Raw genomic sequence first — 57,671 nt, 5'->3', positions numbered from 1 at the left:
CGTCATCCGGAGCAGTTGTAAGGTTAGAGAGCAGCTTGTAACGCCTGTAACGCCAATGAGCGGAACGACGGATTCGTATTTGCCGCTTCCTGTTGAGGTACAAGTAGGCGGAGCTACCGTATTTGTGCTCCCGGTCGACCGGTTTGAGCATTTCTAATAGGGCATTAAAGGGATAAAGACAAGGATCGGCAGGCGGGAAACAAATTCCGTTTGCCGGATGGCAGGCGGTTACGGGATCCGGAAGGTTCAAGTAGCCGTTTCTGCATGTTTAAAAATATTCGGTTAGAGATAGGCGGTAGGTCAGGTGAAAATCGAGCCGGGGTACAGACCCTTAACAAGCAATAGAGGATTGTCGGAGGTGGCGGCCAAACAGGTTGCTGCCAAAAGCTTCTCGGACGCCATGCATCAGCAAGGAGAGCAGGCTTCTCAGGAGGAGCTGAACCGCAAGCTTCAAGACATACAGCTTCAAGGAGACCGGCTGGCGCGCTCCATGACCGTACGTGAATTAAAAGCCTACCGGATGATGGTGAAAAGGTTCCTTGAGGAAACCGTTCGCCGCGGCGTCGGCATGAAGGAAACTAAAGGCTGGGACCGGCGGGGCCGGGGAAAACGCTACAAGCTGCTTGATGAAATTGATGCCAGCCTGCTCGGCATGGGTGAAGAGCTGCTGGAGTCGGAGCAGGGCAGACTGGAGCTTCTGCAAAAGATCGGAGAAATTCGCGGCCTGCTGATCAATCTTACTTTTTAGTTTTAAGTCATAAAACCGGCGGGGAATTTTCCAAGTCCAAGCGATATCATTTATGAAGCTTTTTTGTTAAGTCTTCTTTACGGATAAATTAAAGCTTACGGTAGAAAGTGTGAGTGCGATGTTATTTAAAGAAATCGCTGGCCAGGAGGGTCCCAAGAAGCTGCTGCAGAACGGCTTGAGACAAAACCGGATATCGCATGCTTACATTTTTAACGGACCTCCCGGAAGCGGACAGATGGAAATGGCGCTGGCTTTCGTACAGGCCTTGTTCTGCACCAACGGGACGGATGAAGCATGCGGGACCTGTCTCGAATGCCGTAAGCTGCTGCATGGGAACCATCCGGATCTGCAGATTGTCAGCCCGGACGGCGCTAATATCAAAATTGACCAGATTCGCGATTTGCAGCGGATCTTCTCCTACCGTTCCGAGAACGGCAATCCCAAGGCTTATATCATTGATCAAGCCGATAAAATGAATGTGCAGGCGGCCAACAGCCTGCTTAAGTTTCTGGAAGAGCCGCCTTCTCCGGCGGTGGCTATTTTGTTGTCCAGCAATGGCAAAGCCCTGCTTCCGACCATTCAGTCGAGAGCCCAATGGGTGTCCTTCTCGGCATTGGATCCGATGCTGATGCTGCAGAAGCTTAGCGATGAAGGCGTGCCGGATGCTATTGCCCGAAGTGTTGTGCATTTGGCGGCCGGATTGCCGGCCTGCCGGGAATTGGCAGGTCAGAATTGGTTTGCAGAAATTAGAAACGTAGTGTTACAATTAGGGAAGGAATCCGCAGGCAGAGGCGGATCTCCGCTGATAACCGCTCAGCAGAGCGTGTTTAAGGCCGGTTTGGGTGACCACCTGGAGATGATTTTTGATCTGTTCCACTTATGGTTCAAAGATATGATTCAGGCACAGGCGAACAGACACGATCGTATCGTTTTTATAGATGAATGGGAGTTTATCTCCAAGACAGCCGGAACCCGCAGCGCCGGAGCCTGGGTTTCCTGCATGGCATTTGCGGCGGAATCCAAGAAAAAGCTCCGGTACAATATGAATGGCCAGCTTTGTTTAGAGCAATTTTTATTGAATGTAGGACATGCGGTTCCGGCCTGGAACTGAAGAGACAAGCTATCTCCCAGAAGTTGAAGGTTTAGGAAAGCTCAGCTTTCCGCCATTTTTTTATGAACCATGTGCTGATATAAGGGGGTTAGTTTTTGTACACTGTAGTGGGTGTCCGCTTTAAGAAGGCGGGCAAAATATATTATTTCGACCCGCTTGATTTTCCCGTGGAGAAAGAGCAATGCGTGATCGTCGAAACGGCGCGCGGGGTCGAATATGGCAAAGTAGTCATTGGCAAGAAAGTCGTGGAAGAGTCGGATGTAGTGCTGCCGCTGAAGAAAGTCATCCGAATCGCCGATGAGTCGGACAGCAGTGTTGTGGAGGAGAATAAGGCCGCGGCCAAAAATGCCTTCTCCACATGTTTAAATAAAATCAAGGACCATGATTTGAAAATGAAGCTGGTGGACGTGGAATACACGTTTGACCGCAACAAGGTCATTTTCTATTTCACGGCCGACGGACGCGTCGATTTCCGGGAACTGGTAAAGGATCTGGCGAGCATTTTCCGGACCCGCATCGAGCTTCGGCAGATCGGCGTAAGGGATGAAGCGAAAATGCTGGGGGGCATCGGTCCTTGCGGACGTATCCTCTGCTGCTCCTCCTGGCTGGGCGATTTCGAACCCGTTTCGATCAAGATGGCGAAGGATCAAAGCTTGTCCCTGAACCCAACAAAAATTTCCGGATTGTGCGGAAGATTGATGTGCTGCTTGAAGTTTGAGCATGATAATTACGAAAGCGTCAAGGAAGAGCTGCCAAGCGTAGGTAAAATGGTGGTAACTTCTCTGGGGGACGGCAAGGTTGTCGGACTCAATACCGGTTCTCGTACCGTTCATGTTCAACTCTTTGAAATCGGCAAAGTGAAGGAACTTTCGCTCGATGACGTCGTCATCAAGTAAATACCATAGAGACTGACTCTGGGGTGGGAACTTGGAGAAAATAGATATTTTTGCACATTTACAGCAGATGGAATCGCAAATGGGTGAGGCTCAGACCGAGCTGGGGACGCTGAAGCTGGAGGTCAAAAAGCTGCTGGAAGAGAATCAGCGGCTGATGACGGAGAACGAACAGCTACGCAGGGTGCTGAAGCGTGAAGCCGGGGAACCGGGGGAAGCTCCCGCATCGGGCGAACAGGCTACGACCGTCAGCGAGGAAGAGCCCAAAACCGATGTGATCGGAGAAGGCCACGATAATCTGGCCCGACTTTATCATGAAGGTTTTCATATATGCAATGTGTATTACGGGCATTTGAGAACGGAAGGCGACTGTCTGTTCTGCCTGTCATTTTTGAATAAATAAAGGGCCGTAGGTGAGAACCTACGGTTTTTTTTAAGTATGGAATAAGGCAAGACAAGCCCCACTTTTGTGGGGTTATTTAATATAGTTTATTATAATAGAAGAAAGTGGTTTGCGGACCGAGCTGAAGCGTCATCTGAAAGGTGCGGAATAAGGGAAAGTGGGGCAGGTAACGTCGATTATGAACGAACGCGTCGAGATTTACGAGCAGGAACGAATCGATGATTTGATGAATCAGGGGCTTAGGCTGATCCAAAGTGATGAGGTGTTCAGCTTTTCCATGGATGCCGTGCTGCTTTCAAGGTTTGCCTCCCTGCCGAAAAAGGGAAGAATACTGGATATGTGTACCGGAAACGGGGTTATCCCCATTCTGTTGTCCGCCCGGACCGGGGGCCAGATTGAAGGGATTGAAATTCAGGAGCGGCTGGCGGATATGGCGCGGCGCAGTGTCAGGCTGAACGGTTTGGAGGAACGGGTAACTATTCGGACCGGGGATCTGAGGGAGCTTACCCGTGAAGTTGGAGCTAACGTCTATGACGTGATCACGATTAATCCGCCTTATATGCCTCTGCAGACCGGGGATCGGAAGCTGAATCCGCACCAGGCGATGGCGAGACATGAGCTGCATGGCGGCTTGGAGGAAATGATTGAGGCGGCGATGCGGCTTCTCCGGCCGGGCGGGAAGTTTTTTATGGTGCATAAACCTCAGCGGCTTGGGGAGATTATTTCCCTGCTGAGGCAGTACAAGCTGGAGCCCAAGGTTATCCGTTTTGTCCATCCGAAGCTGACGCAGGAAGCCAATATGGTTCTGATCGAGGCTTTACGCGGCGGGAAACCGGATATCCGGCTTAAACCGCCTTTGATTGTGTATGAACCGGATGGCAGGTATACGGATGAGTTAATGGAGATTTATTATGGAAACAGTGAGGGAGAAGCATGAAGGAAGGTTTGGAGATCGCGGTACAAAAAAGTTATGCTGATGAAAGCACGGGGGGAGCAGGAAAGCTGTATCTGGTAGCCACGCCAATCGGCAATTTGGAGGACATGACCTTCAGGGCAGTCCGGATTTTGCGGGAGGCGGATTTGATTGCGGCCGAGGATACCCGGCAAACCCGGAAGCTGCTGACGCATTTCGAAATTACGCCCAAGAAGCTGTATAGTTATCACGAGCATAATAAAGCGGCAAGCGGTCCGGAATTGGTTAGACTTATAATAGAAGGAAAAAATTTGGCACTCGTCAGCGATGCCGGTCTGCCGGCCATTTCCGACCCGGGCAGCGACTTGGTCAGCCTGGCGATCGAGCAGGGCATTGATGTCGTTCCGGTCCCCGGGGCCAATGCGGCATTGTCTGCGCTGATAGTGTCCGGCCTGTCCACGGAACGATTTCAGTTTATCGGTTTTTTGCCCCGGGACAAGAAGGGGCGGGAACGTTCAATAAACCGGTTTAAGGGTTACGAAGGAACCGTCTTGATGTATGAATCGCCGCACCGGGTTGTCAGAACGCTGCAGGATTTGCTCGAGCATCTGGGGAACCGGAAGATCGTGTTGGCCCGTGAGCTGACTAAACGTTATGAAGAGATGGCCCGCGGCACGATTGAAGCTTGTTTGGCCTGGCTGGAGGAGCATCCTCCCCTTGGCGAATACTGCCTGGTCATAGAAGGCATTCAGGCAGGAGAACTGGAGGAACAGCAGGGGTTCTGGTGGCAGGAGCTGACGATGGAGCAGCATGTTGCGCATTACGAGAAGGATGGGCTGTCCCGAAAAGAAGCTATGAAAAAAACCGCAGCCGACCGCGGCGTCTCCAAAAGAGATATTTATAATGCGTTGTTATAATCGGGAGAGACAAATACAGGGAATAATTAGAAGATGCATCAACAGATGGACAAAAAAAAGACCTTCACTTGGCCGGGTTCAAGCCAAGGAAGGTACAAGGAGATATGAAAAGGTTAGAATTAACAGTTTCAGTAAACCTATTATAACCTATAACTCTTAATTTGTCACAGGTGTAGGCATTTCGCTGAGGCATTCGTGACAAACAATTTTTCCTTTAAAGTAAGTAACGTTTTCTGCATTGCCGCAGAAGATACAAGCCGGCTCATATTTCTTAAGCATGATCCGTTCGCCGTCGACGTAAATTTCAAGGGCATCTTTCTCACCGATGCCAAGTGTGCGGCGCAGTTCAATAGGGATAACAACGCGTCCCAGTTCATCTACTTTTCTAACAATACCTGTTGATTTCATCATAACCGATGATTGCCCCTCTCGCTATCAATTTAAAATGTCATTATTCGACATGATTCTATCTTTTATGATAATTATAATACCAACCATTGCCATAATAGTCAACCTATTAATGGAAAATATGCGCCACAATTCCTTAAGTTATTTGGGCATGTCCGAGAAATACGCGTTGTATCAGGTTTTTTTGAATATTAGCCGATAATCTAAGGGAAGCGGGATAACCAATCTATAATTCTACATAATTCGACAAAATATGCGAAAATCCTGTTTCTTTTCGACACTAAAGGAGGTATTTATCGATGCGAAAACCGTTGGGTGAAGAAAAAGTGTTCAAAGATCCCGTACATAACTATATCCATGTGCAGGACGAACTGATTTGGGCGTTGATCAATACGCCGGAATTTCAGCGTTTGCGCCGGATCAGGCAGCTTGGGACCACGTTTCTGACGTTTCATGGGGCGGAGCACAGCCGCTTCTCCCATTCTCTTGGAGTTTACGAAATTACGCGGAGAATCATCTCGCAGTTTGAACGGAGCGGGTACAGCGACTGGCCCAAAGAGGAGCGGATGGTCGCATTGTGCGCGGCGCTGCTGCATGATTTGGGGCACGGACCTTTTTCCCATTCTATAGAGGAAGCTTTTGAAATGCACCACGAGGACTGGACCTGTAAAATCCTGCTCGGCGATACCGAAGTGAACCGGCTGCTGAAGCAGATTTCGGAAAATTTCCCGAATAAGGTGGCCGCAGTAATTAGAAAGGACTACGACAAACCGATTGTCGTGAACCTGGTCTCCAGCCCGCTCGACGCGGACCGAATGGACTACCTGCTGCGCGATGCCTATTTTACGGGCGTGAACTACGGGACCATCGACATTGACCGGATTTTGCGGATGCTTCGTCCTTTCCATGGCCGGGTGGTCGTGAAGGAATCGGGGATGCATGCGGTGGAGGATTATTTGATGTCCCGCTACCAGATGTATTGGCAGGTGTACTTCCATCCGGTAACGCGAAGCTCCGAAATCTTGCTGCGGCAAATTTTCCGCCGGGCGAAGGAGCTATGGGCCTCCGGATATTCATTCAAAATGATGCTTGATCCGCTGCCGGGCCTGTTTACCCGTGAACTGACGGTGGAGGAATACCTGCAGCTGGACGAAGCTTTGATCCAAACCGTATTTATGAAATGGCAGCAGGAAGAAGATGTGACCCTGAGAAATTTGTGTGAACGTTTCATGAATCGGAATCTGTATAAATATGTAGAAATTGAAAAAACGGACAGCGAGTCTATTGAAGAATTTAGACAAGCTTTCGAGGCTGCCGGCCTGGATCCGGTTTACGATCTGGAAATTGATTCCCCTGCGGATCTGCCTTACGACGTATTCCGGCCGGAGGATGGGCTTACGACCCATCAGATTCTGCTGCTGGACCGACAGGAAAGGCTGAAGGAAATTTCGGAGGTTTCCGATATCGTGCGCTCCATCAGCGGGATTCACAGAGGACGTTATCAGCTGTATTTCCCGCAGGATAAGCTGCTTCAGGCGAAGGACAAGCTGCCTGCGGCGATCCGGACTTTTTTTGACTTATAAGGAGGAAATTAGAGCATGTTATTTGATACTCATACGCACCTGGATGCGGAACAATTTGACGGGGACCGGGAGGAAACGATAGCGAGAGCTGTTGAACAAGGGGTCACTCGCATGGTAAATGTCGGATTTAATAGGGAAACGATCCCAACGACGATGAAGCTTGCCGAAACGTATGATTTTATTTATGCGGCCGTAGGTTGGCACCCGGTAGATGCGATTACAATGCAGGACGGGGACCTGGATTGGATTGCGGAGCTTTGCCGGCACGAGAAGGTGGTTGCCATCGGCGAAATCGGTCTGGACTACCACTGGGATACGTCCCCGAAAGACGTGCAGCATAAGGTTTTCCGCCGCCAGATCGGCTTGGCCAGAGAGTTGAAAATGCCTATCGTGATCCACAATCGCGACGCCCATGAAGATGTGGTCAAAATTTTACGCGAGGAAAAAGCAAGCGAGGTTGGAGGCATCATGCACTCCTTCTCGGGTAGCTGGGAAACCGCCAAAATTTGTCTGAATATGGGATTTCATCTGTCTTTCGGCGGACCGATTACGTTCAAAAACGCGAGACAGCCTAAAGAGGTACTGGTTCAGGTTCCGGATGACCGTTTGCTGCTCGAAACGGATGCTCCATACCTCACTCCACACCCTTTCCGGGGCAAAAGAAACGAGTCCGGTTACGTCAAATTGGTGGCGGAAGCGGCAGCTGAACTTAAAGGGATAACTCTGGAAGAAATTTCAAGGCTGACAACCCGAAATGCGCTGGAACGATTTGGTATTTGCTGAAAACAGGAGTAAAAAGAACGAAAAAACGAGCATTCGGGACATATTAAAGAATTTTAATCAATAATTCGCTGATTATTACAGATTTTTAACCATTTATTTTTAAATACGTGGTTGATTACTCCTTTACAACCGGTATCCAAAAAGGATAGAATCTTTTCAGTAATCGATTTGCGTAATTGGCTGACGCCGTTACGTCACTTCGATTCTTTGGTTCCATGAACCAGTCTCGCTGAATCTCCGAATGGAGAACGGGGGAACCGATGCAGCTGTCTGCCGGGCATGGTTGTTTACATAAGCCGCAGCTGATTGCATTTGATTTCTTTACGTGAGTCTATGGGGTGAATTTGAGATCATCCGCCATGAGCGGGTGAATCGAGATAGGACGTCTCTCATTCGTCCGAACCCGACAGCTAACCCCGTAAGCGTCTATGAGAGAGGCAACCTCGTGCATCCTATAGCATCCAAGACAGTAACGGAAGCCACGGAAGAGTTCCTCTAACTCTTTTTGCGGCTTTTTTTGTTTTGAATAAAATGCGATAGGGTCATCATATTGTGATCTATACGGCGCAATGGATGAGTCCGGGGCAGACTGGGGAAGGATGCGGAATGCGCGCTTTCCGGCGTATTTCGTACAAAAATCGGTAAATAGTCGCGTCATATACATTTTATATCGACCTAGGACGGCGGGGCTATGGAGGAGGACTGAAGAAGTGGGCTTTTTAAGAACTAACGAAACCCATGAATCACGATCATCCAGTATGTCTTACGTTTTGCGGTGGAGTTATCAAAATGCTCGTCAAATTGCAATCTATGCCATACTTGCTGTTGCGGTTACATCTGTTTTTCTGGCTTATCTTTACACCCAGGGCAAGAAAAACGTGCAGCTGATGATTGACGGCAAGGCAGTAGCCGTAGAAACCCGGCAGGACAATGTGGAAGGTTTGCTGAACGAGCAGGAAGTAGACATTCAGACACAAGACAAAATTACGCCGGCGCTAAGCAGTACGCTGAAGGACGGCGACCAGGTGGTTATCGACCGTGCCGCTCCCGTGACTTTGATTGCGGACGGATCGAGCAGCCAGAAATATACGACAGCAGACACCGTAAAAAGCGCTTTGCTCGAGTCGGGGATTTCCGTCTCCGAGCAGGATAAGGTTTATCCGGAGCTGAATGCGGAAGTGACGCCGAACATGAAAATTCATGTAGTGCGCGTCAACAAGGTGATGGTGAAGATGCCTCAGACGGTGCCCTACACGGTAGTGAAGACTTCGGATCCAAACCTGCTGAAGGGCAAAACGAAGACCATTCAACACGGCAGCAACGGCCAGGTCGTTCATACGATCGAGAAGGTTTTCCAGGACGGGGAAATGATCTCCAAGCGCTGGGTCGGCAAGACGGTAGCCAAACCGGCAACCGTTCAGGTCATCGCGGTAGGCACAAAGAAAGAAGAGCCTAAAACGGAGGTGCTTGCGGCCAGCATTACACGCAAAGCCAATACGGTTTCCGTCAGCGGCACCAATTCGGTCACGAAGAACGGCGTAAGCTTTAAATATAAAAAAGTGCTTAAAAATGTATCTATGACCGCTTATTCTTCGGAAGAAGCCGGCATTGGAACCAAGACAGCATCCGGTACTCGCGTTATGGAAGGCAGAACCATCGCCGTAGATAAAAACATAATTCCATTGGGCTGGTGGGTATACATCGAAGGTTTGGGTTTCCGCCGCGCGGAAGATACGGGCGGAGCGATCAAAGGCAACAAAATCGACGTTTATTACGACACCATTAAAGCGGCAAACAACTTCGGCCGCAAAACGGGCCGCACGGTTTACGTGATCGGGCCTGTCAAACCTGAACTGAACTGATTCGTTTACTTTAGCTTGGGAATTCGCTATTATATTGTTGACTATAGAGTATACAGAGAAGAGGAGAATTCCTCTTCTTTTTGTTTGGAATAAAAACGTCAGCTAAAGAAGAAGCTCATGGAAAGAAGGCGCCGGGAAATGATTAAGGAAGTCATTGTCGTGGAGGGTAAAGACGATACAGTGGCGATTAAAAGAGCCGTTGAAGCGGATACGATCGAAACCGGGGGATCGGCCATCGGGCCTGTCGTGCTGCGCAAGATAGCGCTGGCTCAAGAGCGGCGGGGAGTCATTATCCTGACCGATCCCGATCATGCCGGGGAACGGATCCGCAAAATCGTGGCCGCCAAGGTTCCCGGCTGCAAGCACGCTTTTTTGACCGAGTCGGCCGCCACCAAGAAAGGCGATATCGGCGTCGAGAACGCCTCTCCGGAGGCTATCCGGGAAGCGCTGGCCCGGGTGCGCAGCGAAGTCCCTGAGGAGCAGCCCCAGATCGACTGGGAGGACCTGATGACCGCAGGGCTCATCGTCCATCCAAGAGCGTCGGACCGACGCCGGTTTATGGGCGAGGTGCTGGGCATCGGCTATTGCAACGGCAAGCAATTTCACAAACGTTTGGCGGTGTTCAGAATCAGCCGCGAGGAATTCGCGGATGCGCTGCGCCAATTGGAGGATAAAGGAGTTTAGTGGACATGAACAGGAGAGAAGAGGTCTCTACGCCCAGACGGACGAAGGAGATCATTCAGAAATACGGTTTTCAGTTTAAAAAGAGCCTCGGTCAGAACTTCCTGATCGATCAGAATATTCTCGGCAAAATCGTGGGGGCCGCCGGTTTGGACGCGTCCAAAGGAGCGCTGGAGATCGGTCCCGGCATCGGTGCTTTGACCGAGAAGCTTGCGGACGCCGCAGGCAAAGTTGTAGCCGTGGAGATCGATCAGCGGCTTCTGCCGATTCTCGGCGACGTGCTGCAGCCTTTTTCGCATGTTAAGGTGGTGCATGGCGATGTACTGAAGCTGGATCTGCAGCAGCTGTTCCAGGAGGAATTTAAGGACGTATCCGGAGTCAGCGTAGTCGCCAACCTGCCTTATTACGTGACGACGCCGATCCTGATGAAGCTGCTGGAGGAACGTCTGCCGCTGGAGAACATCGTGGTCATGATTCAGAAGGAGGTCGCTGAACGGATGGCGGCATCGCCGGGAGGCAAGGACTACGGCAGCCTCAGCATCGCCGTTCAGTATTTCAGCGAACCCGAGCTGGTTTGCGTTGTGCCGCATACCGTCTTTATTCCGCAGCCTAATGTCGATTCCGCGGTAATCCGCTTAAAAGTAAGGCAGGAACGGCCGGTTGAAGTTACGGATGAAGCTTTCTTTTTTAACGTGGTACAGGCCTCCTTCTCCCAGCGCCGCAAAACGATCGCCAACAACCTGAAAAGCCGCTTCTTTGCCAAAGGGGACCGGACCGAGCTGGAGCGCCTGCTGGATCTGGCCGACATCGAGCCCGTCCGCCGGGCGGAGACCCTCAGCCTGGAGGAATTTGCGCGGCTTGCGAATGTTTTCTACGAGGCGGGTCTGCGCTAAAAAGGAACCAATATCCTCAGACGCCCATACCATGGGAGAAGAGGTGATCGACTTGACGAATATAGGAGACCTGGTGGTCCGCCAATCCTACGGCCGGGATTTGACTTTCCGTGTCGAGGCTTTGGAGCGCAACCGGGCAATCATTAAAGGAACCGAATTCCGTTTGCTGGCCGACGCTCCCGTATATGACCTGGTTCCCGTGACCAGCGATGTCCCGACCGGAAAAGCCAAGGAAGCCCGCATTAAAGCGGCGGAAGGACTGCAGAAGCTGCAGCATGACCGCAAGTCGCTTGAGGAACAAAACCGGGCTTTGTTAGGGATAGAAAGGTCCGTCCTGCCAAGCGACTATTCCGCACAGTCTTATTTTGAAGTGCCTGGCATGGTGCTTCATTTGGACGGGGATCCGCTTTATTTAAAGAAGAGTATGGACTTGTACGAGAAGCTTCGCGTACCGGCTCAAGGCCACTATGTGAACGAAAAATCCATGGCCGACGCTTTATACCGCCTTCTGCCGAATGTAAGGCCCGATATCGTGGTTATTACCGGTCATGACGGCGTGCTCAAGAGCAGGCTTAACAATGACCTGTACAGCTTGTCCAGCTACAAAAATTCCCGCAGCTTCGTTGACGCTATTCAGGTGGCCCGTCAGTACGAGCGCAATTTTGATGCGCTGACGATCGTGGCCGGGGCCTGCCAGTCGCATTTTGAGGCTTTGCTGCAGGCCGGGGCCAATTTTGCCAGCTCCCCCGGGCGTATTTTGATTCATGCGCTGGATCCAGTCTACATTGCGGCTAAAGCGGCGTTTACCTCTGTTCGCGGGACCATTAACATCACGGATGTGCTGAAGCATACGATCAGCGGCATTCAGGGTGTCGGCGGTATCGAGACCCGCGGCAGCTACCGGATCGGGTTGCCGAAATTTCAGGATCTGAGCAAGTTGAACGTGGTACCGTCGGTAATGTAGGCATACAAAAACCCAGGCAAATAAACAAACATCAGTTCCCAGAAGGAACCGGCTGTTCAGCCGGTTCTTTTTATTGTTTTGCCAAAAATGCGGTGTTCAAAAAAAACTCTAATTTTCTTTGCATTACTTTCAATTTTCACGAAAATAACCGTTGACACTAAAGTTTTATCCCTGATATAATATAAAATTTGACTTTTAATATAGGTGGTGTTATAATAGGTTAGGAAAGAGGTGGTTACAGGTATGGCTAAAAATGCTTTATCTGATATCAAACACAGTCTTGATGCTTACGTAGGCCAGAAGATTACGCTTCGTGCGAACGGTGGCCGTCGCAAGACGGTGGAGCGCACAGGCATCCTGGAAGAAACCTACCCTTCTGTATTCATCGTTAAGCTGGATGAGGAGCAAGAGACTTCTAAAAGAGTGTCTTATAGTTATGCCGACGTCCTGACGGAAACCGTTGAGGTGACCCTGTTCCGGGATGGAAGCGAACCACAGATTTTTTCCTGAGACAGCATGAGATAACTTGCGGCGGCCCTGGAGGTCGCCTTTTTTCTGCCCCGAAAGGGGTATACATAGCCAAGGCCAGGGATTCCCGCGCATAGGACCCCCTCGGTCAAGCGAATACTGGTATCGTCCCTATAATCCATTATGGTCAGGAGGAAAAACGTCATGTCACGAAGAAGACGCAGCGTCATGTCCGAAAACCTGAAGGTCGAGCTTGCCAAGGAGCTGGGGTTTTACGATACGGTCCAGCAAGAGGGCTGGGGCGGCATTAAAGCCAAGGATGCGGGCAATATGGTGAAGAGAGCCATCGAGCTTGCCGAAAAAGCGGCCTCCGAACGCAAATAAGGATGAAAGGCAAGGTCTCCGGTCCTGTCCGGGGACTTTTCCTTTTTTGGCGTCAATAGACCTCCATCTGTTTGGAAAGAGGGGCAAATTGCCGTTCTCGAGCGTTCGTGTTTCCTTAGTTGGGAGAGAGGCCCACTTTCTGCTAAAATGGGGAAAAGAGGCAGGCATTCGCTTGTCAAAAGAATGGACTTTCCGCTTCCATTTCCCTATAATATGTTAAGTTGTTTAGTTGGACAGACTAAAGGTGGGTGAACGCCTTGAAAATTTACGAGAAGGCACCGGCTAAAATTAATTTGATGCTGGATGTATTACATAAAAGACCGGATGGGTACCATGAGGTTGAGATGGTCATGACGATGGTGGATCTGGCGGACCGGCTGGAAATGAGCGCGTTGCCGCGGGATACCATTATTATTTCTAGTCAGGCCGGGTATATTCCGTTAGATGAAAAAAATCTCGCTTTTCAGGCTGCGCGCCTGATCAAAGAGCGTTATAACGTCCGCAGCGGCGTTTATATTCATTTGGATAAACATATCCCGGTGGCCGCAGGGCTGGCCGGGGGAAGCAGCGATGCGGCGGCTACACTACGCGGCCTGAATCGGCTTTGGAACCTCGGCATCGGCGCCGAGGAGCTGCAGGAGCTTGGAGCCGAGCTGGGCTCCGACGTGCCCTTCTGCGTGACGGGCGGCACGGCCCTGGCTACAGGCCGGGGCGAAGTGCTTACGCAGCTCGAAAATCCGCCCCAGTGCTGGGTGATCCTGGCCAAGCTGCCGATCAACGTGTCGACGGCCGAGGTCTACGGCAAATTTCGGGTGGACCGGGTGAAGCAGCATCCTTCAGCCCAAGAGATGATTCAAGCCATTAACCGTCAATCCTTTGGCGACGTTTGCCGTCAGCTGGGCAATGTATTGGAGGATGTGACCTTTCAGCTTCATCCGGAAGTGCAGCAGCTGAAAGAAACGATGAAGCGGCTTGGCGCCGACGGGGTGCTTATGTCCGGAAGCGGTCCGACCGTTTTTGGGCTTGTTTCCAAAGAGGCGAAAGTGGCCCGCATTTATAACGGACTGCGGGGATTTTGCAAAGAAGTTTATGCCGTGCGGCTCCTAACTTAATGCCACAAACCCAAAATCCGGAATTTTATTTGATAAACACGTACAAAAATGATATTCTTTCTATAAAATATTCGGATTTTTAGCGAGGGGTTTTCGTGAAGAAGTTAAAAAGAAGCGCGCGTTTGGTGGAGATGACGGAATATTTGCTGGCCCGGCCGCATCAGTTGATTCCGCTCACGACTTTTGCCGACCAGTACGGGGCAGCCAAATCTTCGATCAGCGAAGACTTGGCCATTATCAAGGAAGTCTTTGAGGACGACGGCATGGGGGAATTGCAGACGCTTGCAGGAGCGGCGGGCGGCGTAAAGTTCATACCCAAGGTTGGCCGGAGCCAGGCACAGGCTTTTATCGACCAGTTATGTGAAAAGTTATCCGAACCGGACCGTATTTTGCCGGGGGAATATTTATATATGTCCGACCTCCTCGGTCTTCCCGGACTGATGAACGAGGCGGGTAAACTATTTGCCACCGTGTTTGGCAACCGTGAAATCGACGTCATCATGACGGTGGAAACCAAAGGCATTCCTCTGGCTTATGCTACGGGGGCACAGCTCAACCTGCCAGTTGTCTTGGTCAGACGGGACCATCAGGTGACGGAGGGTTCGGCGGTAAGCATCAATTATGTATCCGGTTCCCATAAGAGCCTGCATACGATGACTTTGTCGAGAAGGGCGCTGAAGGAAAAATCCCGGGTGCTCATCGTGGACGATTTTATGAAAGCGGGCGGCACTGTGCAGGGCATGGTCGATCTGCTGGCAGAGTTTAACGCTACGGTAGCGGGCGTAGGCGTCTTGGTGGAATCCGGGGCTGTAGAGACGGATCAGCGGCTTTTGCAGGATTATGTATCCTTGGCTTCGCTCGGAGCAGTAGACGCTAAAAACAAAAGCGTGACGGTTCATCCCGGAAATTATTTTGAACGGCTTTAAGCAAGCGTTTTAATTGAAGAAATAGTAAGGAATTCCAAGAAAACAGTCGAAATTTTGTGAAATTTGTCGAAATGTTTGGATTTTAAAAAAAAATTCCTGAATTTAGGTTAATTTGTTCGTTTAAAAAAGAGGAAATCGAATTGCTGTGTGGAATATTACACCAAGTCTTATTTGGAAAAAGGTGGTGAACACACATGCAAATTACGGACGTAAGACTCCGCCGAGTGAGCTCGGAAGGCAGAATGAAGGCCATTGCTTCCATTACCATTGACAACGAATTTGTCGTCCATGACATTCGCGTCATTGATGGGAACAACGGGATGTTTGTTGCTATGCCGAGCAAACGTACGCCGGATGGCGAATTCCGCGACATCGCTCATCCAATCTCTTCAGGAACGCGTGAGAAAATCCAAGCTGCAGTGCTTGCCGAATATGAGCGAGCCGCGCTGGATGAAGAAGTCATTGAAGAAGGAGCATAACCTTCTGTCGTTATTTTTTTCAAACTTAATTGGGGTTCAAGAAAAGAGGCCATGTCCCATGGTTCTCTTTTCTTTTTGTGCAGAATGAGATATATTCAGTATGGAGTTTAAGTGAAGGAGGACGGGGACTTGAAGAGATTAGCCATTGTTCTTGCCGCAGGGCAGGGCAAGCGCATGAAATCGAAACTATATAAGGTGCTCCATCCTGTCTGTGGTAAACCTATGGTTGGACATGTGCTGGACGCCGTGGACAAAGTCAATTGCGAGCGTAAGGTTGTCATCGTCGGCCACGGTGCGGAAGCCGTCAAGACCTATCTGGGAACAAAAGCAGAGTACGTATTACAAGAGCAGCAGCTGGGAACGGGTCACGCCGTTAAACAGGCGAAAGAACTCCTCGGAAGCGAGAACGGGACGACCGTCATCGTTTGCGGAGATACGCCTCTCGTGACGCCGGAAACGCTGGAGGCTCTTTTCGTGCATCATGAACAAACTGGCGCGGCTGCAACCGTGCTTACAGCTTCCATAGATGAACCTCATGGCTACGGCCGCGTGATCCGTGACGAAGCAGGTCATGTCAACCGGATCGTTGAGCAGAAGGATTGCTCCGAGGAGGAGAATCTTGTTAAGGAAATCAATACGGGCACGTATTGTTTCGACAATGCCAAACTTTTTGATGCTCTTGACAAGGTTACGAATCACAATGCCCAGCAGGAGTATTATTTGACCGATGTGATCGGTATTCTGGTCTCACAAGGTGAAAAGGCAGCCGCTTATATGACGGCTGATTATGCCGAATCTATCGGCGTTAACGACCGCGTGGCGCTTTCGGAAGCGGAAGGCTACATGCGTGCGCGCATTAATAAACGTCACATGATTGGCGGAGTGACCCTTATCGATCCAAGCTCGACCTATATCGGAGCCGATGTCGAGATCGGTGCGGATACCGTGATTTATCCGGGAACCGTGCTGAGCGGAAATACCAAAATCGGCGAGGACTGCGTCATCGGTCCACAAACGCAGATTGAAGACAGCGTGATCCATAATGGAGCTGCCGTCAAGCAATCCGTTCTTTCCAAAGCGGAGGTTGGCGCTTCCACTTCGGTTGGGCCTTTTGCTTATTTGCGTCCCGGTTCCGTTCTTGGGGAAGACGTCAAGGTCGGGGATTTTGTCGAGATTAAAAATGCAAAGCTGGGCAACGGCTCGAAGGTCTCTCACCTCAGTTACATCGGTGACGCTACTGTAGGCGAGAATGTAAATATCGGATGCGGTGCGATAACCGTAAACTACGATGGGTATAATAAGTCCATTACCGAAATCGGCGACGATGCTTTTATCGGCAGCAATGTGAATTTGATCGCACCGGTCAAAGTCGGCAAAGGCGCTTATGTGGTGGCCGGATCAACTATTACTCATTCCGTGCCCGATAACGATTTGGCCATTGCCCGCCAGCGTCAGGAGAACAAGCCGGGTTATGCCGAGAAGATCCGTGCCCGTGCCAAAGCCAAAAAAGAGAAACAAGACCGGAAATAAAAGGGGAAGCAAGATAAGAAGCCATTTCCATTGACGTCGGCTTGTCGGAGCAGCTTTTGCAGTACCGATTTTTATAATGACCTTACAGATTGTGATCTAGCAATCTATATAGCACGGAGGGTTTTTATTCATGACTTATTTTGATTCAAAGTTAAAAATATTCACCTGCAACTCCAACCCTAAGCTGGCTCATCAAATTGCGGATTACATCGGCATTCCGATGGGCGATTCGAATATTACCAGCTTCAGCGACGGCGAGATTCAGGTTAAGCTCTCCGAAAGTGTACGCGGTTCGCACGTTTATGTAGTCCAGTCTACTTGTGCGCCAGTTAACGATAATCTAATGGAGCTGCTTGTTATGGTGGATGCGTTGAAACGCGCTTCGGCCAAAAGTATAAATGTCGTTATTCCTTATTACGGTTATGCGCGTCAGGACCGTAAAGCCCGTTCCCGTGACCCGATTACAGCCAAGCTTGTGGCGAATCTGATCGAGAAAGCCGGAGCTCACCGCGTAATTACGATGGATCTCCATGCGATGCAGATTCAGGGCTTCTTCGATATTCCGGTTGACCATATGCTGGGCGTGCCGATCCTGGCACAGTACTTCCGTTCCAAGCATATCGAAAATCCGGTTGTCGTTTCCCCGGACCACGGCGGCGTTGTTAGGGCCCGCAAGCTTGCGGACTTCCTGAATGCTCCGCTTGCGATTATCGATAAACGCCGGCCTGAGCCTAATGTGAGTGAAGTCATGAATATTATCGGTCATATCGAAGGCAAGACAGCCATCCTGGTGGATGACATCATCGATACGGCTGGAACAATCGTTTTAGGTGCCAATGCCCTTAAAGAAGGGGGCGTCAAGGAAGTTTACGCTTGCTGTACCCACCCGGTTTTATCCGGTCCGGCTATGGAGCGTCTGGAAAACTCCCCGCTTAAAGAAGTCGTGGTTACCGACACGATCCCGATTACGCATCCGAACCCGACCAGCAAGCTGAAGGTTTTGTCCGTAGCTCCTTTGATGGGCGAAGCGATTATTCGCGTTCATGAAGAGTTGTCCATCAGCAAGCTGTTTGAAATTGAATAATCTGTACAGTCCGCATTAAGGGCTGAGCGGAAGCAATAAAAGGGGCTAATCTTCCCCAGGCGGGAGGATTAGCCCCTATATTGACGTAGCGGTATTCTTATTTGCAGGAACAAACAGCTCATCGTTAACAGCCGGACAGGTTCATATACAGCAGGCAAATTCAACAAGAGGGCCTTTTCGGGGACAAGGGGTCCAGGTCATTCATGAATGACCTGGACCCGGACCGCCTAGTAGCCGGGCCGTGAAATGAAGGTGAACATTTTCCGGTTGTAAAGCGTACCCTCGACCTCCACAAAAAAACGGTCGTAAGCCGTAACCCGGCCGATTTGCTCGTGTACGCCTTTGTAGTAAACCTGTACGGGTATAGACTGTTTGAGATGTTCGTCGAAATGGGAATCCACGATAAGTTCTGAGCCAAATGCTGGGGGGATACGTCTTCACCTTCTTCTGAATCAAATGCTCATCTCCGGTTTGTTTCCCTATTGTACCAAAGAACGGATAGGGATTAACAGGTTTTTCCCTGGAAGGAAGATAGCGTTATTTGTGAATAGAAAGGATTGTAGAGCGATGAAATGGATTGTAGGGCTTGGAAATCCGGGTCCCAAATATGAGAAGACTCGCCATAACATCGGCTGGATGGCCCTGGATGCCCTGGCCGCCCGCCACCAAATCGACATTAAACAAAATAAATGCAAGGCGCTGATAGGCGAAGGGAATATTGCCGGTACCAAAGTGTACCTGATTAAACCGATGACCTTCATGAATCTTTCCGGAGAATCGGTTCGCGCCTTTATGGATTATTATAAGGTTCCGCTTGAAGATTTAATCGTCGTCTACGATGATTTGGATACAGAAGTGGGTAAAATCCGGCTTCGTTACCAGGGAAGCTCAGGCGGACATAACGGAATTAAATCGATTATTCAGCATACGGGCACCCAAACGTTCAACCGGGTTCGCATGGGGATCTCCAGGCCGGAACCGGGTTATGCCATTATCGATTATGTGCTGGGGACGTTTCCGAAGAAAGAGGCGGATGCGCTGAAGTCTTCGATTGAGCAAACCTGTGATGCGCTGGAATTCAGCCTGCAGGCTACCTTTGAGCAAACTATGGCAAAATTTAACCGATAATTTCTCGTCGAACGGCTAGCAAGCAGGGCCTCCGGGCATAATGAAGGTATAAATCAACCTTCAGGAGGCATATACATGGCAGTACATTACGTTTGCAGACACTGTAAAACTCATATCGGGCGCATAGATTCGCCGTTTGTTTCCGAGGGCCAGCTCGGTTTTACCGCCTTGACCCCCGAAGAACGTAGAGATATAATAGCGTATGATTCCAATGGGGACATCACGGTGCGCGTTACGTGCGATTATTGCGCGGAAGCGATGGCGATGAATCCGGAGCTGGTGCTGGTGGGAACCCCGCTGCAGTAAGCGGTCAACCCCGGTTTGCAGATTTAGACCGCTGGATGATAAACGGAAGCTTATAGAAGCGGGAGCTTTCCGTGCTGTCTGTGAGCATTAGATCCTAGCAGCAGACTCATTGACAATAATGAAACGAATTCAGGAACGGTTATTATAGAGCCTTGGCCCTTTTGCTGAGGCTTATTTTGGTTAGTTATAAAAAGAACTTCGAAGGCAGCTGACGCGAGAGGATGCCTATCATGGCGAATGAGAGAGGTGCCGCTTTTGTTACAAGCACTTATACAAGCTTTTACTAAAGATTCCGACTTTGGATCGCTGGCCGCCGGCATTGATGCCGGCATGAAGGAACAGCTCGTTTCGGGATTGTCGGGTTCTTCCAGACAAATTATGCTGGCTGCCCTCCATGAACAAACGCAGCGTCCATTGCTCGTTGTAACTCATAATATGTTCTCGGCTCAAAAAATCGCAGATGATTTACAGGAAGCGCTTTCAACGGAAAAAGTGCTCCTATATCCCGCTAATGAGCTGGTAGCCGCAGAATCGGCCATTTCAAGCCCGGAGACGCTCTCCCAGCGGATCGACGTGCTGCTGAAATCCTCGAAGGGATTCCGCGGCATTATTGTCGTGCCTTATTCCGGCGTCCGGAAGCTGCTTCCTGCTCCGGGAGCGATGGCTGCGGCGGGTATTCAGGTCGAGCTGGGAGGAACGTTGCAGCTGGACTCTTTTTTGACGAAAATGATAGAGCTTGGCTATGAACGCGTAGAGCGCGTGGAATCGCGCGGGGAAATGAGCGTACGCGGGGGCATCGTCGATTTCTTTCCGCTGATGTCTCCGTCAGGGCTCGCTTACCGGATTGAGCTGTTTGACGAGGACGTGGATTCGATCCGGGTGTTTGATCCGGCCGATCAGCGTTCCGTGGAGCAGGTTAAGGAGATCTATATCGCGCCTTGCAAAGAGCTGATTGCGGAAGGTGAGCGTTTGGACCGGGCCGCGGAGCAGATCAGCCAGCGGTTGTCTGCCCAGCTTGAGAAAATGACGGACCGCCAGGCCAAAGGCCTGCTGCAGGGAGAAATTTCCCGCGAGATGGAGATGCTGCGCGAGCATGTTTATTTTGCAGACATTTATAAATACATCTCTTTGATTTATCCGGAGCATCATACCTTGTTCGACTATATGCCGGAAGATACGCTGCTTATCCTGGATGAGCCTGCCCGGCTTCTGGAGACGGCCAAGCAGCTTGAACGCGATGAGGCGGAATGGAATCTGCATTTGTTCCAGAATGGAAAAAGCCTGCCGGAGCTGCCGCTTTCCGTCCACAGCGATAAAGTGCTGTATCATCGGCCGTTCCAGACCTTGTTCCTGTCGATTTTCCTTCGCCAGGTGCCGCATACGCAGCCGCAAAATATCCTGAACTTCGTAACTCGCGGCATGCAGGACTTCCATGGGCAGATGAACGTGCTGAAATCCGAAATGGAGCGCTGGAAGAAAAGCGGCGCGGAAATCATCATGCTGGCCAGCAATGCCGAGCGTAAAGACCGGATGATCCGTGTCTTGGAAGACTACAGCATTCCGGAGCCTATGATTCTGCAGGGCAACCTGCAGACCGGTTTTGAACTGCCGGCCGCGCATTTGGTAGTCATTACCGAAGGCGAAATGTTTTCCCAGAAGCAGCGGAAGGTCCGCAAGGGCGGCCGCAGCATGGATAACGCGGAACGGATCAAAAGTTATACGGAGCTTAAAGTCGGCGATTACGTGGTTCACCAGAATCACGGGATCGGCAAATACATGGGCATCGGCACGCTTGAAGTCGGCGGGATCCACAAGGACTACATGCATATCCTTTATGCCGGGGGCGACAAGCTTTCGGTGCCGATCGAACAGATTGACCTGATTCAGAAATATGTCGGTTCGGAAGACAAGGAGCCGAAGGTATACAAGCTCGGAGGCAGCGAATGGACCCGGGTTAAAAACAAAGTCCGTTCTTCTGTGGAGGACATTGCCGACGACCTGATCAAGCTCTATGCGGAACGTCAGGCGACGGAGGGCTACGGCTTCGACAAGGACACGCCGGAGCAGCGCGAGTTCGAGAACATGTTCCCTTATGAAGAAACGCGCGATCAGCTTCGGGCGATTGAGGAAATCAAGAAAGATATGCAGAAAAAACGTCCCATGGACCGCCTGCTGTGCGGCGACGTGGGCTACGGCAAAACCGAGGTGGCCATCCGCGCCGCCTTTAAAGCCGCCATCGAAGGCAAACAGGTGGCGGTGCTGGTGCCGACCACCATCCTTGCCCAGCAGCACTACGAGACGTTCCGGGAGCGTTTTGCCGACTATCCTTTTAACATTCAGGTGCTTAGCCGTTTCCGCAGCCGCAAGGAGCAGAACGAGACGATTAAAGGCGTACGGGCAGGAACGGTCGACGTCGTGATCGGAACGCACCGGCTGCTGTCGCAGGACCTTGTGTTTAAGGATCTGGGCCTGCTTATTGTCGATGAGGAACAGCGTTTCGGCGTTACCCATAAAGAGAAGCTGAAGAGGCTGAAAGTGAACGTCGACGTGCTGACTCTTACCGCGACGCCAATTCCGCGGACTTTGCATATGTCCATGCTGGGCGTACGCGATTTGTCGGTCATCGAGACGCCGCCGGAGAACCGCTTCCCGGTTCAGACCTATGTGGTGGAGCACAGCCAGGCTTTGGTGCGTGAATCGATTGAGCGCGAATTGGCCCGGGGGGGGCAGGTTTATTATTTGTATAACCGCGTACAGGGCATTCAGGAGATGGCCGCGCAAATCTCGGCGCTTGTGCCTGAGGCGAGAGTCGGGATCGGCCATGGACAAATGTCGGAGCAGGAGCTGGAGAAGACGATCCTCGATTTTCTGGACGGAGAGTACGATGTGCTCGTCAGTACCAGCATCATTGAAACGGGCGTCGATATTCCGAACGTAAACACCCTGATCGTGCATGACGCGGACAAAATGGGCCTTTCCCAGCTGTATCAGCTGCGGGGCCGCGTAGGTCGTTCCAACCGGATCGCTTATGCCTACTTCACTTATCAGCGGGATAAATCGTTGACCGAAGTGGCGGAGAAACGCCTGCAGTCGATCAAGGAGTTCACCGAGCTCGGCTCCGGCTTCAAAATCGCGATGCGCGACCTTTCGATCCGCGGGGCGGGCAATCTGCTGGGGGCTGAGCAGCACGGCTTTATTGCCTCCGTCGGTTTTGATCTTTATTCGCAAATGCTGGCCGAAGAAATTCAGAAACGCAAAGTGACGATGCTGGGCGAAGAGGAGCCGGAGGACAAGAAGTGGAATACGACGCTCGATCTGGCGATCGACGCCTATCTTCCGCCTGAATATATTTACGACAGCGTACAGAAGATTGAAATTTATAAGAAAACGGCTGCCGTTTCCACGTTTGAAGAAGTATCCGAACTTGCGGATGAATTGATTGACCGCTTCGGGGAACCGCCTGCAGCGGTCAGCAACCTGCTGTCGGTGGCCCGTCTTAAGATTTACGGCAGAACTTACGGGATCGAGTCCATGAACCGGCGCGGCGATGACGTGGTTTTAAAATTTTATCCGCAAAAGGCCAAGGATATGGTTCCTTCCAAGCTGGCTGAGGTTGGCAATCAGTATGGAAGACGTGTACAATTTACTCAAGGGCCTGATCTGGTCATCCATATCAAAGCCAAAGGAATGGACGACAAGGAGATGCTGGAGCTGCTTGAGAAATTCCTGGGCTCTTTACAGCCGGTATTCAAATCGAAAGGGGAACTACAAGATGTTGCAAAATAAGAGGCGTTCCTGGAAAATCGCGTTTATTGCTCTGGTAGCCGTACTGAGCTTTGCCGTGGTGTTGTCAGGATGCAGCAAGAAAAACAATGCGGGCAATGCGCCTGAAAGTTCAAACAGCGCCGCTAACGGCGGCAGCAGTACTGCGGACAGCACTAAAGTGGTAGCTACTTACGACGGAGGCCAGATCACGGAGGGCGAATATGACCTCGAACAGCGGATTATGTTGATTCTTTCCCCCGAGATGGAGCAGTACGCATCCAACGACGATTTCCGCCAGTATTTGCTGAAACAGGAGATCGCTTATAAATACCTGGCTGCCAAAGCCGACGATAAAGAGAAGGAAGCGGGCGCCAAACAAGCGGATACCCAGCTTTCCCAAATCAAGACCCAGCTTGGCGATGAAGGTTTTGCAAGCATGCTGAAGGAACAAAACGTCACCGAGCAGCAATTTAAGGACTATATGGTCCGTATTTTTACCGTGGTGCAAACCGAAACCTCCAAAGTTACCGATGATGAAGTGAAAAAACAATTCGAAGCGACCAAAGACGATTACACCGTTGCTTCTGTACGCCATATTCTGATTACCTTTGAAGATGCCGAAGGCCAAGAGCGTTCGAAGGATGATGCCCTGAAGCTGGCTAAAGAGGTTAAAGCCAAGCTGGATGCCGACGGCGGCAAAAACTTCGCCGACCTGGCCAAGCAGTATTCCGAAGATCCGGGCTCTAAAGACAACGGCGGCCTGTATGAAAATACGGAAGTCAGCACTTGGGTAGATGAATTTAAAAAGGCTGCGCTGACCCTTCCGCTCAATACGATCAGCGATCCTGTAGAGACAAGCTACGGTTACCACATTATGCGCGTTGAATCCCGCCAGGCTAAAACGTTCGAGGATTTGACCGCCGAGCAGAAAGATACCATCAAGAATACGATCGGTTCCCAAAAGCTGGACGAGTTCATGTCGGGCGATCTGGAAAGCAAGATCATCAAAAAGATCGACCTGCCTAAAGTGGCGGCTCCTTCCGCCGGCGCCGACGCGGGCAGCGGGACAAGCCCTTCCGCTCCGGCTGAAAGCGCGGCACCGGAAACGTCTGCTTCGCCAGACTCTTCAAAGTAACAAATCGGAGACCTTAAACGTATATAAAATATTCGCAAGCTTGAGGACGATACCTGACCGGGTATCGTCCTTTTTGTAAGCCTCTAAGGACTTAAAGAGGCAGCGGGCTTTCGGGGCTTGGCGAGGGGTTAATTTGTCATTGCCGGAGAGACCTTCCCGATTTAACAGGCTGATGAATAAGGAATTGGGAACAGATGAATACTATGGTCAAGAATTTAACCAAACTTGGAACTTCTAATGAGCCGGTAAGACGTCAACAAACAGGCTCCCTGCACAGGGCGGAGGATTGGCTGGATACCGGAAGCGTTCGGGCGTCCTGAAGTTATGGTCTGTATTCCAAAAAAAACAAATAGCACCCCGGTGCGTTTGCTAAAGCTTCACCTCCACACCGTAGTCCAATACTTCTTAAGAAAGCGAGGCAACATGTTATGAAAGCTACTGGTATAGTGCGCCGTATTGATGATCTCGGAAGGGTGGTTATTCCTAAGGAAATCCGCCGTACGCTCCGCATTCGTGAAGGAGACCCGCTTGAGATTTTTGTGGATCGGGACGGGGAAGTCATTTTGAAGAAATATTCGCCAATCGGCGAACTGGGTGATTTCGCAAAAGAATACGCGGAATCCCTTTATGAAAGTACTGGCCATATTACGCTTATTTCGGACCGCGACACGTTAATCGCCGTTGCCGGTGCGTCCAAAAAGGAATATCTGGACAAGCAGGTCGGGCCGCTGCTCGAAAACTGCATGGACGGCCGCAAGTCCGTCATGGAAACCAATACGGGTTCCTATGAATTAACGAAAGATCATTCGGAGAAAATCTCCACCTTTGTCATCGCCCCGATTATTGCGGGCGGAGATCCTATCGGCACTGTCGTGCTGCTGAACAAAGACGAATCCGTCAAAATGTCCCAGTTGGAGACCAAAATGGCGGAAACTGCTGCCGGCTTCCTTGCGAAGCAGATGGAGCAGTAGAAATACGCTTGCTGACAAAAGCTCCTGCCCGTTTCCCCCTTGCTGAAGGGAGAATCGGACCACAGGAGCTTTTGCATGTCCGGGAAACCTTTTATAATGGACTTTGATCTACACCGGGCTACCGGAATAACTAACCTTATAAAAGGCGGCCAGGCAGTCAGTAGGGCTGCAGGGCTACAGGAAAGAGGACCATGAAACCATCATCGGCGGCATCAAAGCTGTTAAAGGGGGCGGCGCTACTTGGACTGGCAGCTATCGTCTCGAAACTGCTCGGCACCCTGCAAAAGATTCCGCTTCAAAACCTGGGCGGGGACGGGGTTTTTGGCATTTATAATACGGTATATCCTTTCTATACGCTGCTCGTGACTTTGGCTACGGCCGGTTTTCCGTCGGCCGTTTCGAAGTTCGTGGCGGAACGCGAAGCAGACCAGGATGAACGCGGCGCGCGGGAGGTGCTGAAAATCTCGGCCTTCATCATGATGGCGCTGGGTTTGATCGGAAGCCTCCTGCTATTCTTCGGCGCCTCCTTGCTTGCCGACTGGATCGGCAGCAGGCAGCTGGTTCCGGCGCTCCGCGCATCAGCGCCGGCCCTGCTGTTCGTCCCCGCGTCTGCCGCACTTCGCGGCTATTTCCAGGGACAGCAGAATATGCTGCCGACGGCTGTCTCACAGGTAAGCGAACAGGCCATACGGGTGGCTACGATGATTTTGCTGCTGCTTTATTTGACTTCGCTCGGCGTCTCCGATGCTTCCATTGCCGGCGGAGCCATGTTTGGTTCGGCGGCGGGCGGCGCGGCCGGACTTATCGCTATGCTGCTCTTTTGGCGGAGCGCTAAGAAGAAGACCTCCTCTAAAGGCGGCGTGGCGTCCCTGCAAGGGCAAAGGTTAGACCCGCTTCAGCTGCAGCCAAATCCGCTGGGGCAATCCGTACAATCGGCCAATCGGTCGCATACAGGGGGAGAGCAGGCAAATCACCGGAGCATTCGGCTGATCAAACCTCTTTTGGCCTACGCGCTTCCGATTTGTCTTGCGGCTCTGGCTGTCCCGCTGCTTAGTCTGGTGGACACTTTCACGCTTCCAAGGCTGCTCGCGGAGTGCCACACATCCGTAATGGAGCAAATCGGAATATATAACCGCGGGATTCCGCTGGTGCAGCTCATCAATATGATGGCGACTTCCCTGTCCGTTTTGTTCATTCCGGCTATGGCTGAGCTTAAATATAAGGGTGACATCAAGGCGGCGGCGGGCCAGGCGGGGACGGCGCTGCGCTGGTTCTGGCTGATCGGCTGCGCCGCTTCGGTAGGGCTTGGAGCGCTTGCGGAACCGATTAATATTATGCTGTACAAAAATAACACAGGCAGCGATACGCTGCTCTGGCTGGCTTTTACGGCGGCACCGGCGGCCATGGCCACGGTCTCGGCCGCCCTGCTGCAGGGGCTGGGCACGGTCAGGGCCCCTGCCCTGGCGATGGTGCTCGCCGCCGTGTTGAAGGCGGTGCTGAACGTGCTGCTCGTGCCGGAGCTGGGCGTCGACGGCGCGGCCCTCGCGGGGCTCGCCGCGTATGGGCTCGCGGCGGGCCTGAACCTGGCGCTGCTGGCGCGGCGCCTGGGATTTGCGCCGTCCCTGCGGACGGCGCTGTGGCGCCCGCTGCTGGCCCTTGCGGCCATGGCAGCGGCAGTGCTGCTCCTGCGGCTCGGCTTCGCCGCCGCAGGGCTGAACGGCCGGCGGCTTGATGCGGCCGCCGAAAGCGTGCTCGGCGTCGGGCTGGGCGCCGCCGTGTTCCTGGCCGCAGCGCTGCGCCTGCGGCTGATTAACGGGGCGGAGCTGGCCGCCCTGCCCCGGATCGGGCCCAAGCTTGCCGCTGTGCTGGGCAAGCTGCGCCTGCTCCCCCGGCAATAGCCAGGCCTTTGCCGGACCGTGCCTTTTTCGCTTCGTCCCTTCTCCGAGGCTTCCCGAAAGTTTGGTGCTGGCCGGCTGCAAGTGATATAGTGGTCGTAATGGATAAGTGTCCACATGAAATGGAGCGCCGGGGAGTGAGTGAGAGTGAAGGGAACGATAACCGTGGTCGGTCTGGGATCGGGCGATCCGGACCGGCTGACCTTGGGGAATTTAAAGAAACTTCAGGAAGCGGACAAGCTTTACGTCCGGACGAAGGATCATCCGGTGCTGGACTGGCTGGCGGCTTCTGGGGTAACCTTCGAGTCTTTCGACAGCGTTTATGAAGCTAACGACGATTTTCCGTCCGTTTACAGCGAGATTGCTGAACGTCTGATCACGGAGGTCTTAAAAGACGAAATATCGTCGATTACCTATGCGGTTCCGGGCCATCCGATGGTGGCTGAAGCAACGGTGAAGCTGCTTAGGGAAAAATGCCCGGAACAGAACATCCGGCTGGATGTTGTAGGCGGAGAAAGCTTCCTCGACGAGGCTTTTGCGCGCCTCGGGTTTGATCCGATTGAAGGCTTTCAGCTGCTGGATGCGGCGGGACTGGCCATGCAGGATTTGAAGCCGAATTTGCATACCCTGATCGGACAAGTGTATGATGCCTTTACGGCCTCGGATGTGAAGCTTAGCTTGATGGAGCTCTATCCGGAGGACTACGAGGTGGTTGTCGGCCATGCCCTCGGGGTAGAAGGCCAAGAGCAGATCCTGAAGGTGCCTTTGTATGAGCTTGACCGGATTCAGGACTACGGCAATCTTTCGCTGATCTACGTTCCGCGGAGCGATGACGACAGATTGCAGATGAAGAGTTTTGCGCGGCTGCATGAGATTGTCGAGATTTTGCGCAGTCCGGGCGGATGCCCTTGGGACCGGGAACAGACGCACAGCTCCTTGCGGAGAAATCTGATCGAAGAGGCCTACGAAGTGCTGGAAACGATCGACGAGGATGATCCTGAGCATATGCAGGAGGAGCTTGGGGATTTGCTGCTTCAAGTGATGCTGCATTCGCAAATGGAAGAAGAAGAGGGGACGTTTACCGTTTATGACGTGATTGGAACCCTTAACGAAAAACTCATCTTCCGTCATCCTCACGTATTTGGCGACCGGAGCGCCGGCGATGCCGCGGAAGCTCTCGGCAATTGGGAGGCCATGAAGGCGGAGGAGAAACGCCGCAAAGGCCTGAACCCGGAAGCCATGTCCGCGCTGGACGGCGTGCCGCGCGATCTGCCGGCCCTGATGAAGGCCTACAAGCTGCAGAAGAAAGCCGCTAAAGTCGGCTTCGACTGGCCGGATGCCACAGGTGCTTTGGCCAAGATGGAAGAGGAGCTGTCTGAGCTCAAAAAGGCGGTTGAACAGGGGCTGCCAGCCTCGGAAATCGAGCTGGAGCTGGGCGATGTCCTGTTTTCGGTCGTGAACGCGGCCCGATTTGTCGGCGCCGACCCGGAGGAAGCCTTGTCGAGAACGAACCGCAAGTTTGTTGCCCGTTTCCGTTACGTGGAGGACAAGCTAAGGGAACAAGGCTCGGCTCCGGGGGAAAGCACGCTGGCCGAAATGGACAAGCTTTGGGATGAAGCCAAGGAGCTTGAACGATCGGAGAGCTAAACGGAGAAGCCTGGCCCGGGGAATCCTTTACCCGCCCTTTTGCGCCGAAGCTCTTTCCGCAGCCTCTCGCTTTCGTTCCAAAAGCCTGGAAGTCTTTGCGGCTCAAGGCCTGAACAAAGAAGAGCCTGACTGAATTGAAGGCTTTCAAGGGATGGGATCGTCCTTCGACGAAGGACTCGACAAAATATTTTGTCGGACGGGCAGGATTTTGATAAGGAAACAAGAATTAGTATTTATGTCGGGACCCGGAACCCGGAAAAATTTCCGTTCCGGAGCTTGGCTGTCCGTAACCGGTGGAAACATCGGACGGACGAGGAGAAGAACTATTTTTTGGAATTTGGGAGGCTTTTAAACATGAACAAACAAGATCTGATCAACAATATTGCAGGCAAAAGCGGTTTGACCAAACGCGACGTAGAAGTCGTATTGAATGGTCTGCTCAGCGAAATCACCGATGCTCTTTCCGGCGGCGACAAGGTTCAGCTCATCGGCTTCGGTACTTTCGAAACTCGCAAACGCTCCGGACGTACCGGCCGTAACCCGCAAACCGGCGGAACGATCGAAATTCCTGAAGCTAACGTTCCTGCATTCAAAGCGGGCAACAAACTTAAAGAAGCTGTTAAGTAATGCGCTTAGATAAATTCTTGAAGGTGTCGCGTCTGATCAAGCGGCGTACCGTTGCCAAAGACGTTTCGGAGCAAGGCCGCGTGATCATCAACGGCCGCGAAGCGAAACCGAGCAGTACGGTTAAAATCGGAGACGAAATAACCGTTCAGTTCGGTCAGAAGCTGGTGACCGTTCGCGTAGAGCGTTTGGCCGAAACGACCCGCAAGGATGAGGCGGCAACGATGTATACCGTGGTGAAGGAAGAGCCGATTGCCAAGAGCAGCGGATTGGACTGGTAACCTGCGGACCTTTAGGCGGGAACTCGTTTTCCGCTTAAGACCGATGAAGAAGCATATCCCCGGGATATGCTTCTTTTCTTTTTTTCAGGACGGAACTAATTGTTCTAAAGCCTTGTATCGCTCCATAAGCTTATCAATAGAAGGAGGGGTACAGGCCATGATCGAGACGGGTAAAACCAATAACAAGGTGCAAGACATCAGGTTACATAGCCGCAAGCTGCTAGAAATCTCGGGAGTTAATAATGTCGAAAGCTTCGACAATGAAGAGTTTTTATTGCAGACCGAACTGGGCCATTTGACGATTCGCGGCTCGAATCTCCACATTAAGAATTTGAATCTGGAACAGGGATTTGTCTCCATTGAAGGCACGGTCAATTCCTTGTCCTACTTGAATCCGGGCTCCCAACCCAAAAATAAAGGACTGCTGGGCAAACTTCTGCGATGAACCTGGAGATGCAATGGATAACGCTGCTGTGGATGCTCGTCTCGGGCTGCGTGCTGGGAGTCGTTTTCGACGGTGTAAGGATTGTCGAAACCAGGTACCGGTTTCCGAGATGGAGCATTCATGCGCTTGATCTGATCTATTGGATCTGGGCAGCGCTTTACGTATTCCGCACTTTGTACCACAGCAATCACGGGGAGCTAAGGTTTTATGTGTTTTTAGGACTATTCCTAGGAATATTGATCTATTTTTGGATGTTAAGTGTTCCGGCCGCACGTTTTGTGTTAATGTTATTGAAGGTAGTGGACAAGGTATATTTCACCTGCGTACGTCTGGTGCAGATTCTAATCATCGGACCGCTCAGGTTTGTCCTGAAAGCTGCCAAACTTCTGCTCGGGTTCCTGTGGGTAACGCTGCTATTCCTGCTTCGGATGCTGCTCCCTATCTGGAAACTGCTGAAGTTTTTCCTTCTTCCGCTCGTTCGGAGGCTGAAGCTGCCCGCTGCTTGGCAATGGGTGATTCATAAGGCTGAAGCAATCCGCAACTGGTGGTTCAGAAAGCAATAACGAACAAGACGGAGGGATTCGCATGCGTGCTGCGTCCACTGCAAATCAACGGGAACAGAAAACAACCAGCAACGCCGGTGCCAAGAGAAGGCTCAGGTTGTGGTTTTGTTTTGTCATTCTTTTTGTAGGTTGGGCAGGTTATGCGTTTTATTCCCAGGCGTCTGAGCTGGATGATAAATCCAAACAGCTCCAAGAGGTTCGTGCCCAGGAGAAGGTAACTCAAGATAATTTGAATCAGATCAAATACGAAATTAACCGTCTGAATGATCCGGAATACATCGGTCAGCTCGCCCGTAAAAAATATGGCTTGTACAAGCCGGGGGAAACGCCGATCAGAAAGTCAACGGACGGGAATTGAACATAATATAGATTAAGGGTCCTCACCCGGGACTTTCCTTGCTATAACAGGCTTCCGACTGGTTGACCTGTTATGTGTCATTGGGTATAATCAAATCACCGCAGCAGAGTACCTAAAGTCTTGCTGTATATTTTTAAGGGAGGATCATTTTATTTTATGGCAATTGAAGTGGGCACCAAGTTAGAGGGTAAAGTGACAGGCATCACGCATTTTGGAGCATTTGTGGATCTGTCAGGAGGTGTCACGGGTCTCGTTCACATCTCGGAAATCGCCGATAATTATGTTAAAGATGTCAACGACCACCTGAAGCTTAACGACGTTGTGACCGTCAAAGTAATCAATGTTGATAAGGACGGCAAGATCGGATTGTCGATTAAGCAGGCCGTTGATAAGCCGGTTGAATCCACGCCAAGACCTCCTCGCGCACCAAGACCGGATCGTCAAGGCGGAGACTTCGGTGGAAACGGCGGCGGTGGCGGCGGTTATAACCGTGATCGTGGCGGACGTTCTTTTAAACCTCCAGCCGGCAAGACTTCATTTGAAGATAAGGTGTCACGCTTCCTGAAGGATAGTGAAGAACGCATTTCGTCGCTGAAGAAGAACACCGAAGGCAAACGCGGTGGACGCGGCGCGAAACGCATGTAGTTGTACCCTATATAATTCAAAACCGTAGGCGCTATTTTAGCGCGCTGCGGTTTTTTTGTGCCGTGTTTTGGCCATTGGCTGCGAAAGATCCGTTTCGAGCGCGGTATTCGGAGGTCCCGCTAGGTCTTAAACGAGCTTTTTGGAGGATAGCCGCCTCTTGTATGGTTTTTTTGTCGTGTCCGGATCAATTGCCGACAGTTTATTACGCATTTCCATCAATCTCAGGGGGAATCGCTAGCCTTCAGGCAGGAACAAACGTTAGGACCGGTGCTGAAAAAGGGGAACATAAAAGCGCCTTAGGCGTTCTTTTTCCAGCAGGGATAGGGGGTTGCAAAAATACGCGGAGGTCTCTCAATTTGTCGTAAATTTCTTTAGGGGGGCCTCCCTTGTTTGACAAACTTTCCAAAACGCGCCGCCTATAATGGGACATACCCAAACTTGAGAACAGGTGGTGCGGTTAATGGAGAAGCGAAATGTGATTGCGTTTCCGGGAATGAAGAGAAGTAAGGAACAAGGGGAAAAGAATGGCTTGGCTGACAAGTGGAAAGAATGGCCTGCAGCGGCTCGGTTCATTCGGTTCGTTACGGCCAACAAATGGGGCATGCTGCTGACCTTGGTTGGATTCCTTCTCGGCAAGGCAACCATATTGAATGAGCTTAGTCCTTTTGCAGCCGCTTATTTCGCGGTGATCGCTTTCATGCGGAGGGATTTGGTGATTCCGGTGTTCGGCGCCGTTTTGCTGGGTTCGCTGTTTGCGGTACAGCCGCATCTGCCGACCGTTTTATGCGAGATGGTCATGATCCTGCTGATGAAAAAGGGGATGGAGACCTTTGAACGCTCCGAATTGTCGTATGCGCCCATTATGGTGTTTACGGCCTCCTTTTTTGTGAATCTGTTCGAAGCGGTCATCGGGCCTTCGCTTACCTGGTATGCGCTGACAATGGCGGTGATGGATGCGGTGCTCGGCTTTGTGCTGACGCTGGTCTTCATTCAGGCCCTGCCGGTGTTTACATTTCGGAAGAAATCGGTTCAGCTCAGGAACGAAGAGATCTTATGTCTGATCATTCTGCTGGCCTCCGTCATGACCGGTGCGGTGGGCTGGAAGGTGTACGGGCTTTCGTTGGAGCATATTTTATCCAGGTACCTCATTTTGCTGTTTGCTTTAGTGGGGGGAGCCCCGCTCGGCGCCTCCGTAGGGGTCGTGACGGGGCTGATCCTCAGTTTGGCCGACATGTCGGCGATTTATCAGATGAGTTTGCTGGCTTTTTCGGGTATGCTGGCAGGCATGCTGAGGGAAGGGAAAAAGTGGGCGGTTGGCTTCGGCATGCTGCTCGGTTCTTCCATATTGTCGATCTATCTATCAGGGCCGGGTGACATTATGGCCTCCACCTGGGAGACCTGCATCTCCGTCGCGTTATTTTTGCTAACCCCTAAGGCTGTTACGGGAATGATCGCTAAGTATGTGCCGGGAACGCAGGATCACAGCCAGTCACAACATGAATATGCAAAAAGAATCCGGGATATTACAGCGGAAAGAGTAACGCAGTTCTCGCAGGTATTTAAGCAGCTGTCCCGCAGCTTCGGCCAGATGGCCGGCTCCTCGGAAATCTCCAAGCGGACTCAGGAGCTGGATCATTTCATGAATGCGGCAACCGATAGCGCCTGTGCGACCTGCTTCCGAAAAAACCAGTGCTGGGACGGGAAGTTCTATCAGACATATAAATATATGACGGAAATGATGTCGGCGATCGAAGAGAATCCGGAATTCCGCAAGGAAGACATACCGCCAAGTTGGAACAAAATCTGCTGCAAAACGGATCAGGTATTGGCCGTCATGAAACACGAATATGATCTCTACCAACATGATATGCACTGGAAACGCCAAATATACGACAGCCGCCAGCTTGTGGCGGAGCAGCTGTCCGGCGTTTCGCAGGTTATGGAGGATTTGGCTAAGGAAATTAAGCGGGAAGGGCAGGAAATGTCCCTGCAGGAGGAGCAGATCCGCGAAGCTTTGGAACAGATGGGGTTGTCCATTCACAGCGTCGATATTATTTCTTTGGATCACGGCCAGGTCGAGATCGAGATGATGCACAATTTCACAAAAGGTTATGACGAATGCCGCAAACTGATTGCGCCGCTTCTTTCGGACATTTTGGGGGAACAGATTACGGTGGTGAACGAAACGCCGGGCATGAAAGAAGGTATCCGGATGGTGACGTTCGGTTCGGCCAAGACCTTCGAGATTGTAACCGGAGTAGCCGGTACTGCAAAAGGAGGCGACCTGCTGTCCGGCGACAGCTTCAGCGCGGTCGAGCTCGGCAACGGCAAATTTGCCGTTGCGCTGAGCGACGGGATGGGCAACGGCGAGCGGGCGAAGCTGGAGAGCAGCACCGCACTGGGCATTTTGGAACAGCTGCTGCAGTCCGGCATGGACGAAACGTTGGCGATCAAATCGGTTAACTCGGTGCTGATGCTGCGTTCGCCGGACGAAGTATATGCTACGGTGGATATGGCTTTGATCGACGAATATTCGGCAAGAACGACATTTCTGAAAATCGGCTCCTCGCCAAGCTTCATCAAACGGGGCAGCGAGGTGATTCCGGTCAGCGCCAGCAATCTGCCTATCGGGATCATTCAGGATATCGAAATCGACCTGGTGACCCTGCAGCTGCATCCCGGCGATACGCTTATTATGATGACGGACGGGATCTATGACGCCCCGGGCCATGCGATTAACAAAGAGCTCTGGATCAAACGCCTGATTACGGAAATCGAAAGCGACGATCCGCAGGAAATGGCCGACTGCCTGCTCGAGTCGGTGATCCGCTATCAGAAAAATCAAATTCAGGACGACATGACCGTGGTCATCGCCAAGGTGAATCACCACATGCCGGCCTGGTCGACACTGCAGATTCCGGGGCTTCAGCGGATGGACCGGCCTCGGACCGTCAGCTGACTTTTAGTGATCTTTAGTTCCGTGCAATTATATGAAAAGGAAGGTGTGCGCTTGAGATTCAATTTAAAAAGGTACGAATGGCTACATGCCATTTGAGCCATTTATATACGGAACAAAAAGCAGAAAAGGGCCGTACGGTGAGGTGCGGCTTTTTTCTGCTTTTCTTTTTCTTCCCGTCTTCTTCCCGTCCTCTTTATGTCCCTATTAAATCTTATTCTCAGAGTTTAAATGCTAGTTTCGATGGAAAAGCTAGAGATAAACGGGATCAACACGATCTCGGTCAGGAAGGATCCGGCTCCGCCCGTCAGGCGGACCATCGAAACGGGGGAAACGAAGATGAAGCAAATTCTTTTAATAACAGACGGGTGTTCGAATGTGGGGCAAAGTCCGGTCATGGCTGCTTCTTTTGCCAGACAAGAAGGCATTACGGTCAATGTGGTGGGCATTATCGACTACGGCACGATCGGCGAGCTTGGCGCGCAGGAAATTCAGGAGATCGCCAAGGCGGGCGGGGGAATGAGCCGTCTGGCCGACACCAAGCAGCTGGCCAAAACGATGCAGATGATGACGCGCAAAACGGTGGTTCAGACTATCCAGCAGGCGGTTAATAAGGAGTTAAAGCAAATTCTGGGAAATGAATCCCTGGAGGATTTGCCGCCGGCCAAACGGGGCGAAGTGGTGGAAGTGATGGATGAGCTGACCGAAACTTCACCGCTGGATGTAGCTCTGTTGATCGACGTCAGTGCCAGCATGAAACCGAAGCTTGCCGCCGTGGAGGAAGCGATCCGGGATTTAATGCTTAGCCTGGGGGCCCGGGAGGGTCAAAGCCGGCTTGCCGTTTTTCATTTTCCGGGAAATCATGGCGGCGAGGAAGTTGTGCTGGATATCGATTGGACCACGGATTTGGGCAGCACGCGTTCGCTGTTCCAGCGTCTGGTGATGAAAGGGGCTACGCCTACCGGACCTGCCCTGCTGAAGGTGATTGATTTCTTCCGATATGGTACACTTAATGGATACCAAACAGATCTGGGTGAAAATGGTGCAGGAGAAGGAATTCTCAGTGACTACGTCCACTGATCTGGCTTTATCGCCGGGGACGGTTATCCGCGGCCGCTGGCGCGGGGGCAGCTATCGGATCCGAAGGCTGCTCGGCAAAGGAGCAAACGGGGTGGTTTACCTCGTTCAGCAGGAAAATGGCGGCCGGAGTTACGCGCTAAAGCTGGGTTTTGATACGGTGGATCTGCAATCGGAAATCAATGTGCTTAAGACGCTGCAGAATACGGGAAACCGCAGGACCCCGGATAACGGGGCCGCTTTCCTGGTCGAGGTGGACGATGCCGAGCTGGCGGGCGGCAAGGTTCCTTTTTACGTGATGAGGTATGTAAAAGGAGAACCTTTAAGCGTGTATATTTCACGCAAAGGTCCGGATTGGCTGGATTTGACCGGGCTGAATGTGCTGAAGCAGCTGCGGATGCTGCATGAAAGCGGATATGTATTCGGCGATCTAAAACCCGACAACATCATGGCCGGAGGTTATGGCGACGTCGAGCTGATCGATTACGGCGGAGTGAGCCAAATTGGCCGCAGCGTCAAACAGTTTACCGAGTGGTATGACCGGGGATTTTGGAATGCGGGGAGCCGCACGGCGGATGAAGCTTATGACTGGTTTTCCTTCTCCGTGGTCTGCATCCATCTTCTCTGCGGGGATGAACTCAGAAAAGCGGCCAAAACCATTCCCCAGATGCGGACGGTGGACGATCTTTTGAACATCGTGAACAGCCAGCCGCGGCTTAAGCCTTATTCAGGCTGGTTAAAGCGGGGGCTCACAGGGAGGTTCGAGAACGGCAGGGAGGCTTTCCATCTCTGGGATCGGACCATTTGCAGACGTCCTTCCGGGCGTATTTCCCGGAGATCGACTCCCGGCTGGCTGACAGGAGCTTTTGCGTTATCGGTCGTGCTGCTGCTTTGCGCCTTATATTTATTTCTTCGGTAACGATGCGATAAGCGATAATCGATAAACGGCCCTACGGTAACTTACATAGAATAAATGCCTGTTAAAGGCAGACCTTGATGAATGAAGTGAAGATGGAAAGAAGGAATTCCTGATGGAGCCGAACCTAAGCCGTACGGTGGAACAGGTAAAAGAACTCGCACAGGAGAACGGCTTATGGTCGCCTGGAGATACTATTGTGGTCGCAGTTTCGGGAGGTCCGGACTCTGTGGCCCTTTTGCATATCCTGAGCCGGATTGCCGGAGAGGACAGGGCGGGACTGCAGCTGATCGTCGCTCACGTAAATCACGGGTTCCGGCCAGTGGAATCCGCCGAAGAAGTAGAATTCGTCCGACGCTTGGCGGAGGTTTACGGCTGGCCTTTCGAGCTGGCTGAGCTGGACGTTCCCCTTTATATGAAGGAACACGGAATGGGCGGCCAGGAAGCGGCAAGGAAACTGCGGTATGAATTTCTGCACCGTGTGGCTCAAAAATATGGGGCAAAATCCATAGCCCTTGCCCATCACGGAGACGATCAGGCGGAGACGGTTTTGCTTAAACTGCTAAGAGGCAGCGGGCTAACGGGCCTTGGAGGCATGCGGATAAAACGGAAGGAAAAAAATGTGGAACTTATCCGGCCTCTGCTCCGTATGTACAAGACGGACCTTATCCGGATCTGCGAGGAAAGCGGACTGGGGTTTGTGACAGACAGCAGCAACTTGCTAAACAAATATGCAAGAAATGCAATCAGGCTGGATGTGCTTCCTTTTTTGGGGCAATATAATGGTCAGTTGGTTCCCTCTTTAAACAGGCTGGCCAGTATAGCCGAAAGTGAAGACGACTTTATGAACCAAGCTGCGGAAGAAGAAATGGAGCGTCTGGTGAGCCGCGATAGGAGCGGTTCCCTGAACTTGAGCTGCGCGTCTTTGGCCGGGCTACATGTCGCTTTACAACGGAGGTTGATTAAACTAATATTAACTTATCTGCCTTTAAATACGGAAGAATCGGACTTTGCCAAGGTTGAAGCAGTTCGGCGGGGGGCGCTGCAGAAGCAGCCGACCACCTGGCGAATCGATCTGGGCGGCGGACTGATCTGCCGCCGAGAGTATGATGCCTTAAGTTTCCTTGCACGCAAAGAGGCTGGGAAAGAGGCTGTTTTTCAATGTCTGGTGGAAGCTTTGCCGGCTGTAGTCCCCGTACCGGGAACAGGCCGGATTTTACATATCCGGCGGCTGCCGAAGATCGGACTGCCTAAGACATTGAAACCGCTTAGCAAAGACGAAGCCCTGTTTGATGCGGACGAGCTGGCCTGTCCGCTTACCGTACGTACCCGGCTTCCGGGCGACACCATCCGGGTGATGGGGCTTGCCGGAAGCAAGAAGGTCAAAGACATCTTTATTGATGACAAGGTTCCACCCTCCTCGCGCGATGCGATTCCCGTAATCACGGATGCTTCGGGCCGGATCCTCTGGATTCCTGGCATCCGGCGCTCGGATGCGGCACTGGTCCGGCAAGGAACGGAATCCGTCATTTCGATGAGCTGGGAGGCCGAAAGCGGCAATGCCGGGCTGGTCATGGGTGGAGACGGATATTCATAGTATAACTTTAGGAGGTTCGCGTTAAGTTGCAGAATGACATTCAAGAAGTACTGATCACACGGAAACAAATCGAGGATAAGGTAGCCGAATTGGGAGCCATCCTCAGCAAGGAATACGAGGGACGCAATCCGTTGGTGATTTGCGTGCTCAAAGGCGCGTTTATTTTTATGGCGGATCTGGTTAAGGAAATCACGGTGCCGATCGAGCTTGATTTTATGGCTGTTTCGAGCTACGGGGCTTCAACGAAATCTTCCGGAGTGGTTAAGATTATTAAAGATCTGGACACCTCTGTTGAAGGACGCGACGTCCTGATTGTTGAAGACATCATCGACAGCGGATTGACGCTTACGTACCTGATTGACGTGCTGCGCCGCCGCGGGGCGAAGTCGACGGTTGTGGTTACGCTGTTCGACAAGCCGGCCCGCCGGACGGTGGATCTGCAGGCGGACTACACCGGCTTTGTATTGCCAGACGAGTTTGTTGTAGGTTATGGTTTGGATTACGCCGAGAAGTATCGCAACCTCCCTTTCATCGGAGTGCTAAAGCCAGAGATTTATACAACCTAAGGACAAAGGCGCTGGCCTTGCCCGCACCGCCGGCCCGTCCGGTTGAGAACGCCGCAACGGCTATGGTAAAATAACTAATGTGTCTTGAGAGGAGGTAGGGGATGAATCGGTTCATCCGGAATTCTGGTTTTTATTTGATACTTTTCTTAGTAGTGGTGGGCATTGTCCAATTCCTAAGCGGCGGTAATGAATCGGCAAACACCCCTCGATACGATGAACTGCGCCAACAGCTTGCAGCGAATCAGATAGAGGAAATGACCGCACAGTTTGACGGCTACACCTATCGGGTGACCGGCAAATACAGAGAGCAAATTGGGGACAATAAATCCAAAAACTTTACCACCTACGTTCCTTATGATACTGCGGTCATAAGCGAATTAACGATTAAAGCCCAGCAGAATAACGTTAAATTCAGTATGAAGCCAATGGAAGGGGAAAGCATTTGGCTTACTTTCCTGACCTCCATTATTCCGTTGGCGATTATGTTTATTTTGTTCTTCTTCCTCTTTAATCAAGCTCAGGGTGGCGGCGGCAAGGTCATGAATTTCGGCAAAAGCCGTGCGCGCTTATATAATGAAGAGAAGAAGAAGGTTACTTTTGAAGATGTAGCGGGGGCAGACGAAGAGAAACAAGAGCTTGTCGAAGTTGTTGAATTCCTGAAAGATCCTCGCAAGTTCTCGGCAGTCGGGGCGCGTATTCCGAAAGGGGTACTGCTCGTAGGTCCTCCGGGAACAGGTAAGACACTCCTTGCCAGAGCCGTAGCCGGCGAAGCTGGCGTACCGTTCTTCAGCATTTCCGGTTCCGACTTTGTGGAAATGTTCGTCGGCGTGGGTGCATCCCGTGTCCGCGACTTGTTCGAAAATGCCAAGAAGAATGCCCCATGTATCATTTTTATCGATGAAATTGACGCAGTAGGCCGTCAGCGCGGCGCCGGACTTGGCGGCGGGCATGACGAACGCGAGCAAACCCTCAACCAGTTGCTCGTTGAAATGGACGGCTTCGGCGCAAATGAAGGTATTATCATCGTGGCGGCAACCAACCGTCCGGACATTCTGGATCCGGCGCTGCTCCGTCCAGGCCGTTTTGACCGTCAAATCACGGTTGACCGTCCTGACGTTAAAGGCCGCGAGGCTGTGCTGAAAGTACACGCTCGCAACAAGCCGCTGACGAAGAACGTCAATCTGAACACCATCGCGAAGCGCACTACCGGCTTTACCGGAGCCGATTTGGAGAATTTGCTTAACGAAGCGGCCCTCCTGGCGGCGAGACGCAACCGCAGAGATATTTCGATGACTGAGGTGGACGAAGCCATCGACCGCGTTATCGTCGGTACCGAGAAACGCAGCCGCGTGATCAGCGACCGCGAGAAACGGATTGTAGCTTTCCATGAAGCGGGTCATACGATCGTCGGCTACTTCCTGGAGCATGCCGATATGGTTCACAAAGTAACGATTATTCCTCGCGGACGCGCCGGCGGATATGTCATCATGATGCCGAAGGAAGACCGCATGCTCGTTACGAAGCAGGAGCTGCTTGACCGCGTTACCGGTTTGCTTGGCGGCCGTGTAGCGGAAGAATTGTTCATCGGGGAAATCGGAACCGGTGCGCACAGCGACTTCCAGCAGGCGACAAGCATTGTCCGCAGCATGATCGTCGAATATGGCATGAGCGAGAAGCTTGGACCGATGCAGTTCGGCACCTCCCAAGGCCAGGTATTCCTGGGCCGGGATATCGGACACGAGCAGAACTACAGCGATCAGATCGCTTACGAGATCGATCAGGAAATGCAGCGTTTCATCAGCGATTGCTACGAGCGCTGCCGCGAGCTTCTGACGAAACATTCCAAAGAAGTTCACCTGATTGCCGAAACGCTGCTTGAGCGTGAAACGCTTGAGCTTGATGATATCAAGCAGTTGATCGAAAGCGGCCATATCCAGGAAGACAACAACGATAACGGCGGTAGCGACAACGGCAGCAATGAATCCGGCGCTCCGATCATCGACAATGTTGGCGATGTCAGAGTCCGTATTCAAGGGAAAGAAGGAACGGAACCTAACATCCCTGAAGGAGATATCCCGAATAATATTCCTGGCGAAGGCGAACCTTCCCGCGATGTTCCGGTGGATACCCCTGACGGTACGGTAAACGATCTTCCGAACAACCCGCCTGAGAATGGCGACAACAATAATGATCCAAACGGCGGGGGCAACCGCACGGTTTAATCTGTTTCAGGTTTCATGCCTGTTCGGGTTAAATCGACGCTCCTTCCTAGGTTTGAACAAGACTGTCTTTAAAGGGTTTCCTTTAAAGGCAGTCTTTTTTGTTAGAGAAATGAAGGAAAATGAAGGCTTGCGGGCTTTCTTAAAGGTCTGAGACTTGACTTGGAGAGAAATTTGCAGCAAAGGTTTTAAATATGCCAAAATTTTTTTGTTCACGATCTAAATCGGGGTTTTCCAAGCTGTTACAGCCGCTGTGTCAATTGACAGGGGGACTAACGTTGTGTAAATTAGTTGTTATCAATAAAGACTTTTCTATGAAACTTATCTTTATAAGCATATTATAGACGCCGCGGCTGCTGAAGCTGCGAGAGTTTAGGGGGGACTAAGGTGGAAGCATTGGCTTTGGAGCGGAAAGCGGAGCAAAACCGCGAGCTGCGAGAGAAGCTTCTTCGTCTTAAGAAAGAACGCAACGCCATCATACTTGCTCATTATTATCAGCGGGATGAAATTCAGGAGGTCGCCGATTTTAGAGGGGACTCTTTTCTGCTTGCCCAGAAAGCGGCGGCTACCGACGCTGATGTTATCGTTTTTTGCGGGGTTCATTTTATGGGGGAAAGCGCCAAGATTCTGGCGCCGAATAAAACGGTGTTGATTCCGGACGAACGGGCCGGTTGTCCGATGGCCGATATGGTCAACGTGGACGGACTTCGCAAGCTGAAAGCCCAGCATCCAAATGCCAAGGTCGTTACCTATATCAACTCTTCGGCTGAAATCAAAGCGGAAACGGATATTTGCTGTACATCATCCAATGCCGTCAAAGTGATCCAGTCGCTTGATGCGGAAGAAATCATTTGGGTACCGGATAAAAATCTCGGTCATTACGTCCAGCAGCACACAGACAAAAAGATGATCATCTGGGAAGGCTACTGCAACACCCACGACATGCTCACGGTCAAACATGTAATGGAGATGAAAGCCAAATACCCGGATGCCGAATTCGTCGTACACCCTGAATGCCGGCCTGAAGTAGTCGCTATGGGCGACTTTGTAGGCAGCACTACAGCAATCTTGGACTATTGCAAAAATTCCCCGGCCAAGCGGTTTATTGTCGGCACGGAAGACGGAACCGGTTACCAGCTTCGCCTCGACAGCCCGGACAAGGAATTTATTTTTGCCACCAAATTTCTGGTTTGTCCCAACATGAAAGTTAACAACCTGAAGAAGCTGGTCAAATGTCTTGAAACGATGCAGCCGCAGATTTACGTTCCAACCGAGGTCGCCGACAAGGCCAGAACATCCCTAGAGCGCATGTTACAAGTTCAGTAGCATGCGCTACTCTCTTGTTTAGATAGGTGAAGGTTATGATACCGCAATATTTGGTCGATTTTGATTTGAAAAAAATGCCGTCGGCTTATACCGATGTCGTCATTATCGGATCTGGAATTGCCGGTCTGTTCACCGCTTTAAAAGCAGCAGAGACCCGCAAGGTAACCTTGATTACAAAAAAAGAGCTGATGGAAAGCAACACCCGCTACGCCCAAGGCGGCATTGCCGCCGTCATGTCCGAAGAGGATTCGACGGCCGAGCATGTGGAGGATACGCTGATCGCCGGAGCCGGATTATGCCGTCCGGAGGCCGTGCAGGTGCTGGCTGAAGAAGGGCCTGCTGCCGTCCGCGAGCTGATTGCCCTTGGAGCGGAATTTGACCTTGAGAACGGCCGGCTCGCGCTGACGAAGGAAGGGGCGCACAGCCACCGGCGGATTTTACATGCCAACGGCGACGCGACCGGGTACGAGGTTGTCCGTGCTTTAGCGGTCAAAGCTAAAAATCATGCCAATATAAAGCTGTTGGAGCATCATTATGTCATCGACCTCGTTCAGGATGAACAGGCCTGCCGCGGCGTGCTGGTTCAGCGTCCAGACGGCGGACGTTTTTATCTGCAAAGCACGGCCGTTGTCTTATGTTCAGGCGGAGCCGGCCAGTTGTATCGTTATACGACCAATCCCGAAGTCGCTACGGCTGACGGTCTGGCCATGGCTTATCGCGCCGGGGCTGTCATCCGGGATGCTGAATTTATCCAGTTTCATCCTACGGCCCTTTGTTATGCGGGCGCTCCCCGTTTTCTGATCTCTGAGGCGGTGCGCGGCGAAGGGGCGGTGCTGCGGAACAGCCGCGGGGAACGTTTTATGGAAAAATACCATCCACAGCTCGAGCTGGCACCTCGCGATGTGGTGGCCAGGGCGATTGTCAGCGAGATGGAGCAGACGCATGCCCAGATGGTCTATCTGGATATTACCCACGAGAAACCGGAGCTGATCCGGCATCGTTTTCCTACTATATATGAAACCTGCTTAAGTTACGGGCTGGATATGACGACGGATTGGATTCCCGTGGCTCCGGCTGCGCATTATATGATGGGAGGCGTTCGGACGAACCTGGATGGGGAAACGAACATCCCTCGTTTATTTGCCTGCGGGGAAGTTTCCTCAACCGGCGTGCATGGGGCCAATCGACTGGCCAGCAACTCGTTATCGGAAGCGTTGGTTTTTGGTGCCCGTATTGTAAAAAGAATTCTCGAGCTCGAAGTGTTGCCGGAGCATGAGTGCGCCAGCTTTGATGGCGGCCGTACGACTGAACCGGCCCGGGATCTTCCCGAAAGAAAACTCAATTTGCAAAAAACAATGGTACGCAAAGTAGGTCTGCGCCGGACAGGAGAGCTTTTGCAGGAGGGACTGCGGGAGCTGAAACGGGAGCAGGAGATTTTTTGCGCCAAATTGGAAACCACCGAGCAGCTGGAGTTTGCCAACATGCTCACTTCCTCCCTGCTTATAACCGAAATGGCGCTGCAGCGCGAGGAAAGCCGCGGGGGCCATTACCGGGAGGATTTTCCGGAGCGGAGGGACGAGGTGTGGCGCAAACATCAGCTTTGCAGCCGCAATCAAGAAATGCTGGAGGTACAAAGTCTATGATTCTGAACGGTTATAATGAAGCTTTGGTCGAGTCGATCAAGGGCTGGCTCAGGGAAGATGTCGGCTCCGGGGATATCAGCACGATGGCTACGGTTGCACCCGGAGAACAGTCGATGGGCATTATCCACGCCAAAGACGACGGGATTATGGCAGGCATGCCTATTGCCGGGTTGGTTTTTGAGATCGTAGATCCGAGCCTTGTATTTACCCCTAAGGTGAAGGATGGCGACAAGGTCTCCAAAGGCACTGTATTGGCTACTGTGGAAGGCAGCACGCACAGTATTTTAACGGGGGAACGTCTGGCTTTGAACCTGATGCAGCGGTTATCCGGCATAGCTACGCGTACCAGAACTTATGTCGATGCCCTGGAGGGCCTTTCGGCCCGCTTGGTTGATACGCGGAAAACGACGCCCGGACACCGGATGCTGGAAAAATATGCGGTGCGGACCGGAGGCGGCCATAACCACCGTTTCGGATTATATGATGCCGTTATGATCAAAGATAATCATATTAAAGGTGCGGGTGGCATTAGTCAGGCAGTAAGCCGGGCGCGGGCCCAGATTCCGCATACGATGACCATAGAAGTGGAAACCGAAAATCTGCAGCAGGTCGAAGAAGCGCTCGCGGCTGGAGCCGATATCATCATGCTGGATAATATGCCGAACGAGCTGATGAGCGAAGCCGTAAGGAGAATTAAAGCGGCCGCTCCTCACGTGAGAGTGGAAGCTTCCGGCAACGTCAATCTGCAGACGATCCGGTCCATTGCGGAAACCGGCGTTGACCTTATTTCCGTTGGACGGTTGACTTATTCTTTTGAAAATCTGGATATCAGCCTCGACTTGAACGCGAAGAAAGAGAGGTAAACCATGATTGTTGTGGTGGATGTAGGCAATACGAATATCGTATTGGGCATATACGAGAAAAAGGAGCTCCTGCATCATTTCAGGCTCAGTACCAACCGCCAGGCAACGACGGACGAATACGGCGTGTTGATTTACAACTTGTTTCAAATGTCCAAAATTGATGTAGGGGATATAGAAGGGGTCATCATTTCTTCGGTAGTTCCGCCGCTGATGCATGTGATCGAGCGGATGTGCGAAATCTATTTGAAGAAAAAACCTCTCGTCGTAGGACCCGGTATCAAAACTGGGCTTAATCTCCGGTATGAGAACCCGCGCGAAGTGGGTGCCGACCGCATTGTCAATGCGGTGGCCGCTGTGGAGCATTATGGAGGCGGGCCGTTGGTCGTGGTGGACTTCGGTACGGCGACTACTTTCGATTGCATCGATGCAGACAACAACTATTTGGGTGGGGCCATTGTGCCCGGCATCGGCATCTCGACGGAGGCTTTATATCTGCGGGCTTCCAAACTCCCGCGCATCGAGCTGGAGAAGCCTAAGAAAGTAATCGGGCGCAACACCGTCCATGCCATGCAGTCCGGCATTATTTTCGGCTATGCGGGTCAAGTGGACGGCATCGTTAACCGGATCGCCAAGGAAATGAACGCAGCGCCCAAGGTGATTGCTACCGGCGGCCTTGCTGAGCTGATTGCCGGCGAAGCGGAGACGATCCATGAGGTGAATCCGATGCTTACGCTGGAGGGCCTTCGTCTGATTTACGAGCGTAATGCCTGAGGGCATAATAAGACTTAATACGATTCAGTCTTGGGAAGATCACATAAGAAGATGCGGGATTCGAGCTCCAGTAGTCCCTGCAAGGAAGAAGGAGGCATGTACAAATGGAACAGGAAAAAGACCGGTTAATCCGGGGAATCGCGATGGATGGTAAAGTACGTGCTTTCGCGGTGCGGACCACAGCTTTGGTTGAGGAGCTTCGTTCCCGGCATGACACTTACCCTACAGCCACAGCCGCATTGGGCCGTACGCTGACGGCCGGTGCCATGATGGGCGCCATGCTGAAAGGCGAGGAAAGGCTGACCATTCAGGTCAAAGGCGACGGTCCGCTGGGCCAAATCGTCGTTGATGCCAACGCCAAAGGCGAGGTGCGCGGATACGTTTATGAACCGCATGTTCATTTGCCGGCCAATAGTTTGGGGAAACTGGATGTTGCGGGTGCGGTGGGCACGACCGGATTCATCCATGTAACTAAAGACCTTGGCCTGAAAGAACCGTATCGCGGCAGCGTGCCGATTATTTCAGGCGAGCTGGGCGAGGACTTCACGTACTATTTTGCCTTGTCTGAGCAGACGCCTTCTGCCGTTGGGCTTGGCGTGCTGGTGGACACCGACAATTCGGTTATCGTGGCGGGCGGTTTCATCATTCAGCTGCTGCCGGGTCTGGAAGACAGCGAAATCTCGACCATAGAACAGGCGGTGGCGCAAATGCCGCCGGTGACTTCGCTGCTGGAGCAGGGCATGAGCGTGGAGGAAATGCTGCGCTGGCTGCTGCCTGACGTGGAAATCATGAGCGAAATGGATATCACCTTTAAATGCAGCTGTTCCCGGGAGCGCGTGGAGCGCACGCTGATCAGCTTGGGCGAAGAGGAACTGGTCCGCTTGATCGAGGAAGAGGAAGTGACGGAGGTTGTCTGCGACTTCTGCCGCGAGGCTTATCAGTTTAACGGGAACCAAATGAGAGAACTACTGGAACAGGCGAAGGCTTAACCAATTAGTAAAGGTCTCCTTCTTTATGAAGCGAGGCCTTTTTGTTGCGGCACCCGGACTCGGTCCGGTTCTCCAGCGGTTATTGTTGACAAGAGATAACGAAGATTGTTAAGATAATAGTAACAAATACCCACTTAATAACTCGGAAATAAAATCCCTGGATTTAGCTTCTAGTTTGGCTATTATTTTTTCTCAGGGATTTCTCTTGCTGAAATCGCATGTATTATTCAATTCATCAAAGATAAGCAAAATTCATTTTATCTTCTATTTATTAATTTGAGGAGGTATACATTATGGCTAGAATCGTAAACAACGTAATCGAACTGATTGGGGACACTCCGCTTGTGCGTCTGAACCGTATCGTGCCTGAGGATAGCGCGGAAATCTACGTGAAGCTGGAATATCAAAACCCGGGTTCGAGCGTTAAAGACCGTATTGCTTATAGCATCGTTGAGGAAGCCGAGAAATCGGGCCGTTTGAAACCCGGCGGAACGATTGTGGAAGCTACCAGCGGCAACACGGGTATTGGTCTTGCGCTTGTCGCCGCAGCCAAAGGTTATAAAGCCATTATCGTTATGCCTGAAACGATGAGTATTGAACGCCGCAACCTGCTGCGCGCTTATGGTGCCGAGCTGGTGCTCACTCCGGGATCGGAAGGCATGAACGGAGCCGTTAAAAAAGCCGAAGAAATTTTGGCTGAAAATCCGGATTATTTCCTGGCCGACCAGTTCCGTAACCAGGCTAACGTGAAAATCCACCGTGAAACTACAGGCCCGGAAATCGTGGAAGCGATCAACTCCCTGGATGGTAAGCTGGACGCTTTTGTAGCGGGCATTGGTACAGGAGGCACCATTTCCGGTGCCGGTGAGGTGCTGAAGCAAAACTTCCCTGGCATCAAAATCTATGCGGTAGAGCCTGCAGCTTCCCCGATCCTATCGGGCGGCAAACCAGGACCTCATAAGATCCAAGGCTTGGGTGCCAACTTCATCCCTGAAATTTTGAACCGAGAAATCTATGACGAAATCATTCATGTTGAGAATGAGGAAGCCTTTGAACAGGCCCGTATCGTAGCTAGAGAAGAAGGCATTTTGTCCGGCATTTCCTCTGGTGCCGCCGTATTTGCAGCTCTGAAAGTGGCGAAAGAGCTGGGCAAAGGCAAACGTGTTATCGCGGTTATTCCAAGTAACGGGGAACGTTACCTGAGTACTCCACTCTACAACTTCGAAGGTTAATCCTGTCCTTCCTCGGCCCCGCTGATCCTGAATAAGGAAAGGCGGGGTTTATTTTTTGATTCACTTTTTGATTCACTATGTCTCTTTTTAGCGGCTGGTCAAGAACGGAACCGTTTAGTATACTAGCAGACAATAACGAAGAGAAAATGCGTAACGGGGGATGAAATGAGTACGGTTTTGACAGCTTTTGATCAATGGAAATCCTGGCGGCAAGAGGGTTGGGGACTGCTGCCCGTTGCCGTCAAACGTCGAGGGTTGCAGCTCCCCCAAAGCTGGGAACACTTGTGGCAGCAAGCCTCTCCTTACTCATTTGTGCTGGAGAGCGGCAAAGACGGGCGATATACGATAGCGGGTATTCACCCTGTGGAAGTGCTGCGGGGCAAAGGCGGGGCCGCCGAATTGTTTCACGTGGAAAAAAAACATAAAGAGGCGCTCGTAGGCCCGCCCCTTCAAATTCTAGACAGCTGGATGCGGCCTTACACCGCTCCCGTCCTGCAGGAGCTGCCCAAATTCGGCGGCGGTTTTGTCGGGTATTTGAGCTACGATGTGGCCCGTTCCCTGGAGAAGCTCCCCCATCAGGCCGAAGATGATCTTCAACTGGATGATTATATCTGGATGCGGATGGAGGAGGTTTGGATCTACGATCACGAAACCAGGGATGTCTATGCCTTGGTGCATGTGCCGGTCAGGGACGCCGCCCAAGGGATTGAGGAGGAGAAACCGGGGCCGGGAGCTGTGCCAACAAGCAAACCAGGGAAAGCTGGAAAAACAACGCCCCCCGAGGCCGAGCTGAAGCGTACGGATGTCTTGGGCGGCCTTCCGGACAACTCTGTTCCAGCGGAGGAACACCTATCCGCCGAGCATCTGTACAAGCTGTATGAAGAGGCTGCCCGCAGAGCCGAAGGTATGCTGGACCTTTGGGAAGAGGTGGGGCGTCAGGCTGAGGCCTCCGAAACCCATCAAATCCGCCGGAAGCTTGCGGCTTCTCCCCCGGATTGGGATTTGAGCACGCCTATGGCCGAAGAAGGCTGGACTACGTCGTTTGGACAGGCTGATTTCGAGACGGCTGTCCGCCGGATTCAGGCCTATATCGCAGCGGGAGACGTCTTCCAGGTGAATTTGTCCATGCGCCGCCAGCACCGGCTTCAGGCCGGGGCCGAAGAACTGTACGAATGGTTCAGGCTCATTAATCCTTCCCCCTATATGGGGCTGCTTCGCTTCCCGGACTTTCAACTGGTCTCCGGTTCTCCGGAGCTGCTGGTCAGCCTGCATGAGGGGCGTATGGGCGCCCGTCCCATCGCCGGAACCAGAAGGCGCGGGAAAGATGCGGAGGAGGATGCAGCCATGGCTGCGGAGCTGCTGGGGAGCCAGAAGGAACGCGCCGAGCATATCATGCTCGTCGACCTGGAACGGAACGATCTGGGCCGGGTAGCCGCTTATGGCACTGTCCGGGTCAGCGAGCTGCTTAAGGTGGAGTATTACTCCCATGTCATGCACCTGGTTTCCCAAGTGGACGGTGAACTTGGCCGAGAAAACAGCCTGTTTGACTTGATTGCGGCCACCTTCCCCGGCGGGACTATTACCGGAGCACCGAAGGTACGGACGATGGAAATCATCGAAGAATTAGAGCCCGTTACGCGTGGGCCTTATACGGGGTCGATCGGATGGATTGACTATCAGGGCAATATGGAATTAAATATTGTCATCAGGACTATGATCGTGAAGGATGGCTGCGGTCATATCCAGACTGGGGCCGGAATCGTGATTGATTCCGATCCCTATAGAGAGTACAGAGAGTGCGAGAATAAGGCCCGTGCTGCCAGAGCGGCGGTCCGCTATAGCGAACTGAGCCGCACACAGGCGGTTACGGCCGTAGACTAGAGGAGCTGAGCTTAGATGATATTGGTGATTGATAATTACGATTCGTTTACTTACAACCTGGTGCAGTATTTGGGAGAACTGGGCGAAGAAATTATCGTGAAACGGAACGATGAGATTGATTTGGAGGGGATTCGGCAGCTGAATCCCGATCATATCCTGATCTCTCCGGGACCCTGCACGCCGAATGAGGCGGGGATCAGCCTGGACCTGATCGAACGTTTTAAGGGAGAGATTCCGATCTTTGGCGTATGCCTCGGTCACCAAGCCATAGGCCAGGCGTTCGGCGGAAACGTCATCCGTGCGGAACGGTTGATGCACGGCAAAACGTCGCCGATTTTTCATGAAGGGCAATCGGTCTTTGAAGGGCTTCCTTCGCCCTTTACGGCAACCCGCTATCATTCCCTGCTGGTAGAGCGCGATACTTTGCCGGACTGCCTGGAGATTACGGCCGAAACGCAGGAAGGCGAGATTATGGGCCTCCGCCATAAGGAGTTCGACGTGGAAGGCGTTCAGTTTCACCCGGAATCGATTGTGACCGATCATGGTTATGAAATCTTGCGCAACTTCCTGAAGCGCACCAAGAAAGAAGCGAGCATATGAATTTTATCGGCATTAACGGCATGATCGTGCCCGCCGACAAAGCCATGGTATCCGTTATGGATCATGGCTTTTTGTACGGAATGGGCCTATTCGAAACCTTTCGTACTTACGGCGAGGTTCCCTTTTTGCTGAATGAGCATCTGGACAGGCTGCGCGAGGGCTGTAGGGCGATCGGAATCCGGGCTGAGCTGGATCAGGAACGCATTCAGACGCTGATCCGAGGTTTAATGGAGGCGAATGGGCTGCATGAGGCTTATATTCGTTATACCGTCACGGCAGGAACAGCGCCGCTCGGTCTTCCGGGAGAACCTTATGCTCATCCGGCAGAGGTGATCTACGTCAAAGCTCTGCCGCCGCATTCGGCCGATCTTTACACGAAGGGCAAAGTTTTGTATGTCCTCCGGACTCCGCGCAACACGCCGGAAGGTCCGGTGCGACTGAAATCGCTCCATTATATGAATAATATACTGGCGAAGCAGGAGCTGATAGAGGCTGAACATAAGCACGGCAGTTTCGTAAATCCCGAGCAGCTGCCTGCCGAGGGGTTGATGCTGACTCCGGACGGGAAACTGGCCGAGGGGATTGTCAGCAATCTTTTTCTATTGGCGAAAGGCCAGCTTCTGACTCCTTCCGTACATACGGGCATTTTACCGGGCATCACCCGAAGAGTGGTTATCGAATCAGCAGCGGAACTTGGCTTGGAAGTAGTGGAGGGGAGGTTCGACGGGGAGCTGCTCTCTGCCGCTGAAGAAATTTTTATGACCAACTCGGTACAGGAGCTCACGCCCGTTACGAGAATCGTAGGGACCGGGGGGCAAGTGACCGTGGTTGGCGGCGGAAAGGTCGGTTCTTTAACAAGCGCGCTGCTCCAAACCTACAGGGAACGAACAGGAGGGTACTAAAGGATGAATCCGATGATCTATAAAAGAAGCTACGATTGCGGCCCGGCAAGTTTCGAACTGGGGACACGTACGCTGGTGATGGGCATTTTAAATGCCACGCCGGACTCTTTTTCCGACGGGGGACGTTATACCGATGTAGACAAAGCGCTGGCCCATGCCTTAGAGATGATTGAAGCTGGAGCGGAGCTCATTGATATCGGCGGCGAATCGACAAGGCCCGGACACGAAAGCGTCAGCCAGGAGGAAGAGCTGCGACGTGTGCTGCCCGTTATCCGAGCCGTTCATGAAGCGGTTCCTCACATTCCGATCTCGATCGATACTTACAAGGCCGAGGTAGCCAGGCAGTCGCTGCTCGCCGGCGCTCACATCATCAACGACGTTTGGGGCTTCAAACAGGATCCGGCTATGGCGGCCGTGGCCGCCGAGTTTGGTTGTCCCGTTATTCTGATGCATAACCGCGATAACCTGGATTACGGCGATTTTGTGCGGGATATGAAGTCCGACCTGCAGCAGAGCATAGAGCTGGCGGTAAATGCCGGAGTGAAGGCGGAGCAGATTATTTTGGACCCGGGCATCGGGTTTGCCAAAACCTATGAGCACAATCTCGAGGCGATGCGTTCGCTGGACAAGCTGGCGGAGATGGGATATCCGCTGCTGCTCGGTACCTCCCGGAAAAGATTCATCCGCACCGCACTCGACGTGCCCGTTGAGGAAACGGTTATGGGCACCGCGGCGACGGTCGCGTTCGGCATCGCCCAAGGCTGCCAGATCGTGCGGGTTCACGATGTGAAGGAGATCAAACAGACGGCGCTGATGTGTGACGCCATGCTTTACGGTTAATTTTTATGATGCAGTTAGATTTCATAACATCTGGAGCCGGTTATAACATAACAAAGTTGATTTTTAACTAGTAAAATTTTCAAGGAGGCGTATGGTATGGATAAAATGGTGCTGCGGCGTATGGAGTATTACGGATATCACGGTGTTTTTGAAGAGGAGCGGAAGCTGGGCCAGCGGTTTTATGTAGACCTCGAGCTGCAAATGGATTTGAGGGCAGCCGGGGAGTCCGACGATTTGACCAAAACGGTAAATTATGCCGAAATTCATGAACGGGTAAAGGACATTGTTGAGAATAAGAGCTTCAGGCTGATCGAGGCCCTTGCCGAACATATTGCATCGGACCTGCTGGACACTTATACTGTTATAGATGCGTTGACGGTAAAGCTGACGAAACCACATCCGCCGTTTGATATTCATTTTGAAGGGGTAACGGTTGAACTGTTCAGAACAAGAAAGTGAGTATAAACGATGAATGACCACCTGTCCTCTGAGTTGTCAGAGGCTTATATAGCATTGGGGGCCAACCTGGGGGACCGTGAGGCGACCCTGCTGGAAGCGATCCGGAAGCTGGATCTTCATCCCCACATTACGGTTGCGCGCTGCTCGAATATGTATGAAACGGAACCTGTCGGTTACGTCGATCAGCCTGATTTCGTCAACATGGCCATCGCCGTGGAGACCAGCCTTTCGCCGCAGGAGCTTTTGGGATTTATGCTGGAGACGGAGCTAGAGCTGGGACGCGAGCGCAGCATCCGCTGGGGGCCGCGGACCGTGGATCTGGATTTGCTTTGGATGGATGGTTTGACTCTGGATACCCCGGAGCTCACGCTTCCTCATCCAAGGATGATGGAACGGGCTTTTGTGCTCGTGCCGCTTGCGGACGTTGTTCCGGAGCAAGGCGGCGGGAAAGGGCAAGGCCTCCGTGGCAGTTTGGATCAGGCATTAAGCCGGCTCCCGGAGAAGAAAGGAATTTGCTTGTGGAAAACATGCACCTGGCGCAGCGAATCCGCGCCTTCAGAAAACTAAAAGGCTTCACCCAGGCCCAGTTTGCCGAAGAAACCGGCATATCTTTGGCGGTTCTGGGCGCAATTGAACGCGGTAACCGCCGCGTAGAAGATCAAATTTTAAATAAAATTGCAGAGAATCTGGGCGTTTCCGTATCGGAGCTTACAGACCAACCGCGCGAGGCTTGAGAGATTACAGCCGGTAGGAACGGCTGTTTCAGGATAGAGGGTTTTATTTTCAAAGGTTCATCAACAAATCATCCATGAGCAAAGAGGTGAGCAGAAGTGCTGAAGATCGGCGATATTGAAATGAAAAACGAGGTTGTTCTCGCTCCAATGGCCGGCGTCTGCAACCCGGCATTCCGCCTGATTGCCAAGGAGTTTGGCACCGGTCTGGTCTGCGCCGAGATGGTTAGCGGCAAAGCGATTGTGCACGGCAACGAGCGTACGCGTGAAATGTTGTTTGTGGACGAGCGCGAGAAGCCGCTCAGCCTGCAGATTTTTGGCGGGGACAGAGACGCCTTGGTAGAAGCGGCAAAAGTGGTCGACCAGGAAACCAATGCGGATATCATCGATATCAACATGGGCTGCCCTGCGCCTAAAGTGCCAAAAGCCGACGCCGGCGCCCGCTGGCTGCTGGATCCCAATAAAATCAATGAAATGGTCGCGGCTGTTGTAGCCGCCGTTCAAAAGCCGGTTACCGTCAAGATGCGAATCGGCTGGGACCATGACCATATCTATGTCATTGACAACGTAAAAGCGGTTGAAGCCGCAGGCGGCAAGGCCGTCAGCATCCATGGCCGTACCCGGGAACAGCACTACACGGGAAAAGCCGACTGGAGCTACATCAAGCAAGCTAAAGAGGCAGTGGCCATTCCGATCATCGGCAACGGTGACGTGGCAACGCCGGAGGACGCCCGCCGGATGCTGGATGAAACAGGCTGTGACGGCGTCATGATCGGCCGTGGAGCCTTGGGCAACCCTTGGATGCTGTATCGTACCATTGAGTATCTCAAAACAGGCGTGCTTATGCCGGAACCTGACGCGGAAGAGAAAATCCGGATCGCGATTCTACACATGGACCGGCTGGTTGCTCTTCGCGGCGAGTATGTGGCGGTCAGAGAGATGCGCAAGCATATCGCTTGGTACCTTAAGGGCCTGAAAGGCGGGTCCCGGATTAAAGACATCATCATGGAAGAGACCAAACGGGACGAAATGGAGCGTATTCTTAAGGAATACGTGGCTATGCTTCAGGAAACGGGCGAGGATAAAATGCAGCCGGCCTAAACCGTGAATATTTCCTGAATTTACATGGTTATAAACCTGCTGTTTTCATTTTACGTGTCATTGACATTTTGCAAAGGTTAACCTATAATTTCTCAGTATAAATTCGCCATTTGGAGATTACTTCCATGAGATGAGTGCGTTCTCATCTCTGCATCATTGCATATGATATTCTCAAATGACACGTGATTACTTCACGGCCGGCACCGGTCTTTGGTGCTTGCTGCCTCCTCGATGATAGGCTCTTGTCCAAGAGGCCTGGCACCTGGGGTGCAGAGGGCGAAAATTTTTTCCATGACAGGAGAATCGGTTGAGATGAGCGATAAAGAAGTTATTCTAACGCAGGACGGTCTAAAGAGACTTGAGGAAGAGCTTGAAAATTTGAAATCCGTCAAACGCCGCGAAGTGGCAGAACGGATTAAAGTAGCGATCGGCTACGGCGATATCAGTGAGAACTCGGAATACGAAGACGCTAAAAATGAACAGGCGTTTATCGAAGGCCGGATTTTGACCTTGGAGAAAATGCTTCGTAATGCACGAATTATCAGCAATGATGATATAGATACCGATACCGTGAGCGTTGGAGTTACCGTGATTGTTGAAGACCTCGAGTTCGGCGACACAATGGAATATGTCATCGTTGGTACGGCCGAGTCCGATCCGCTGCAAAATAAAATTTCGAATGAAAGCCCTGTCGGCAAAGCGATCCTTGGCAAAGCTAAAGGCGCTGTCGTGGACGTAGCCGTTCCGGCCGGCACGATTCAATACAAAATTCTCGATATTAAGAAATAAGATCGATTATTTTTCAACAAGAAGCTTCCCTTTGGAAGCTTCTTTCCCTGTTTTTTTAAGCGATGTTCTTAAGGCCTTTAGGCAAGGATGAAATTAAGGAGTTGAAATCAGGAATGACTGAAGAAAATGTAAGCCAGGAAAATGCAGCTTCAGAGCTTGAAGTCAGTGAGCTGCTGCAAATCAGACGCGACAAATTGGACGAGCTTCGCGGAATGGGCGTAGACCCTTTCGGCAAGAAATTCGACCGCACCCATAACGCCGGCGATATTTTGAGAACTTACGACAGCCTGACGAAAGAGGAATTGGAGGAGAAAAAAATCTCCGTTCAAATCGCGGGCCGTATTATGGCTAAACGGGCTATGGGTAAGGCAAGTTTTGCCCACATCCAGGATCTCACCGGTAAAATCCAGATTTATGTCCGTAAAGATACCGTTTCCGAAGTGGAATACAACGTATTTGATCTGCTTGATCTTGGCGATATCGTGGGCGTTAGCGGCGAAGTGTTCAAGACCAAAACCGGAGAAACTACGATTAAAGTACACAGCCTTGAACTGCTGTCCAAATCGCTGTACCCGCTGCCGGACAAGTATCATGGGTTGAAAGACGTAGAGCTGCGTTACCGTCAGCGTTATGTCGACCTGATCATCAATCCGGAAGTTCAGCAAACGTTTATTACCCGTTCCCGGATCATCCAGTCCATGCGCCGTTACCTCGATTCGCTCGGCTATTTGGAAGTGGAGACCCCTACCCTGCACAACATTGCAGGCGGTGCCGCGGCTCGTCCGTTTATTACGCACCACAATGCATTGGATATGGAACTGTATATGCGGATCGCTATCGAGCTTCATCTGAAACGGCTGATCGTCGGCGGGCTGGAGAAAGTATATGAAATCGGCCGCGTTTACCGGAACGAAGGGATTTCGACGCGCCATAATCCCGAGTTCACCATGATCGAGCTGTATGAGGCCTATGCCGACTATAAAGACATCATGGCCTTGACGGAAAATATGGTCGCTCATATTGCCGAGGAAGTGCTTGGCACGCAAACGATCGAATATCAAGGACATATGGTTGATCTTAAACCGCAGTGGAGACGTGTATCCATGGTGGATGCCGTTAAAGAAGTTACAGGCGTAGACTTCGGCGTTCAAATGACAAATGAAGAAGCGCACCGTCTGGCTGCAGAACATAAAGTTCCAGTCGAAAAACACATGACCTTCGGCCATATTTTGAACGCATTCTTCGAGCAGTTTGTGGAAGAAACGTTGATTCAGCCTACATTCGTTACCGGCCACCCGGTTGAAATCTCTCCGCTTGCGAAGAAAAACGCGGAAGACCCGCGCTTCACGGATCGCTTCGAGCTGTTTATTGTAGCGCGTGAACATGCTAATGCCTTCACCGAGCTGAATGATCCGATCGATCAGCGTCAACGGTTTGAAGCGCAACTGACTGAACGTGAGCAGGGTAACGATGAAGCCCATGAGATGGATGATGACTTCATCCGCGCTCTGGAATACGGGATGCCGCCTACAGGCGGACTTGGCATCGGTATCGACCGTCTGGTGATGTTGCTGACCAACTCGCCATCGATCCGTGACGTGCTTTTGTTCCCTCACATGCGCTCCCGCGCCGGAGAACAAGCTTAAGGACAAGGTTAGAGAACAAGAGACCAGCAGGGCTGGAATAGCCCTGCTGGTCTCTTGTGTTTTTGTACTCAAGGCCGAATAGTGTGTATCCTCTAAGGTTATACTTTCACTCAGATCATGGGTGCTCATTAATGGGGCAAGAGTTAATTAAAAAACTTTAGAAAAATGCTTGCATAATGACTTGAGCACGTGGTATATTATATTTCCGGCCAAGCGATAAAGGTTTTTGATGAAGTCGAAAAACGAATTTCATAAAAAGCTTGCAAAGCTGGTTCGGACATGATAAGATATAAGAGTTGCTGCTGAGAACGAAAATAGCAACGAAATGAAAAGTTTGATCTTTGAAAACTGAACAACGAGTGAGAAATAAATGAGATACATTGGGGATGAAATTCAAATCCATGTGGATTTGAATTTCGCTCCGATCTCGTCAGATTCAAAATGAGCTAAACAAACACTTTTATGGAGAGTTTGATCCTGGCTCAGGACGAACGCTGGCGGCGTGCCTAATACATGCAAGTCGAGCGGAGTTAATCGGAAGCTTGCTTCCGATTAACTTAGCGGCGGACGGGTGAGTAACACGTAGGCAACCTGCCTGCAAGGCTGGGATAACTACCGGAAACGGTAGCTAATACCGGATACGCAAGAGAGTCGCATGACTT

At 51.8% G+C, this 57,671-nt stretch carries 57 protein-coding genes, 1 rRNA gene and 1 riboswitch (1 of these 59 running past the window's edge); of the genes, 56 read left to right on the top strand and 2 right to left on the bottom strand.

Annotation, left to right across the window (positions count from 1 at the left end; translation table 11 throughout):
• The 7 genes from darA to rsmI all read left to right on the top strand — a co-directional run.
• Window positions 1-157: the end of a cyclic di-AMP receptor DarA gene (gene darA, locus AC3ZPD_RS22375; RefSeq protein WP_068699021.1), read on the top strand. Its footprint begins 173 nt before the window's first position; the window shows 157 of its 330 coding nt (coding positions 174-330); its start codon lies off the left edge, out of view; it ends in the stop codon at window positions 155-157.
• A gap of 147 nt (window positions 158-304) precedes the next feature.
• Complete coding sequence (locus tag AC3ZPD_RS22370; protein ID WP_490986454.1) at window positions 305-748, top strand: YaaR family protein; 444 nt, start codon at window positions 305-307, stop codon at window positions 746-748.
• Window positions 749-866: 118 nt separating this feature from the next.
• Entirely contained in the window at window positions 867-1,859 is a 993-nt protein-coding gene (holB, locus tag AC3ZPD_RS22365) for a DNA polymerase III subunit delta' (protein ID WP_490986453.1), read from the top strand.
• A 95-nt stretch (window positions 1,860-1,954) separates the two neighbouring features.
• Window positions 1,955-2,755: a PSP1 domain-containing protein gene (locus tag AC3ZPD_RS22360; protein ID WP_490986452.1), complete on the top strand. Its 801-nt coding sequence runs from the start codon at window positions 1,955-1,957 to the stop codon at window positions 2,753-2,755.
• A 31-nt stretch (window positions 2,756-2,786) separates the two neighbouring features.
• The gene (gene yabA, locus AC3ZPD_RS22355; RefSeq protein ID WP_490986451.1) at window positions 2,787-3,155 is read left to right on the top strand and encodes a DNA replication initiation control protein YabA; all 369 of its coding nucleotides are present in this window, start codon (window positions 2,787-2,789) and stop codon (window positions 3,153-3,155) included.
• Between the two features lie 178 nt (window positions 3,156-3,333).
• Window positions 3,334-4,092, top strand: coding sequence for a tRNA1(Val) (adenine(37)-N6)-methyltransferase (locus AC3ZPD_RS22350; RefSeq protein ID WP_490986450.1), 759 nt, complete (start codon window positions 3,334-3,336; stop codon window positions 4,090-4,092).
• Between the two features lie 8 nt (window positions 4,093-4,100).
• A complete protein-coding gene (rsmI, locus tag AC3ZPD_RS22345; RefSeq protein WP_490986460.1) occupies window positions 4,101-4,985 on the top strand; it encodes a 16S rRNA (cytidine(1402)-2'-O)-methyltransferase in 885 nt (294 codons plus the stop codon).
• Window positions 4,986-5,141: 156 nt separating this feature from the next.
• Here the strand turns inward: rsmI and AC3ZPD_RS22340 are convergent, their stop codons facing one another.
• Complete coding sequence (locus tag AC3ZPD_RS22340; RefSeq protein WP_094094716.1) at window positions 5,142-5,396, bottom strand: AbrB/MazE/SpoVT family DNA-binding domain-containing protein; 255 nt, start codon at window positions 5,394-5,396, stop codon at window positions 5,142-5,144.
• Between the two features lie 296 nt (window positions 5,397-5,692).
• Here AC3ZPD_RS22340 and AC3ZPD_RS22335 point away from each other — a divergent pair, with 296 nt between their 5' ends.
• The 13 genes from AC3ZPD_RS22335 (at window position 5,693) to AC3ZPD_RS22275 (ending at window position 18,142) form a co-directional block, all read left to right on the top strand.
• Window positions 5,693-6,976 (top strand): HD domain-containing protein, encoded by a 1,284-nt coding sequence (locus AC3ZPD_RS22335; protein ID WP_490986449.1) that lies wholly within the window; start codon window positions 5,693-5,695, stop codon window positions 6,974-6,976.
• A 15-nt stretch (window positions 6,977-6,991) separates the two neighbouring features.
• Window positions 6,992-7,759: a TatD family hydrolase gene (locus tag AC3ZPD_RS22330; RefSeq protein ID WP_490986448.1), complete on the top strand. Its 768-nt coding sequence runs from the start codon at window positions 6,992-6,994 to the stop codon at window positions 7,757-7,759.
• Between the two features lie 217 nt (window positions 7,760-7,976).
• Window positions 7,977-8,199: riboswitch (cyclic di-AMP (ydaO/yuaA leader) on the top strand.
• A 270-nt stretch (window positions 8,200-8,469) separates the two neighbouring features.
• Window positions 8,470-9,621 (top strand): resuscitation-promoting factor, encoded by a 1,152-nt coding sequence (locus tag AC3ZPD_RS22325; protein ID WP_490986447.1) that lies wholly within the window; start codon window positions 8,470-8,472, stop codon window positions 9,619-9,621.
• Window positions 9,622-9,759: 138 nt separating this feature from the next.
• On the top strand, window positions 9,760-10,305 hold the full coding sequence (gene rnmV / locus AC3ZPD_RS22320) for a ribonuclease M5 (RefSeq protein WP_490986446.1): 546 nt from the start codon (window positions 9,760-9,762) through the stop codon (window positions 10,303-10,305).
• Between the two features lie 5 nt (window positions 10,306-10,310).
• The gene (rsmA, locus tag AC3ZPD_RS22315) at window positions 10,311-11,195 is read left to right on the top strand and encodes a 16S rRNA (adenine(1518)-N(6)/adenine(1519)-N(6))-dimethyltransferase RsmA (protein WP_490986445.1); all 885 of its coding nucleotides are present in this window, start codon (window positions 10,311-10,313) and stop codon (window positions 11,193-11,195) included.
• 52 nt (window positions 11,196-11,247) lie between these two features.
• Entirely contained in the window at window positions 11,248-12,159 is a 912-nt protein-coding gene (yabG, locus tag AC3ZPD_RS22310) for a sporulation peptidase YabG (RefSeq protein WP_490986444.1), read from the top strand.
• A gap of 243 nt (window positions 12,160-12,402) precedes the next feature.
• Window positions 12,403-12,669, top strand: a complete 267-nt coding sequence (gene veg / locus AC3ZPD_RS22305; RefSeq protein WP_490986443.1) for a biofilm formation stimulator Veg — start codon at window positions 12,403-12,405, stop codon at window positions 12,667-12,669.
• 162 nt (window positions 12,670-12,831) lie between these two features.
• Window positions 12,832-13,011 carry a small, acid-soluble spore protein, alpha/beta type gene (locus AC3ZPD_RS22300; protein ID WP_490986442.1) on the top strand — a complete coding sequence of 60 codons (180 nt, stop codon included), beginning with the start codon at window positions 12,832-12,834 and terminating at the stop codon, window positions 13,009-13,011.
• A 257-nt stretch (window positions 13,012-13,268) separates the two neighbouring features.
• The gene (ispE, locus tag AC3ZPD_RS22295; protein WP_490986441.1) at window positions 13,269-14,123 is read left to right on the top strand and encodes a 4-(cytidine 5'-diphospho)-2-C-methyl-D-erythritol kinase; all 855 of its coding nucleotides are present in this window, start codon (window positions 13,269-13,271) and stop codon (window positions 14,121-14,123) included.
• A 95-nt stretch (window positions 14,124-14,218) separates the two neighbouring features.
• A complete protein-coding gene (gene purR / locus AC3ZPD_RS22290) occupies window positions 14,219-15,049 on the top strand; it encodes a pur operon repressor (RefSeq protein WP_490986440.1) in 831 nt (276 codons plus the stop codon).
• Window positions 15,050-15,243: 194 nt separating this feature from the next.
• Window positions 15,244-15,528, top strand: a complete 285-nt coding sequence (spoVG, locus tag AC3ZPD_RS22285; RefSeq protein WP_490986439.1) for a septation regulator SpoVG — start codon at window positions 15,244-15,246, stop codon at window positions 15,526-15,528.
• 129 nt (window positions 15,529-15,657) lie between these two features.
• The gene (glmU, locus tag AC3ZPD_RS22280; RefSeq protein ID WP_490986438.1) at window positions 15,658-17,058 is read left to right on the top strand and encodes a bifunctional UDP-N-acetylglucosamine diphosphorylase/glucosamine-1-phosphate N-acetyltransferase GlmU; all 1,401 of its coding nucleotides are present in this window, start codon (window positions 15,658-15,660) and stop codon (window positions 17,056-17,058) included.
• A 130-nt stretch (window positions 17,059-17,188) separates the two neighbouring features.
• The gene (locus tag AC3ZPD_RS22275) at window positions 17,189-18,142 is read left to right on the top strand and encodes a ribose-phosphate diphosphokinase (protein ID WP_490986437.1); all 954 of its coding nucleotides are present in this window, start codon (window positions 17,189-17,191) and stop codon (window positions 18,140-18,142) included.
• A gap of 227 nt (window positions 18,143-18,369) precedes the next feature.
• On the opposite strand, the gene AC3ZPD_RS22270 is transcribed toward AC3ZPD_RS22275, so the two are convergent.
• Complete coding sequence (locus AC3ZPD_RS22270; RefSeq protein ID WP_490986436.1) at window positions 18,370-18,543, bottom strand: hypothetical protein; 174 nt, start codon at window positions 18,541-18,543, stop codon at window positions 18,370-18,372.
• Window positions 18,544-18,709: 166 nt separating this feature from the next.
• Here AC3ZPD_RS22270 and pth point away from each other — a divergent pair, with 166 nt between their 5' ends.
• From pth to AC3ZPD_RS22090, 36 genes are all read left to right on the top strand, one after another.
• On the top strand, window positions 18,710-19,270 hold the full coding sequence (pth, locus tag AC3ZPD_RS22265; protein WP_490986435.1) for an aminoacyl-tRNA hydrolase: 561 nt from the start codon (window positions 18,710-18,712) through the stop codon (window positions 19,268-19,270).
• Window positions 19,271-19,345: 75 nt separating this feature from the next.
• Window positions 19,346-19,576, top strand: a complete 231-nt coding sequence (locus AC3ZPD_RS22260) for an anti-sigma-F factor Fin (RefSeq protein ID WP_490986434.1) — start codon at window positions 19,346-19,348, stop codon at window positions 19,574-19,576.
• A 255-nt stretch (window positions 19,577-19,831) separates the two neighbouring features.
• Window positions 19,832-23,362, top strand: coding sequence for a transcription-repair coupling factor (mfd, locus tag AC3ZPD_RS22255; RefSeq protein ID WP_490986433.1), 3,531 nt, complete (start codon window positions 19,832-19,834; stop codon window positions 23,360-23,362).
• A complete protein-coding gene (locus tag AC3ZPD_RS22250; RefSeq protein ID WP_490986432.1) occupies window positions 23,349-24,476 on the top strand; it encodes a peptidylprolyl isomerase in 1,128 nt (375 codons plus the stop codon). The genes mfd and AC3ZPD_RS22250 overlap by 14 nt, the downstream gene beginning before the upstream one ends.
• 428 nt (window positions 24,477-24,904) lie before the next feature.
• On the top strand, window positions 24,905-25,447 hold the full coding sequence (spoVT, locus tag AC3ZPD_RS22245; protein WP_490986431.1) for a stage V sporulation protein T: 543 nt from the start codon (window positions 24,905-24,907) through the stop codon (window positions 25,445-25,447).
• 191 nt (window positions 25,448-25,638) lie between these two features.
• Window positions 25,639-27,345: a putative polysaccharide biosynthesis protein gene (locus AC3ZPD_RS22240; RefSeq protein ID WP_490986430.1), complete on the top strand. Its 1,707-nt coding sequence runs from the start codon at window positions 25,639-25,641 to the stop codon at window positions 27,343-27,345.
• 144 nt (window positions 27,346-27,489) lie between these two features.
• The gene (gene yabN, locus AC3ZPD_RS22235) at window positions 27,490-28,989 is read left to right on the top strand and encodes a bifunctional methyltransferase/pyrophosphohydrolase YabN (protein WP_490986429.1); all 1,500 of its coding nucleotides are present in this window, start codon (window positions 27,490-27,492) and stop codon (window positions 28,987-28,989) included.
• 189 nt (window positions 28,990-29,178) lie between these two features.
• Window positions 29,179-29,616, top strand: a complete 438-nt coding sequence (locus tag AC3ZPD_RS22230) for an HU family DNA-binding protein (protein ID WP_490986428.1) — start codon at window positions 29,179-29,181, stop codon at window positions 29,614-29,616.
• Complete coding sequence (locus AC3ZPD_RS22225; RefSeq protein WP_490986427.1) at window positions 29,616-29,894, top strand: RNA-binding S4 domain-containing protein; 279 nt, start codon at window positions 29,616-29,618, stop codon at window positions 29,892-29,894. The genes AC3ZPD_RS22230 and AC3ZPD_RS22225 overlap by 1 nt, the downstream gene beginning before the upstream one ends.
• 157 nt (window positions 29,895-30,051) lie before the next feature.
• On the top strand, window positions 30,052-30,339 hold the full coding sequence (gene yabP / locus AC3ZPD_RS22220) for a sporulation protein YabP (RefSeq protein ID WP_490986426.1): 288 nt from the start codon (window positions 30,052-30,054) through the stop codon (window positions 30,337-30,339).
• Window positions 30,336-30,902, top strand: a complete 567-nt coding sequence (gene yabQ, locus AC3ZPD_RS22215) for a spore cortex biosynthesis protein YabQ (protein ID WP_490986425.1) — start codon at window positions 30,336-30,338, stop codon at window positions 30,900-30,902. Before yabP ends, yabQ begins: the two co-directional genes overlap by 4 nt.
• A gap of 22 nt (window positions 30,903-30,924) precedes the next feature.
• Window positions 30,925-31,260, top strand: coding sequence for an FtsB family cell division protein (locus AC3ZPD_RS22210; protein ID WP_490986424.1), 336 nt, complete (start codon window positions 30,925-30,927; stop codon window positions 31,258-31,260).
• A gap of 156 nt (window positions 31,261-31,416) precedes the next feature.
• Window positions 31,417-31,905 (top strand): S1 domain-containing RNA-binding protein, encoded by a 489-nt coding sequence (locus tag AC3ZPD_RS22205; RefSeq protein ID WP_068698958.1) that lies wholly within the window; start codon window positions 31,417-31,419, stop codon window positions 31,903-31,905.
• A 493-nt stretch (window positions 31,906-32,398) separates the two neighbouring features.
• Window positions 32,399-34,864 (top strand): stage II sporulation protein E, encoded by a 2,466-nt coding sequence (spoIIE, locus tag AC3ZPD_RS22200; RefSeq protein ID WP_490986459.1) that lies wholly within the window; start codon window positions 32,399-32,401, stop codon window positions 34,862-34,864.
• Window positions 34,865-35,200: 336 nt separating this feature from the next.
• Entirely contained in the window at window positions 35,201-35,941 is a 741-nt protein-coding gene (locus tag AC3ZPD_RS22195; RefSeq protein ID WP_490986423.1) for a vWA domain-containing protein, read from the top strand.
• Window positions 35,925-36,857: a serine/threonine protein kinase gene (locus AC3ZPD_RS22190; RefSeq protein ID WP_490986422.1), complete on the top strand. Its 933-nt coding sequence runs from the start codon at window positions 35,925-35,927 to the stop codon at window positions 36,855-36,857. The genes AC3ZPD_RS22195 and AC3ZPD_RS22190 overlap by 17 nt, the downstream gene beginning before the upstream one ends.
• Window positions 36,858-36,969: 112 nt before the next feature.
• A complete protein-coding gene (gene tilS / locus AC3ZPD_RS22185) occupies window positions 36,970-38,451 on the top strand; it encodes a tRNA lysidine(34) synthetase TilS (protein ID WP_490986421.1) in 1,482 nt (493 codons plus the stop codon).
• 26 nt (window positions 38,452-38,477) lie between these two features.
• Complete coding sequence (hpt, locus tag AC3ZPD_RS22180) at window positions 38,478-39,017, top strand: hypoxanthine phosphoribosyltransferase (protein WP_490986420.1); 540 nt, start codon at window positions 38,478-38,480, stop codon at window positions 39,015-39,017.
• 101 nt (window positions 39,018-39,118) lie between these two features.
• Window positions 39,119-41,239 carry an ATP-dependent zinc metalloprotease FtsH gene (ftsH, locus tag AC3ZPD_RS22175; RefSeq protein WP_490986419.1) on the top strand — a complete coding sequence of 707 codons (2,121 nt, stop codon included), beginning with the start codon at window positions 39,119-39,121 and terminating at the stop codon, window positions 41,237-41,239.
• 384 nt (window positions 41,240-41,623) lie between these two features.
• Window positions 41,624-42,562 carry a quinolinate synthase NadA gene (nadA, locus tag AC3ZPD_RS22170; RefSeq protein WP_490986418.1) on the top strand — a complete coding sequence of 313 codons (939 nt, stop codon included), beginning with the start codon at window positions 41,624-41,626 and terminating at the stop codon, window positions 42,560-42,562.
• Window positions 42,563-42,597: 35 nt separating this feature from the next.
• Complete coding sequence (gene nadB, locus AC3ZPD_RS22165; RefSeq protein ID WP_490986417.1) at window positions 42,598-44,205, top strand: L-aspartate oxidase; 1,608 nt, start codon at window positions 42,598-42,600, stop codon at window positions 44,203-44,205.
• Window positions 44,202-45,068: a carboxylating nicotinate-nucleotide diphosphorylase gene (nadC, locus tag AC3ZPD_RS22160; RefSeq protein ID WP_490986416.1), complete on the top strand. Its 867-nt coding sequence runs from the start codon at window positions 44,202-44,204 to the stop codon at window positions 45,066-45,068. Before nadB ends, nadC begins: the two co-directional genes overlap by 4 nt.
• A 3-nt stretch (window positions 45,069-45,071) precedes the next feature.
• Complete coding sequence (locus AC3ZPD_RS22155) at window positions 45,072-45,839, top strand: type III pantothenate kinase (protein WP_490986415.1); 768 nt, start codon at window positions 45,072-45,074, stop codon at window positions 45,837-45,839.
• 104 nt (window positions 45,840-45,943) lie between these two features.
• The gene (hslO, locus tag AC3ZPD_RS22150) at window positions 45,944-46,828 is read left to right on the top strand and encodes an Hsp33 family molecular chaperone HslO (protein ID WP_490986414.1); all 885 of its coding nucleotides are present in this window, start codon (window positions 45,944-45,946) and stop codon (window positions 46,826-46,828) included.
• 293 nt (window positions 46,829-47,121) lie between these two features.
• On the top strand, window positions 47,122-48,060 hold the full coding sequence (cysK, locus tag AC3ZPD_RS22145) for a cysteine synthase A (RefSeq protein ID WP_490986413.1): 939 nt from the start codon (window positions 47,122-47,124) through the stop codon (window positions 48,058-48,060).
• A gap of 165 nt (window positions 48,061-48,225) precedes the next feature.
• Window positions 48,226-49,941, top strand: coding sequence for an anthranilate synthase component I family protein (locus AC3ZPD_RS22140; RefSeq protein WP_490986412.1), 1,716 nt, complete (start codon window positions 48,226-48,228; stop codon window positions 49,939-49,941).
• Window positions 49,942-49,956: 15 nt separating this feature from the next.
• Window positions 49,957-50,541 (top strand): aminodeoxychorismate/anthranilate synthase component II, encoded by a 585-nt coding sequence (pabA, locus tag AC3ZPD_RS22135; RefSeq protein ID WP_490986411.1) that lies wholly within the window; start codon window positions 49,957-49,959, stop codon window positions 50,539-50,541.
• A complete protein-coding gene (locus tag AC3ZPD_RS22130) occupies window positions 50,538-51,443 on the top strand; it encodes an aminotransferase class IV (protein WP_490986410.1) in 906 nt (301 codons plus the stop codon). The genes pabA and AC3ZPD_RS22130 overlap by 4 nt, the downstream gene beginning before the upstream one ends.
• A 3-nt stretch (window positions 51,444-51,446) precedes the next feature.
• Entirely contained in the window at window positions 51,447-52,283 is an 837-nt protein-coding gene (gene folP / locus AC3ZPD_RS22125) for a dihydropteroate synthase (protein WP_490986409.1), read from the top strand.
• A 96-nt stretch (window positions 52,284-52,379) separates the two neighbouring features.
• Entirely contained in the window at window positions 52,380-52,742 is a 363-nt protein-coding gene (folB, locus tag AC3ZPD_RS22120; RefSeq protein WP_490986408.1) for a dihydroneopterin aldolase, read from the top strand.
• A 9-nt stretch (window positions 52,743-52,751) separates the two neighbouring features.
• Window positions 52,752-53,309: a 2-amino-4-hydroxy-6-hydroxymethyldihydropteridine diphosphokinase gene (folK, locus tag AC3ZPD_RS22115; protein ID WP_490986407.1), complete on the top strand. Its 558-nt coding sequence runs from the start codon at window positions 52,752-52,754 to the stop codon at window positions 53,307-53,309.
• Complete coding sequence (locus AC3ZPD_RS22110; protein ID WP_490986406.1) at window positions 53,261-53,476, top strand: helix-turn-helix domain-containing protein; 216 nt, start codon at window positions 53,261-53,263, stop codon at window positions 53,474-53,476. Before folK ends, AC3ZPD_RS22110 begins: the two co-directional genes overlap by 49 nt.
• Window positions 53,477-53,572: 96 nt before the next feature.
• Entirely contained in the window at window positions 53,573-54,574 is a 1,002-nt protein-coding gene (gene dusB / locus AC3ZPD_RS22105) for a tRNA dihydrouridine synthase DusB (protein WP_490986405.1), read from the top strand.
• A 312-nt stretch (window positions 54,575-54,886) separates the two neighbouring features.
• Window positions 54,887-55,363 carry a transcription elongation factor GreA gene (gene greA / locus AC3ZPD_RS22100; protein ID WP_490986404.1) on the top strand — a complete coding sequence of 159 codons (477 nt, stop codon included), beginning with the start codon at window positions 54,887-54,889 and terminating at the stop codon, window positions 55,361-55,363.
• Between the two features lie 113 nt (window positions 55,364-55,476).
• Entirely contained in the window at window positions 55,477-57,009 is a 1,533-nt protein-coding gene (gene lysS, locus AC3ZPD_RS22095; RefSeq protein WP_490986403.1) for a lysine--tRNA ligase, read from the top strand.
• Window positions 57,010-57,468: 459 nt separating this feature from the next.
• A 16S ribosomal RNA gene (locus AC3ZPD_RS22090) occupies window positions 57,469-57,671 on the top strand; the annotation flags it as partial.

This window comes from Paenibacillus mobilis (assembly GCF_058267595.1).
This window is presented reverse-complemented; position numbering and strand designations above follow the sequence as displayed.

Excerpts from the sequence above, each read along its gene's own strand:
- AC3ZPD_RS22330 (WP_490986448.1), top strand. The coding sequence starts at position 6,992 with ATGTTATTTGATACTCATACGCACCTGGATGCGGAACAATTTGACGGG.
- AC3ZPD_RS22335 (WP_490986449.1), top strand. The coding sequence starts at position 5,693 with ATGCGAAAACCGTTGGGTGAAGAAAAAGTGTTCAAAGATCCCGTACAT.
- cysK (WP_490986413.1), top strand. The coding sequence starts at position 47,122 with ATGGCTAGAATCGTAAACAACGTAATCGAACTGATTGGGGACACTCCG.
- AC3ZPD_RS22205 (WP_068698958.1), top strand. The coding sequence starts at position 31,417 with ATGGCAATTGAAGTGGGCACCAAGTTAGAGGGTAAAGTGACAGGCATC.
- AC3ZPD_RS22275 (WP_490986437.1), top strand. The coding sequence starts at position 17,189 with ATGACTTATTTTGATTCAAAGTTAAAAATATTCACCTGCAACTCCAAC.
- AC3ZPD_RS22250 (WP_490986432.1), top strand. The coding sequence starts at position 23,349 with ATGTTGCAAAATAAGAGGCGTTCCTGGAAAATCGCGTTTATTGCTCTG.
- rnmV (WP_490986446.1), top strand. The coding sequence starts at position 9,760 with ATGATTAAGGAAGTCATTGTCGTGGAGGGTAAAGACGATACAGTGGCG.
- AC3ZPD_RS22225 (WP_490986427.1), top strand. The coding sequence starts at position 29,616 with ATGCGCTTAGATAAATTCTTGAAGGTGTCGCGTCTGATCAAGCGGCGT.
- ftsH (WP_490986419.1), top strand. The coding sequence starts at position 39,119 with ATGAATCGGTTCATCCGGAATTCTGGTTTTTATTTGATACTTTTCTTA.
- AC3ZPD_RS22130 (WP_490986410.1), top strand. The coding sequence starts at position 50,538 with ATGAATTTTATCGGCATTAACGGCATGATCGTGCCCGCCGACAAAGCC.
- folP (WP_490986409.1), top strand. The coding sequence starts at position 51,447 with ATGAATCCGATGATCTATAAAAGAAGCTACGATTGCGGCCCGGCAAGT.
- pth (WP_490986435.1), top strand. The coding sequence starts at position 18,710 with ATGAAATGGATTGTAGGGCTTGGAAATCCGGGTCCCAAATATGAGAAG.
- rsmA (WP_490986445.1), top strand. The coding sequence starts at position 10,311 with ATGAACAGGAGAGAAGAGGTCTCTACGCCCAGACGGACGAAGGAGATC.
- AC3ZPD_RS22350 (WP_490986450.1), top strand. The coding sequence starts at position 3,334 with ATGAACGAACGCGTCGAGATTTACGAGCAGGAACGAATCGATGATTTG.
- tilS (WP_490986421.1), top strand. The coding sequence starts at position 36,970 with ATGGAGCCGAACCTAAGCCGTACGGTGGAACAGGTAAAAGAACTCGCA.
- AC3ZPD_RS22340 (WP_094094716.1), bottom strand. The coding sequence starts at position 5,396 with ATGATGAAATCAACAGGTATTGTTAGAAAAGTAGATGAACTGGGACGC.
- AC3ZPD_RS22260 (WP_490986434.1), top strand. The coding sequence starts at position 19,346 with ATGGCAGTACATTACGTTTGCAGACACTGTAAAACTCATATCGGGCGC.
- pabA (WP_490986411.1), top strand. The coding sequence starts at position 49,957 with ATGATATTGGTGATTGATAATTACGATTCGTTTACTTACAACCTGGTG.
- veg (WP_490986443.1), top strand. The coding sequence starts at position 12,403 with ATGGCTAAAAATGCTTTATCTGATATCAAACACAGTCTTGATGCTTAC.
- yabQ (WP_490986425.1), top strand. The coding sequence starts at position 30,336 with ATGAACCTGGAGATGCAATGGATAACGCTGCTGTGGATGCTCGTCTCG.
- folB (WP_490986408.1), top strand. The coding sequence starts at position 52,380 with ATGGATAAAATGGTGCTGCGGCGTATGGAGTATTACGGATATCACGGT.
- folK (WP_490986407.1), top strand. The coding sequence starts at position 52,752 with ATGAATGACCACCTGTCCTCTGAGTTGTCAGAGGCTTATATAGCATTG.
- yabP (WP_490986426.1), top strand. The coding sequence starts at position 30,052 with ATGATCGAGACGGGTAAAACCAATAACAAGGTGCAAGACATCAGGTTA.
- AC3ZPD_RS22300 (WP_490986442.1), top strand. The coding sequence starts at position 12,832 with ATGTCACGAAGAAGACGCAGCGTCATGTCCGAAAACCTGAAGGTCGAG.
- lysS (WP_490986403.1), top strand. The coding sequence starts at position 55,477 with ATGACTGAAGAAAATGTAAGCCAGGAAAATGCAGCTTCAGAGCTTGAA.
- AC3ZPD_RS22155 (WP_490986415.1), top strand. The coding sequence starts at position 45,072 with ATGATTGTTGTGGTGGATGTAGGCAATACGAATATCGTATTGGGCATA.
- AC3ZPD_RS22195 (WP_490986423.1), top strand. The coding sequence starts at position 35,201 with ATGAAGCAAATTCTTTTAATAACAGACGGGTGTTCGAATGTGGGGCAA.
- nadB (WP_490986417.1), top strand. The coding sequence starts at position 42,598 with ATGATACCGCAATATTTGGTCGATTTTGATTTGAAAAAAATGCCGTCG.
- AC3ZPD_RS22140 (WP_490986412.1), top strand. The coding sequence starts at position 48,226 with ATGAGTACGGTTTTGACAGCTTTTGATCAATGGAAATCCTGGCGGCAA.
- spoVG (WP_490986439.1), top strand. The coding sequence starts at position 15,244 with ATGCAAATTACGGACGTAAGACTCCGCCGAGTGAGCTCGGAAGGCAGA.
- spoIIE (WP_490986459.1), top strand. The coding sequence starts at position 32,399 with ATGAAGAGAAGTAAGGAACAAGGGGAAAAGAATGGCTTGGCTGACAAG.
- greA (WP_490986404.1), top strand. The coding sequence starts at position 54,887 with ATGAGCGATAAAGAAGTTATTCTAACGCAGGACGGTCTAAAGAGACTT.
- AC3ZPD_RS22210 (WP_490986424.1), top strand. The coding sequence starts at position 30,925 with ATGCGTGCTGCGTCCACTGCAAATCAACGGGAACAGAAAACAACCAGC.
- hslO (WP_490986414.1), top strand. The coding sequence starts at position 45,944 with ATGGAACAGGAAAAAGACCGGTTAATCCGGGGAATCGCGATGGATGGT.
- nadC (WP_490986416.1), top strand. The coding sequence starts at position 44,202 with ATGATTCTGAACGGTTATAATGAAGCTTTGGTCGAGTCGATCAAGGGC.
- spoVT (WP_490986431.1), top strand. The coding sequence starts at position 24,905 with ATGAAAGCTACTGGTATAGTGCGCCGTATTGATGATCTCGGAAGGGTG.
- holB (WP_490986453.1), top strand. The coding sequence starts at position 867 with ATGTTATTTAAAGAAATCGCTGGCCAGGAGGGTCCCAAGAAGCTGCTG.
- AC3ZPD_RS22240 (WP_490986430.1), top strand. The coding sequence starts at position 25,639 with ATGAAACCATCATCGGCGGCATCAAAGCTGTTAAAGGGGGCGGCGCTA.